Here is a 57671-nt window from a genome sequence, read left to right on the forward strand (position 1 = left end):
CGATTTTTTCAATCCGCAGGATTTGAAGCACAGTCTTGAAAGCCGCGTGGTGGAAGGTCTCTTCTTTGCCGGACAAATTAACGGCACTACTGGATATGAAGAGGCGGGAGCTCAAGGATTATTAGCCGGATTAAATGCTGCCCTGCTGGCTCAGGGGCGTGATTCCTGGTGTCCCAGACGGGATGAAGCCTATATTGGTGTTATGGTTGATGATCTGATTACCCTTGGAACCTCTGAACCTTATCGAATGTTTACCAGTCGAGCGGAATATCGGTTGATACTCCGGGAAGACAATGCCGATATACGGCTGACTGAAAAAGGCCGCGAACTGGGATTGGTTGGCGATGAGCGTTGGCAAAAGTTTTGTGAAAAACAGGAATCTATTGCTCGCGAAACTCAAAGACTTAAAGATACCTGGATTCAACCGAACAGCGCTGAGGCACAAAAGCTTTCAGCTGGCCTTGAGAATCCTTTATCTCGCGAGTACAACCTGTTGGATTTACTTAAGCGACCTGAGATTGGTTATGCTGATATCGGATCACTGGTATCAGCCAGCCAAGTAAGTGAGCAGGTCGCAGAACAGGTGGAAATTGAAGTTAAGTACGCAGGTTATATCAGTCGACAACTTGATGACATCGAACGTCTTAAGAAACAGGAGAACACGGTACTGCCTGATAGTTTGGATTACAGTCGGATTGAAGGACTATCCAACGAAATAAAACAAAAATTAATTGATTCCAGACCAGCAACTCTAGGAGTAGCCTCAAGAATACAAGGGATTACGCCGGCTGCGGTATCATTGCTGCTGATATACTTGAAAAAAGCAGAAAAACTGGAAAAGCTCCGGAGGGCTGAAAGTTGAGCATCGACCCGTCATTGCTGGAAAAGTGTCGATCAAGACTGATCAACGGCCTTAATGCTATCGGTATCCAATCATCACTCACTGATTCACAGTATCAGCAGCTGTTGGATTACATACAACTGTTGCATAAATGGAATCGGGCTTATAATCTGACCGCGATTCGTGACCCACTGCAAATGATTGATAAACATCTGCTGGACAGTCTGAGTGTTGCTCCATACATCAACAGTGAACGGGTCATTGATGTTGGCACCGGGCCCGGATTGCCGGGTATACCGCTTTCCATACTTTATCCACATAAACGCTTTACACTGTTGGACAGTAACGGCAAAAAAACCCGTTTTCTGCAACAGGTAAAGATGGAAATGGATTTACAGAACATACATATTCACAATGGCCGGGTTGAATCTCATCAGCCAGAAGAACTGTATGAAGAGGTTATTTCCAGAGCTTTTGCGTCGTTACAGGACATGCTTACCTGGACTCAATCCATCTGCGCTGAAAAGGGCCGTTTTTTAGCGATGAAAGGGCAATATCCAGCAGAAGAGCTTGAACAACTGCCTCCAGAATATAAGCTACTTGAGTCTCACCGACTGGATGTTCCGGGAACAGATGCAGAACGTCATTTACTGATTATCACTAAGGTTTGTTGATCGAAAAGGAGATCACACGGGTGGTTAACATTCTGGCTGTAACCAATCAAAAAGGTGGTGTGGGGAAAACCACTTCCTGCGTTAATTTAGCTGCATCTTTGGCAGCAACCAAGCGTAAGGTGCTGATGGTTGATCTTGACCCTCAGGGAAATGCCACAATGGGTGCCGGTGTCAACAAAAGTGATCTGGAGTTGTCGGTTTACGATGTGTTGACCGGTCGTGTGGCTATTGCTGACGCAATCACCTCGGATACCAGTGGTGGCTTTGATTTATTACCTGCCAATGGTGATTTAACTGCCGCAGAGGTGGAGTTGATCCCGGTTAAACGCAAAGAGTTCCGACTCAAGCAGGCCCTTAATCAGATTCAGGATCAATACGATTACATATTGATCGATTGCCCTCCTTCTTTAAATATGCTGACCGTCAATGCGTTGGTATCGGCACAGGGAGTGATCATTCCCATGCAGTGTGAATACTATGCCCTGGAAGGGATTTCTGCATTGATGAGTACGATCGAAAAAATTCGTCGGGCCTTGAATCCTCAGCTGAAAGTCGAGGGAATATTGCGAACGATGTTTGATCCCCGCAATGGTTTGACCAAAGATGTTTCCAGTCAGCTAATTCAGCATTTTAAAGACAAGGTTTATCGTACCGTCATCCCACGTAACGTACGATTGGCTGAGGCTCCAAGCCATGGCTTGCCGGCGTTAATGTATGACAAATATTCTCGCGGAGCTGTTGCTTACCTGGCATTAGCGGGTGAAGTTAACCGTCGCTGCGACCAACAAGTAGATCTCGGTTAAAGGAGAGATTTGAATGGCAAAAAAACGAGGTCTGGGTCGTGGTTTAGATGCACTGTTGGGTAGTGCTGAGTTTGATGATAGCCCGATAGAGGTTCCGATCACTGCTGATGAAAGTGGCATTCACAGCCTGACTGTGGATAAAATCCAGCGTGGTATGTATCAGCCCAGAAGGGATATGGATCAGGATGCACTGGAAGATCTGGCAAATTCGATTAAAGCCCAGGGAGTGATTCAGCCTATAGTGGTCCGTCCTGTGGATATGGGACGCTATGAAATAATTGCCGGTGAACGGCGTTGGCGTGCATCTCAGTTGGCCGGATTAACAGAGATACCCGTTATTGTTCGTGATGTTCCTGACGAAGCTGCCATTGCCATGGCACTGATTGAGAATATTCAACGGGAAGATTTAAATCCTATTGAAGAAGCGACTGCGCTCCAGCGCCTGATGGATGAGTTTGAACTGACCCAGCAGAAAGTTGCGGAAGCGGTTGGAAAATCGCGAACGACTGTCACTAACCTCCTGCGGCTAATGAAATTGACACCAGAAGTTAAGCGGATGCTGGAGTATGGTGATCTGGAGATGGGGCATGCCCGAGCATTGCTGGTACTGGAACATGATCGCCAGATTGCTGCCGCCAAAGAAGTGGTGGGTCGCAGCTATTCAGTACGTCAGACCGAAGAACTGGTTAAGAAGTATCAGGCCGGACCTAAGAAAGCGGTGGAGAAAACAAAGCCTGATCCTGGTCTTAAATCCATTGAGGAGCGATGGTCTTCTGCAATCGATATGAAGGTTAAGATCTCCCAGTCTGAAAAGGGTGATGGCAAACTCACAATCAGCTATGAATCCCTAGAGGATCTGGATCGTATTCTGGGTCGTATTCAATAGCTGAGAACCACTCCGAACCCTAGAGCTGGCCTGTATATTCAACGATTTTTATTGATGACTTTAACAATAGCGACATCCAGCTCTGACTTGCCTACGACCTTAGTGCTAAAACACACTTTTGAGTTGATGTATATCGTTGATCAACCTATAATCCCTCGTCGGTTTAGGGTGGTACGCACTCTTTTGGAAATTTGTCGGTCAAGTTTGAGCTGCCGTAGGGCGTGTCAGGGGTGGTAGTGGGGAAAACTGGGTCCCGTCAATTCAAGGGTAGAACAGCCAGTAAGAACCGCAAACTGATTCAGCGAACTTTCGTTGTTCAAATCCTGCTGACGTTTCTGATTGGTGTTGGACTGTATCTAACCAATGGATTGGTTGATGCCTATTCCGCCTGGTTAGGTGGGTTGATTTATCTTTTGCCGAGTCTCTACCAGGCTAAACAGGTTTTTACGGAAGATGATTCCAAGAGTGTTCGCCAGATTCTAGGAAATATCTATAAAAGCGAAATATGGAAAATGGCTTTAACCATGGTGCTGTTTGGAGTGGTTTTCAGCACTGTGAAGCCTATAGAGCCCTTTCCCATATTTGGCGTTTTTATATTAATGCAGATGGTTGCATGGCTAGCGCCGCTGTTTTCGACCAGAGGTCGTTAAAACAGGCCCAGTTTTGAAGTATTTAAGTTAACCATAGCGAGGAAATTATGTCAGCAGAAGGCGGACTCACAACCTCCGGGTATATCATTCACCACCTTACCAATCTGACGTTTGGTAAGCTTCCTGAGGGCTTCACCCGTTATAACGGTGAAGTCGTGGGCGAAGGCGGTACCTGGACTATTGCACATGGTACGGAAGCATCGACCATGGGATTCTGGGCAATTAACCTGGATACCATGATGTTTTCTGTTGGCTTGGGCTTGTTGTTTATCTGGTTGTTCCGCAAGGCGGCAATCAAAGCGACTGCAGATGTTCCTGGCTCTCTCCAGAATTTTGTCGAATCAATCGTCGAATTCGTTGACGAAAACGTTAAGTCCAGTTTCCATAGCCGCAATCAATTTGTTGCTCCCCTGGCCCTGACCGTTTTTGTCTGGGTCTTCCTGATGAACTTTATGGACCTGATTCCTGTTGATTGGATTCCATACCTGGCGCAACAGCTTGGCGTTCCTTATCTTAAGATTGTTCCTTCTACTGACGTAAATGCCACCATGGGTATGTCCTTGAGTGTCTTTGCACTGATTCTGTATTACAGCATCAAAGTTAAGGGCGTAGGAGAGTTTGTCGGTGAGTTGACGTTACAACCTTTAGGCAAGTTCATGATTCCTTTTAACCTGTTTTTGGAACTTGTGAATCTGTTTGCCAAGCCCGTATCTCTCGGTCTACGACTGTTCGGCAACATGTATGCCGGTGAGATGATCTTTATTTTGATTGCATTGCTACCGTTCTGGTTACAGTGGGTGTTGTCTGTTCCTTGGGCAATTTTCCACATCCTGATCATTACGTTGCAGGCATTCATCTTTATGGTGTTGACTATCGTCTACTTAAGTATGGCGCACGAGTCTCACTAATTAATCGATTTCCATAAACTTAAACTTTTAAATTTAACTCTTAATAGGAGAAAACAATGGAAGCTGCTCTGTTATACATAGCTGGTGCTTTGGTAATGGGTCTAGGTGCTACTGGTGCTGCAATTGGTATCGGTATTTTGGGTGGTAAGTTCCTGGAAGGTGGTGCTCGCCAGCCAGAATTGATCCCTATGCTTCGTACTCAGTTCTTCATCGTTATGGGTCTTGTTGATGCGATCCCAATGATCGGTGTTGGTATCGGTATGTACATCATGTTCGTGGTTGCTGCAGGTTAATCTGAGACCTTCCAACTCCTGGTTTGCTCTGAGTGTTTCTTCTTTTGAAGAGGACGTTACGAGCATAAGGAACTGGGAGTAAGTTAAGCAACAATAACGAGGGGTGTTGGCGTGAATATCAATGCAACAATCATCGGCCAAGCCATAGCGTTTTTCTTCTTTGCCTGGTTCTGCATGAAATATGTGTGGCCACCATTGACTGAGGCTCTGCGTGAGCGTCAGAAGAAGATCGCTGAAGGTTTGGACGCAGCTGAACGTGCTTCACGTGACCTGGAGCTGGCAAAAGAAAAAGCTACTCAGGCACTGCGCGAAGGCAAAGAACAGGCTAGTGGTATCATCGATCAGGCTAACAAGCGTGCTAGCCAGATTATTGATGAGGCCAAAGAGCAGGCTATCGCTGAAGGCGATCGTCTAAAAACGGCGGCAAAAGCAGAAATCGACCAGGAAATTAACCGTGCCAAGGAAGCTTTGCGCTCCCAGGTTGCCATTTTGGCAGTCTCCGGTGCGGAGAAGATTCTGGGCAAGTCTGTCGACAGTAAAGCGCAGGCTGAACTGGTAGACAAACTGGCGGCGGAGCTTTAATGCCAAGCGAGGTGAACGATGGCTGAATTAAGCACAATCGCTCGGCCTTATACCAAAGCGGCATTTGAAACTGCTCTCGAGCAGAAAGCTTTGGATAAATGGTCCGAGATGCTCGCCTTGGCTGCTCAAGCGACCCAGGATGAGCAGGTGTCAACACTGCTGAGCAATCCGGCGCTGGGATCTGACCAGAAAGCTGAACTTATTCTGGAAATCTGCTCCGGTATGTCGGAGCAGGTACAGAATTTCGTTAAAATTCTGGCAGAAAACAACCGTCTGCTCGTACTACCGGAAATTTCTTCGTTGTTTGATCGTTTTAAGGCTGAACAGCAAAAGAGTGTCGATGTCGAAGTGACCTCTGCCTTTAAATTGACCAAAGAACAACAGACCAAGCTAGTTCAGGCATTGGGTAAAAAGCTTGATCGCGAAGTGAACATCACCAGCTCTGTCGACAAGAGCTTGATTGGCGGATTGCTGATTAAGACTGAAGATCTGGTAATTGATGGTTCTATCCGCGGCAAGCTATCCAAGCTTTCCGAAGCATTGACCTGAGCGAGAGGGAAAGAGCATGCAGCAACTGAATCCATCTGAGATCAGCGAAATTATTAAGAAGCGCATCGAAAAACTCGATGTTTCTTCTCAAGCCCAGAATGAGGGCACAATTGTCAGCGTATCCGACGGTATCATTACGATCCACGGTCTGGCTGATGTTATGTACGGGGAAATGGTTGAGTTCCCTGGCGGCGTTTACGGTATGGCTCTGAACCTGGAGCAGGACTCTGTAGGTGCTGTAGTACTAGGTGATTACCTGGGACTTAAAGAAGGTATGACTGCTCGTTGTACGGGTCGTGTACTGGAAGTTCCAGTCGGTCCAGAACTACTGGGCCGTGTTGTCGACGCACTGGGTAATCCTATCGATGGAAAAGGCCCTGTTGAAGCGAAGATGACTGACGCAGTTGAAAAGGTAGCACCTGGTGTTATCTGGCGTAAATCTGTAGACCAGCCTGTACAGACTGGTTATAAGTCTGTTGATGCCATGGTTCCTGTTGGTCGCGGCCAGCGTGAGCTTATCATCGGTGACCGTCAAACAGGTAAAACTGCCGTCGCTATTGATGCAATCATCAATCAGAAAAGCACAGGCGTTAAGTGTGTTTATGTAGCGATTGGTCAGAAGCAGTCCACCATCTCCAACGTTGTTCGTAAGCTTGAAGAGCATGGCGCAATGGATCACACCATTGTTGTCGCTGCTGGCGCTTCCGACCCTGCTGCTATGCAATACCTGGCAGCTTACGCTGGTTGTACCATGGGTGAGTACTTCCGTGACCGTGGTGAAGATGCTCTGATCATTTATGATGATCTGACCAAGCAAGCCTGGGCTTATCGTCAAATTTCACTATTGCTTCGTCGCCCACCGGGTCGTGAAGCTTATCCTGGTGATGTTTTCTATCTTCACTCTCGTCTGTTGGAGCGTGCTTCCCGCGTTTCTGAAGAGTTTGTTGAGAAGTTCACCGATGGTGAAGTAAAGGGTAAGACTGGTTCCTTGACTGCATTGCCAATCATTGAAACCCAAGGTGGTGACGTATCGGCATTCGTACCGACTAACGTTATCTCTATCACCGATGGTCAGATCTTCCTGGAAAGTGACCTGTTCAACGCCGGTATCCGTCCTGCGATGAACGCTGGTATCTCTGTATCCCGTGTAGGTGGTGCAGCACAGACCAAGATCATCAAGAAGTTGGGTGGTGGTATTCGTCTGGCCTTGGCACAGTATCGTGAATTGGCTGCATTCTCGCAGTTTGCATCTGATCTTGATGAGGCAACTCGTAAGCAGCTTGAGCATGGTCAGCGCGTAACTGAGCTGATGAAGCAGAAGCAGTACTCTCCAATGAGCCTGGCTGAAATGGGCTTGGTACTGTATGCCGCGAACGAAGGTTTCCTTGAAGATATCGAATTGAATAAGATTCAGGATTTTGAAGCGGCGCTGTTGGCGTTCTTCAATGCTGAATATGCTGATCTTGTTGCCAAGATCAATGAGTCTGGCGATTATAACGACGACATCGCTGCTCAGTTCAAGGCCGGTATCGAGAAGTTCAAGAGCACCCAAACCTGGTAAGTCAATTACCGGTATTCGTTGGGAGCTTGGGCGGTTAGCCCGGAGACTCCCAGCGAGGGTAGAACTTCAACGAACTTAAAGGCAGAAAGATATGGCAGCCGGAAAAGAGATTAAAACCCAGATTGCGAGTATCCAGAGCACGCGTAAGATCACTAGCGCCATGGAAATGGTTGCGGCGTCTAAAATGCGTAGAGCTCAGGACCGTATGCAGGCGAGCCGCCCTTATGCGGATCTGATGCGCGGTGTGATCCAGCATCTGGCAAAATCTAATCCTGAATATAAACACCTGTATCTGCAAGAGCGGGAAGTTAAGCGGGTTGGCTATATCGTTGTTTCATCTGATCGTGGACTTTGCGGTGGTCTGAACGTTAACGCGTTTAAGACGATGGTTAAGTCTATGTCCGAGATGCACACAAAGGGTGTCGAGATTGATATCTGTGCAATCGGTTCCAAAGCTGCTGGATTTTTCAGAAGTTATGGTGGCAATGTTGTTGCTGCAACTTCTGGACTGGGAGATTCCCCGGAAATCAGCCGCCTGATCGGCAGTGTCAAGATCATGCTTGATAACTATGCTGACGGAAAACTGGATCAGCTGTACATCGTGTATAACAGCTTCGTCAATACAATGACCCAAGCACCGGTCGTTGAACAGCTCCTGCCGCTGAAAGCAGAAGACGATGAAGAAAGTCTGAATCACCACTGGGATTACATCTATGAGCCTGATGCAAAAGAGCTTCTGGATGGCCTGTTGACTCGATATATCGAGGCATTGGTGTATCAGACTGTGGTTGAAAATAACGCCTGTGAACAAGCTGCACGAATGATTGCGATGAAGAGCGCCACCGACAATGCCGGTGATCTCATCAATGATCTGCAGAGGGTTTACAACAAGGCACGTCAGGCTGCGATCACTCAGGAAATTTCTGAGATCGTCAGTGGAGCAGCGGCTGTATAACTTTTATAGGTTAAGCGAAAGACGGGCAAAGAAACTGCCCGCTCGGTACTCCTAGATAAAAGGTTAGCAGCCCTACAGGTGAACAAGGTTATAGAGGAAACAAACATGAGTAGCGGACGTATCGTACAAATTATCGGTGCCGTTATCGACGTTGAGTTTCCGCGCGACAGTGTACCTCAGGTATATGACGCGCTTACGGTAAACTCAAAAGATTTAACTCTGGAAGTTCAGCAGCAGCTGGGTGACGGAGTTGTGCGCACTATCGCCATGGGTCAGACTGAAGGTCTGAAGCGTGGTCTGGATGTAGATAACACTGGTGCTCCAGTTTCTGTACCTGTTGGTACTGAGACTCTGGGACGCATCATGGACGTATTGGGTAACCCGATTGATGAAGCAGGTCCAATCGGCGAAAAGGCACGTTTGCCTATTCACCGTGCTGCTCCTTCTTATGAAGAGCAGGCAGCTTCCAACGAGTTGTTGGAAACCGGCATCAAGGTTATCGATCTGGTATGTCCTTTCGCCAAGGGTGGTAAGGTTGGTCTGTTCGGTGGTGCCGGTGTAGGTAAAACCGTAAACATGATGGAGCTTATCCGTAACATCGCTATCGAGCACAGTGGATACTCTGTATTCGCCGGTGTTGGTGAGCGTACCCGGGAAGGAAACGACTTCTACCACGAGATGAAAGAGTCCAACGTACTGGATAAAGTATCTCTGGTTTACGGTCAGATGAACGAGCCTCCAGGAAACCGTCTGCGTGTAGCACTGACCGGTCTGACTATGGCTGAGCAGTTCCGTGACGAAGGTCGTGACGTACTGTTGTTTATCGACAACATCTACCGTTACACACTGGCAGGAACAGAAGTATCTGCACTGTTGGGACGTATGCCTTCTGCGGTAGGTTACCAGCCGACACTGGCTGAAGAGATGGGTGTTTTGCAGGAGCGTATCACCTCCACCAAGACCGGTTCCATCACGTCCATCCAGGCGGTATACGTACCTGCGGATGACTTGACTGATCCATCACCTGCAACTACCTTCTCGCATCTTGATGCGACTGTAGTATTGTCTCGTGATATCGCCTCTCTGGGTATCTACCCAGCGGTTGATCCTTTGGACTCCACCTCTCGTCAGTTGGACCCATTGGTTATCGGTCAGGAACACTACGATGTTGCTCGTGACGTACAGGGTATCCTGCAGCGTTATAAAGAGCTTAAAGACATCATTGCGATTCTGGGTATGGACGAGCTGTCTGAAGAAGACAAGCAAGCTGTATCCCGTGCTCGTAAGATCCAACGTTTCTTATCTCAGCCTTTCTTCGTTGCTGAAATATTTACCGGTTCTCCAGGTAAGTACGTATCTCTTAAAGATACTATCAGCAGCTTTAAGGGCATTCTTGCTGGTGATTATGATGAGCTGCCTGAGCAGGCGTTCTACATGATCGGTGGTATTGAAGAAGCCGTGGAAAAAGCGAAGAGCATGTAACCGTCTTTGCGCCCTCTGCTGAGCTTTGCAACGTAAACTGTTTGTAAAGTAAATTAGTAGTGGAGGGCTTAGACGCCAAAGAGGTGACAATATGGCTATGACAGTTCATTGCGACATCGTAAGTGCAGAAGAAGAGATCTTCTCCGGCCTGATTGAGTTTGTCTCGCTGACAGGTAGTTTGGGTGACGTGGGTATTACACCGGGTCACGCACCACTGCTGACGGAGATCAAACCAGGTCCCGTCGAGCTGAGAAAGCAAGGCGGTGAAGAGGATATCTTCTACGTGTCCGGTGGTTTCCTTGAGGTTCAACCGAGTAAGGTGACCATCATGGCCGACACAGCACTACGTGCACATGATATGAACGAAGCTGCCGCTGAGGAAGCACGCAAGCAGGCTGAGCAGGCTCTGTCTGATCAGAATGCTGAGTTTGAATACTCTCGTGCGACCAGCCAACTGGCTGAAGCAGCTGCACAACTGCGTACTATCCAGCAGATTCGCAAGAAGATGGGTAAATAAAGCAGCCAATCGGTTAGCTTTGTTAGATAATAAGGGGCGGTTTTTACCGCCCCTTTTTTGTGTACAGAATAGTCGTTTTAAAAAGGCATATTTATACACAATGAAGCCTGTAGAAACTAAGGCAGGCAACAGTAGCCGAAGGTGATAGAAGAAAGTGGCACAAGAGTGTGATAAACGATTAGTGTTGAAAATGACCAATTAAGTACTTCTACAACTGTTCGTATATTCGTAATACCACTCGTGGCACTATTCGTAACAATCGTAGTTGGAAAACATAGCATTAACATAGCTGAGGGATAACAGATGGCGTTAGAGGTGATCATACTGGCGGCTGGTCAGGGAACTAGGATGAAATCAGCGCTGCCTAAAGTACTGCATCCTGTGGCGGGAAAGCCGATGGTTGGTCATGTAATTGATACGGCGTCCGGGCTTTTACCGACTAAAACTCATGTTGTTATTGGCCATGGATCATCTTTGCTGCAAGATTTTCTATCGAGAAATTACTTATCCACAGATGAACAGCCTTGCCGAAATCTGATTATTGCAGAACAAACCGAGCAGTTGGGTACTGGACATGCTGTTGATCAGGCTATGCCATCTGTGGATAACGACTCCACTGTATTAGTGCTTTACGGTGATGTTCCGATGATTCGGCAGGATACTCTCGAGCAAATGGTAGCAGTGGCTAAACACCAGAAACTGGCATTATTGACAGTTGAGGTGGCTGATTCCACAGGATATGGTCGAATTGTTCGTAATGCCAGTGGAGCGGTGGAAGCCATAGTCGAACATAAAGATGCTAATGCTGAGCAGCTGGCTATCAAAGAAATTAATACCGGCATTCTCGCCTTGCCCGCCTCCTGGCTTAAAGACTGGCTACCCAAATTATCATCAGATAATGCTCAGGGTGAGTACTACCTGACAGACATCATTGAGATGGCTGCCAAACTGGATCTCCCGATAACCGCAATTCAGCCCAGTTGTGAAGAAGAGGTCCAGGGTGTTAACAATCGCTTGCAGCTTGCAGAACTTGAGCGTTGGCATCAGCGCCAGCAAGCAAATCACTGGATGACTCTGGGTGTCACCTTACTAGATCCAAATCGAGTCGATTTTCGAGGTGATGTACACATCGAGCAGGATGTGAGCGTTGATGTTAATGTTATCTTTGAGGGGCGGGTCAGAATAGGAACAAGTGTAACCATTGGCGCCAACTGTATTTTGAAAGATTGTGAAATAGCTGACGGCACTGTGATTAAGCCCAATTCGATGATCGATGGTAGTCGGATTGATGAAGACTGTGAAATAGGCCCCTATGCTCGCTTGCGTCCCGGTACCGTTTTGGCGGCAGATGCAAAGGTAGGCAATTTTGTAGAAACCAAAAAAACGACTGTCGGCGAAGGATCCAAAATAAACCACCTGAGCTATGTCGGGGATGCAATCGTTGGTTGCGGGGTTAATATTGGTGCCGGTACTATTACCTGCAACTACGATGGGGTAAACAAGTTCCAGACTGATATTGGTGACGGGGCGTTCATTGGCTCTAACACTTCATTGGTTGCTCCGGTAAAAGTAGGAAAAGGTGCAACGACAGGTGCTGGCTCTACAATCACCAAAGAAATACCAGAGGGGGCCCTTGGAGTGGCACGGGGCCGTCAGACTAATTTGACATCATGGAAGCGCCCGACCAAGTAATTGCGAAGTTGAGTAATAATACTTCTCAAAATGGTTGGACTGTAAAGTAACCAAAGGAAACGATATATGTGTGGCATTGTCGGCGCAGTAGCGCAGCGTGAAGTATCTGCAATACTCCTGGAAGGTCTTAAACGTCTGGAGTATCGAGGCTACGATTCAGCAGGAATGGCAGTCTTTGACGGGCAGACTCAGCAGATAGGCTGTATTAAACGCCCGGGAAAGGTGGCTGAGCTGGAGAAAGCGCTGTCAGGTTCTCCACTGACCGGTACTACAGGAATTGCTCACACCCGTTGGGCCACACATGGTAAGCCTGAAGAACACAATGCTCACCCTCATATGGCTTCGGACCGTGTGGCTGTTGTGCACAACGGAATCATTGAGAACTTTGAACCTCTCAAGGCGGAACTTCAGGCCCAAGGCTGTGAATTCAGCTCTGACACCGACACCGAAGTAATCGCTCACTTGGTCCATGGTAAGCTGTTAAAGGGACTCGATTTTTCCACCGCGGTGTTTGACAGTATTGCTCAGCTGGATGGTGCTTTTGCTCTGGCGATTATGGATCGAGAGGATCCGACCCGTTTGATGGCGGCAAGAATGGGCAGCCCTTTGGTGATCGGAGTGGGTATTGGCGAGAACTTTATCGCTTCAGATCCACTGGCAATGTTGCAGGTCACCGATCAGTTTATCTATCTTGACGAAGGGGAGCTTGCCGAGGTTTCTCTGCAAAGTGTTAAGGTTTTTGATGCCCAGCGCCAACCTGTATCCCATGACATCCAGCGTTTTGAACATGGCCATGATGCAACGGATAAAGGCGAATATCGTCACTATATGATGAAAGAGATCTTCGAGCAGCCGAATGTTGTGCGTTCGGTGTTAGAGGGTCGTATCAGTGCTGAACGGGTTTTGGAGCAGGCATTTGGTGCTACAGCTGGAGAAGTTTTTGATCAGGTCAGAGCCGTACAGATTATCGCCTGTGGTACCAGTTATCATGCTGGGTTGGTAGCTAAATACTGGATTGAAGAGCTGGTGGGTATTCCCTGTCAGGTGGAAGTGGCCAGCGAATATCGCTACCGAAAAACAGTTGCTCTCCCCGGAAGCCTGTTTATAACCATATCCCAGTCTGGCGAGACTGCTGATACCCTGGCAGCTCTGCGAGAGGCCAAAGCACTCCCGGCAGATAAAGGGTTTGTTTCCTGTCTGAGTATCTGCAATGTTCCCGGTAGCTCCCTGGTACGGGAATCTGATCTGGCATTAATGACCAAAGCAGGTCCTGAGATTGGTGTTGCTTCTACAAAAGCATTTACCAGCCAACTTGTTGCTCTGTTGTTAACCACATTGGTTCTGGCACGTCGAACCGGACTTGATTCAGCGATAGAAAAACAGCTTATTCAGGAATTGAGAGAGTTGCCTGAGCTGCTGGAGACCGCCCTGGAGCTGGATGGCCCTATACAATCATTGTCTGAGCGTTTTGCTGAGAAGAATCACAGTCTGTTTTTGGGGCGTGGTGCCATGTATCCGGTTGCGATGGAAGGCGCTCTGAAGCTCAAGGAGATCTCCTACATTCATGCCGAGGCTTACCCGGCTGGAGAATTAAAACATGGCCCACTGGCGCTGGTGGACAGGGAAATGCCGGTGATCGTTGTAGCGCCCAACAACAGTATGCTTGAAAAACTGAAAGCGAATATGCAGGAAGTTCGGGCGCGTGGTGGAGAACTTTATGTTTTTGCCGACCAGGCTGCAAACCTGGAAAACGGAGACGGTGTTCATACCCTTGAACTACCTCATACCAGCAGCGTACTGGAACCGATTCTTTATACAATACCGTTACAATTGCTGTCGTACCATGTGGCGGTTCTGAAGGGAACGGACGTAGATCAGCCGCGGAACTTGGCCAAGTCAGTGACTGTTGAGTGAATTGGTAGGGGATTGTCAGATCCGTAGACTATTGAAACTCTCAGGGACTGAGCTTTAAGCAGGTATTCTGGTTAGTCGATATAAAGCTACTCCCCTTAGGAGAGTAGCTGATGCTTAATTCGTTTTCCTTCCTTGGCTCGATTTTCCTGACAACTAATCAAAATCGTACTCGATCAACTCCTTTCTAAGTTGTTTTTTCTCAAAGTGTTCTTCAATGGACCTTCTTGCGTGCAGGTTTCGTTCGCTGGCGGCCTTTTTTTCTAACTGCTGGGTTTCACTATCCAGTTCCATGAAAATGTCAAAGACTTGGGTTTGCAGTTCACTCAAATGAGGATCGTTTAACAGCATGGTTATCACTCCACGTCAGATTAACAATCAGAAGATGGGCTCATATTAGGCCGCGACTGTGACAGTTATATGACGGGTCGCCGGCCCAGAGCTTATCTAATCTCATAGCTTGGCTAAAAATGCAATAGTGCACTGCGGTAGCCGAATTGATTTGCAGTCACTGTTGGATGAGAGGGGTTAGCAGTCAGGATTTTTATTAGTATGAATTATCAGGATTTTTTTATCAGAGGTCGTTTCTCATTCTGACGGAGAGAGCGCAGACTGCGGCGGATTGTTTTCAAATGGTCGACGACACCGGGTCCAAGCTTCATGGCCAGACCAACGGCTAGCACATCGATAACCACCAGATGTACCACTCTGGAAGACATTAACGCACTTAAATCCTTATCTTCTTCCAGGTCTATATGGATGGGTATATTAGCGACTTCTGCTAACGGGGTATCACTGGGACATAATGCAATGACGGTTGCACCATTTTCTTTGGCGAGCTTGGCAGAATGGAGCAAATCCTTGGTACGTCCGGTCTGGGATATGGCCACTACGACATCCCCCTCAGACAGGCTGACCGCACAAATTGATTGTAAATGGGGGTCCGAGCAGGCTACGGCTGAAACTCTCAGGCGGTAAAATTTGTGTTGGGCGTCAGTGCAGACTGCCGCAGAGGCACCAAAACCATAGAATTCGATACGACTTGCCCGGGCTAATGCCTCTATGGCTGATTCAAGAGTCTGTTCGTCAAGCATCTCTTTGATATTGATAAGATTTCCTACCGTGGAATCAAAGATCTTCTGCTTGAAGTCACTGATAGTATCCTTTTTGTTCAGGGAGAAGGGTTCATAGTTAGGGTTGGTTGCCAGAACCTGGGCAAGTGTCAGTTTAAAATCTTGAAAACCATCATAATTGAGAGCACGACAAAAGCGCACAACGGTGGGTTCGCTGACCTGCGCTTCTGAGGCGAGGTCAACTATCCGCATGTGGATAATGTCGTTGGGCTGAGCCAGAACATAGTCAGCGACTTTTTGCTCAGACTTCCGCAAGGAAGAACGTGCTTCAGCGATGGTTTTCAACAGATTAACGGTGTTCAATATCGACTTTCCCGAGCCATAGTGATTTTTGGCAAAAACGCTAAGGATATGTAAAACGGCGTTGTAAAACCAGCCCTGTTTCTGATCGACCTGATAATAGGATTCTGGTGTTTTCAATGGATCGGAAGAACTCTGCGGTTCTACTGTTACCGGGTGATGAAGTGACTGAAAGCGGGCTTTAAATCCTAACTGAACCTTCTTTACATCAATAGTGGCCTGTTATACGTCAATGGTGGCGACCACACGCTGTAAGCGCCAAAGGTTCTCCCAGATATCCCTCCACCTGGCAGTTTTGACGGACTGGCCGAATGCCATGGTCACTGCTTCCAGTTCGACCAGATCAAGCAGTCCGGCCAGCCCTGTTAATTGGTGAGCGTGATCTCTCATGGTCAGTGTATCCTGAAGTTCAAACGCATGGGCAATGGCGCTGATCTGGCTGTTCAGCTCTTTATGCAGATCACTGATAGAGATTCCGTAGTCAGCTAACCGTGGTTTTTCGGAGTTTTCAACGGCAACGATACTTGTACCGTCCGCTTTTGTTGCCAGTTGAATATGGTGGATGATTTTTTGTTCATTGATCGGCTTAAATAAGGTCGTAGCAACTCCTGCTTCTTTCAGAGCCTGCTCTTCGTTGGCGATAACGTTTGCAGTCAATGCAATAATAGGGACCTGACTTAGTGGTTCGGGCAGCTCACGAATATGTCGGCTGGCTTCAATGCCGTCCATAACCGGCATATGGACGTCCATCAGTATGCAGTCATAACAGCCTTGGCTTGCCTGAGCCAGCGCCTGTTCTCCATTGCTAACCAGCGTAGGCTGGGCACCGGCCTGTTCCAGTATCTTTTGCAGCAACAGGCGGTTGAAGCTGTTGTCTTCAGCGATCAACAGCTTAAGATCCTGCAAGCTATCGCTGGCTATTTTTTCAGCAGTTGAGGTGGGTTGCGTCGCCAGTAGTGGTTTTTCGTATTTAAGGGCGGTGAGCAGTTTCCGATGGGTCAGTGGGCGCTGCAAATTATCAATAGGTTGTAGATCCAGGCCCTGTAATTCAGCCATTTTCAGTGCAAGTACATCACTTTCCAGAACACTCTTCTGTCCTGTGACCAGAATCAGCTTACCGGCAAAGCGCTGCCGGACACAGCCTAGCAAACGAGATTGATAATGCTGATTTAAATGTAAATTTGGGAACCCCATAATGACAGCGTCATACTTGTGGTTAGCGTTCTTCAATTGTTTTAGCAGCTGTTTATGGTTGTTGACTGCAGTCACTGTGCTTCGCCATTTCAGCAGACAGTTCGACAGGGCTTTTTCAGCTGTGGGATTGCGATCAAACAGCAGAATCCTGTAGCCGCGAAGATCGACCGGGGAACGAGGTTGAGTGCAATGATTAAAAGGCAATTTTAATAAGACTTCGGTGCCTTCACCTGGCTGACTGTAAAGGCTGATACTGCCACCCATCAATTCAACCAAACGTTTGGTGATGACCAGACCCAGTCCTGAACCACCAAAGCGGCGGGTAATAGAAGTGTCCGCCTGAGAAAAAGGTTGGAATAAGGATTTCAGTTTTTCTGCTTCAATACCGATGCCTGTGTCTTTGATTGTTAATTCGACATTAATATCGCCTTCATTCAACACACATTGGGTGGTTATGGTGATTTCACCCTCTTTGGTAAATTTCACTGCATTACCGATTAAGTTGGCAATGACCTGCCTTATCCGAGTTGGATCCCCGATAACCTGAAGAGGCAGTTTCGGATCACAGATGAAATAAAGCTCAAGCCCTTTGTTATCGGCTATCGGCGCCTGCATTTCCAGAGAGTCTTCAATGCATTCTTCCAAGCTAAAAGGAATTTTTTCGATCTTGATTGCATTGGATTGCAGCTTGGAAAAATCCAAAATATCGTCGATCAGCCGTAATAGCAGTGAAGACGTACGACGCACTATACTGCTGTATTCCTTCTGTTCCAGATTGAGCTGGGTCTTTTCCAGCAGTTGTATAAAGCCCATAACCGAGGTCAGTGGTGTGCGGAGTTCGTGACTCATGCGGGCTAAAAATTCATCTTTGGCGAAATTAGCTTCTTCTGCTCGCTGTTTTTCCTGATCCAGATCGATATTCTTGCGTTCCAGCGTGTGTAGCGTTGATCTGAGGTTCTTTGTGGCTTCAGCTACATCGTCTTCCAGTCGGATTCGGGTTTGCTGGACTCGGGCTGCCAAGCTGTTGATTCCTTTTTCGAGTTCCCCTATTTCGCCACTGCTTTCTATTTTTACACGAGCGTTCAGCTGCTCATGACTTAGCCGGTCAACGGTATCGATAATAGCTTGGATAGGCCCCGTGATACTGCGACCAATAGAAATGGCCATCCATAAAGTCAGTGATAGTCCAATGAGGGTTATAATCAGTCCACGAATCAGAATTTCAAACTGTCGCTTCTTCATTGCCCTGTCGTTGACCAGTAGTACAACCCAGCCCAGATGTATTGGGTCAGTATCAGTGGTTGCCAGGTCCTGTTGATTTTCCTCGCCGAAATCGTTGATATTAAGTCCGGATACCAGCACAGGGGCCTGGAAAGCCCAGAATTGATTAAACTGATGGGGGACATGGGGCTCCACTCGGGTACTGGGAGATTCCAGGGGTAGCCGGTCTATGTTGATATTACTGGAACGGAAAACTTCTTTCTGATCAGCATTAATGAATATTATGTCACTTATTTCTGACTGTTCCTGGGGCGCTTTCGCCAGACCTGCCAGGGCTTCGGAGTTATCTGCAAAAAGGCCAAACTCAGCGCCTGCACTTAGGTAACCGAGTAGTGTTTGACTGTTTTTGAACAGCGTGTCCCGTTCGAGGTTGAGTCGGGAACTTATCATATAGCCTGACATGGCAAGGGTAATGATCGTAATCGGCACTAAAGCCAGTAACATGACTCGCTGGCGGATTCCGAGGTGGCTGACTAACGATCGGAGACTCATGGCAGTTGCATAGCCTCTTTAATCATACTTTTGCTGGGAAGCTTCAGCCGCAGGGAGCGGGCGGTAGCCTTGTTGATGCTAATGTCAAAATATTCAGGGTAAGCAGGAGAAGGAAGGCCTTCTGAGGTTGTTAACCAGCGGTTAACCCAGGCTGCGGTTTCCTGACCTACAGTTTCCGGCGTACTGTAGACCGCTGCGATGGCGCCAGCGTCAACATAACGTTTAGAGTAAGCTATCAGCGGTATTCGCTGGCGGAAGCTCATTAGAAGAATCCATTTCGCTGTACTTCGATTGAATATTGACCGGTCGGGAACTGCCAGGAAGGCATCACTATTTGAAATTACCGGCGTTAATACTTCAATGGGATTATCGTCTTCTCTTAGATGGCTAATGTTTAACTGCCAGCTCATTTCAGAGACCGCCTGTTCCATGTTGGTTTGTTCTGAGGCTGAACTGGGGCCCAGCACCGTGCCTATCTTGGAAACCTCAGGTTGAATCTGGCTCAGTAACTTTAGTTGTCGTAGGAAGGGTTGTTCCAGATAAATAGCAGACAGCCTGTGTTCTTGAAGGCTTTTACGGCTGCTCTCAGTATTGGCCAGAGTGTCAAAAGTACTGTGGGGAATGAACGTGCTTAATACCGAAGTGTTCGGTTGTTGTTGAAGAATGCTGCGCGTGGCCTGAGTGCCAATAGGAACTATCAGATCGTAGTCTGGCAACGATTCCAGGGGTAATGAGCTCGGCGACATAATAATGGTCAACTGAGCCTTGGTCGTGTCCACTTGATCACTAAAACTTTGTATAACTTTTTGATAAGTTGGAAGATCTTTGCTGGCGAGCAGAAGTACACGGTGTTGTTCAGCTTGTACTTGGACACAATTGAGAAACAATAAGGTACCCAGTGCGATACAGAGCCACACTTTTGAGTCACATTTTGTATGCTCATACGAGCTTTTAATCATCAAGCCACAATCCTTTGTGATTTTCGTTATTTCGCCAGACTATCGCTGGTTTGTATTGGAACCAGGTTGCATCGGATCCAGCTTGTATAAGAATTATTTGTATAAGAGTTATTCTTATAAGAACTGTTTATATAAGCGGTATTTATATAAGAGCTACTTATGTCAGGTTTATCTTGTATCTGGACTATTTTAGACCACTGCTGTTTCAGCCTATAAAAAGTTAAGATTCAGACGAATGAATGCCCGGGTATCGAAGTTGTTATTCACATCAAACTCCTTATAGGTTGATAACAGATTTTGCATGATAAATTCAATAGACCCTTCGGTTTCACCAAAACTAAATCCTTTTTCCAGGCGGGCATCCAGTCGGTTGTAGGAGTCCAGTTCTGCTCCTCCTTTCCAGGACACAGAGGATTCACGGTAAAACGTGAAGCTCCCCTGTAACGCATTTCCGAAATCGTGACTGGCCTGTAGTGCCAAGGTGTGGGTAGGTACTCTGTTATCAAGTGAAATTGAGTTCTCAGAGTCTTCGTTGTGATGACCTTTGGCATCAGCATAAGCGTACGCGAGATAGAGCCAAGTATGCTGCCAGGGTTGCAGCTTTAACTGTAATTCAAGGCCCTTTGTCTGCCACTCAGCCACATTGCGGTTTTCACTGGCGATGTTGCTGTTTGGCTTAAGGTCGAAAAAAGGGACACTGAATTCATCAATTGCATTATCAACTTCTTCGATATAGAACTTGGTATCAAAGGTCCAATGTCCGTCCAGATCCTGCCATAAGTAGCCTAACTCGAGTGTTGATACTTTTTCCGGACCAAGATCTGCAGCGGGCTGGCTGATCTGGTCAAAGGTAACACCTGCGAGAGAGAAAAACTCGGGCCGGTCGGGTATGACGACTGCGAGTGCTTCGTTGGCCTCTAGCAGTGAAGGTGTGCGGTAAGCCCGGCTGATACTGCCTCTTAAGCTGTGCTCCACATTGATATGGTAGTTAACCCCCAGACGAGGTGAGAATCTTGAGCCGGATATATCATTATTCTCGAGCATTGCTCCGGCATTTATTGTCCAGTATTTGTTGAGCTGGTGTTCTAGGTTACCAGAGCCACGAAACAGCCATTCATCAACAGTTTCATTGCTGTTAAGTAACGCCTGGCTCTTAAGAGATTCGTAGCGGATTCCGGCTCCCCATACAGACCGGGTATGTTCATTAAAGCGGTGAGTCAGTTCTATATCAATATCGTAGCGTTCAGAGACTCCATCCTCAACGCCGACATCAAGAGTAAAGCTCGGAGAGTTTGGAAACAATGAGCTTTCAGGCACAAAAAATGGAATAGTCTGGTCGTACTTCAGATAGTTGTGATAGGCCTGTACTTTCAGTTCATTTTCACCGCTGAGGTTTCTAGTCCAGACAAGGCTCTGGAAATGACTGTCTACATCACGGGTTGCAAACTCTTCAGGGTGATTGGATCTGCCGACACCAAACTGACCACTACTTACCCCCAGCTGAATATCAAAGCTATCAGACAATGTTGGAGTATAGGTGCCTCGAAAATTAAACTGGCTGATTTCGCCACCATCCTCAATGGACAGCGGGGAGGTTGTTGCATCGCCGTTCTCAAAGCCGATTCCGGTACCATTATTCTTATGAAAGTTAGCAGAGATACGGTAGTCCAGGCTGCCAACTTTATCATTGTGTCTGAGGTAATAGTCTTCAGTTTTCAGAGCACCCCGAGTCACTGAAATGTAGCTACCCTGATCCTTTAAAGGTTCTCGGGTAATGATGTTGATGGCACCAAGAAAAGCATTTGAACCCTGGGTCGGAACATTGGATCCTCTGACAACCTCGATGTAGTCAATATCATTCAGAGTTATTCCTAAGGCACTCCAGTCCACTGTGGATAACAATGATAGATAAACAGAACGTCCATCGATCATTACTTCCAGTCTACCGGGATGAGAATTCCCCTGGCCATGGCTGACAACACCAAATTTATTGGCGTTAACATGGTAAGTCTGAAAACCAGGTACTAAGCGAAAGAGGTCAACAACATTGACTGCACCTGAGGCTTTGATCATTTTCTGATCAATGATAGTCATTGCTGAAGGAACATCGCTGAGCTTTTGTTCCAGTCGGGTGGCTGACTTTACAGTGGGTAAGGATTCAAGCAAATCACCTTCGGTCAGCAGCTCGTTTTCCTGAGAAAAAGAAAGGTTGCTCGCCAACGATAGGATGATAAAGCTACACCAGGGTCCGAAACCTCGGCAAAAATCCGACATGGAGGTCCTCTCGTCGAATCAGCTGTCCCTGCATATATCGGAACGCATTGTTTATATTCAGAATATTAAGGACCGATATTGTACATATATTGGATGGGTTAAAACAGCCGTTTTTAGCTAAGCTGTTATCGACTGTTTTACTCAGAGCTGCCAATCATTCACAGTCAGGTTGAGACTCTGGAACAGAGATTTGCGGATTACCTCTTTAATCAGGCCGTTACTAAAAAAAGTTAAGTTTAAAACGTACAAAGGTACGGGTGTCAAAGCGGTTATTCACTTCAAACTCCGTGTATTCAGAAAGCAGGTTTTGTACAACCAGCTCTACCACCCCTTCTGATTTTCCATAGTGGAATTTTTTCGCTATACGGGCATCAAGTCTGCTGTAGGCTGGCAGAAATGAGCCCTTGAACCAGTCGACCGAGGTTTGCCGATAAAAGGCTAGGCTACCTTCGACATCATTACCAAAGTCATGGTTTACCAAGGCGCTGAGACTGTGTTCTGGAACGCGGTCGTTTCTGAAAAACAACTCGTTTCTTAACGGACGGCGAAGGTAGTTGCCCTCTGCATCTGCATAAGCGTAGGCCAGATGGAGCCAGGTATGATCCCAGGGTTGGACTCTCCACTGTAGATCCAGTCCTTGTGTGCGCCAGCTGTCTTCGTTGGTATTGGCAAATGCGGCGTTGCCAAAAGCCGGGTTTTCAATCCCGGGTTCAATTTCGACTCTTACATCGCCAATAGCATTATCCACTTCTTCAAGGTATAGCTTGAGGTCCAAGCTGGAGTGCCATTGTGGATAAGTGTGAATAAACCCGACTTCATAAGTCCGTACGCGTTCCGGGCTCAGCTCTTTGGGTGTGTAGGAGGTGAGATCGAGAATTGATCCGTTGCTGGGGATGGATAGATTGGCAAACTGATTCTCTTCCAGTAGTGAGGGGGTTCGAAAAGACTGGCTGATGCTGCCTCTGAGCGTAAAATCAGGGCTTAGATGCCAGTTAGCTCCTAGCCGAGGGGATAACTTGGTACCGATCAGATCATTCCGTTCAAGCATTGCACCAGCATTAAAAGTCCAGGCTGTTGTGGGTTTCCATTCGTAGTTACCGAACAGTCGCAACATCAGCTCATCGACTTCTCTGCCTGCACCAATCAGCTTGTCACTTTCCAATGATTCCCATCGGGCACCGGCTCCCCAGACAAGGCGGTTATCACCATCAATCATGATGGAATGTTCCAGTTCAGCGTCAAACCGCTCAGTGGTACCATCTTCCAGAGCCGTATCTACTAACTGATCGGGCTGACCTGTCAGGGCCTGGACTGTATCAGGAGAGACTCCAAAAAATTCAGACTCTAAAACCTGGTTGGTATGCTTCCAGCGGTGATAATTGTGATAAACCTGCAGCTTCAACTCGTTACTTTGGCTGAGTTGACGGGTCCAGATAAGCTGTTGATGACTGGTATCTACATCTCTGGGATAAAGTTCTGCAGGATCGGCGGCATTACCTACCCCAAATTGACCACTGCTTATTCCCAGTTGAATATCGAAGCTGTCAGTGAGGTTTGGGGTATAAGTACCGCGAAAATTCAGCTGCGAAATCTCACCACCATCTTCCATCAGTTGTTCAGGGTTTTCTGATTCACCATCTTCCCGGCCTAAACCGGTACCATGGTTGCGGTGATAGTTAGCCGATAGCCGATAATCGAGTTCTCCAATTTTTCCATTGTGGCGGAGGTAATGTTCTCGCGTGTTCAATGATCCGTATGTTGTCGAGAAGGTTACGCCCTGATCTTGTAAGGGTTCTCTGGTGATGATATTGATGGCGCCTAAAAATGCATTGGAGCCTTGGGTCGGGACGTTAGAACCTCTGATGACTTCTATGTGGTTAATGTCCTCCAGAGCTATTCCCAAGGCTGACCAATCAACGGTTGATAGCAGGGGAAGGTAGACGGAGCGACCATCAATCATGACCTCCAATCTGCCTGGGTGGGCGTCTCCCTGACCGTGGCTGACTACGCCAAAGGCATTTGCATGTACCTGATAGGACTGAAATCCGGGTACCAGGCGGAATAGATCGGCGATATTAACAGCCCCTGATGCTTCAATCAGCTTTCGATCGATAATCGTAATCGAAGCAGGGATATCCTTGATCTGTTGTTCCAGACGAGTTGCAGATTGTACGATTTGTAAATCTTCTATCAAATCGCTTTCAGTGAGAAGTTGATCTTCTTGGGCTACTACAATGGAAATATCCGACAACAGAATCAGTGCCGTCAAACCTGCTATTTGCCAACATTTGTGGCTCAGTGGCATGAAAGTTTTCTCATAGAAAATTATGACAATGCCTCCGTGCTGCTATTGAGGGACTTAGTGTCCAAAACAATAAGGCCAAATACCAATGGACTGGCGGATCAATCTAGCAAACAGTAGCGGGATCCTGCGCCCAATGACTTAAGCTAAACTATAGCTGATGAAAGATCTTTAGAAAAATCCATTTTTCTATCAAGTTATTGTTTTTATTCGACAGAGATCGCAGCCAACCGGGCCGTATCTCTGAATCAATTTCAATTGGATTGCTTCAAACCATATCGGCGATCTGTTTAACCAACTTTTCAATACCCGTGGCTGCGTCTGAAATAGAGTTAGCAAGCATATAGGCTGGAGTGGTAATTATTTTACGCTGATGATCGATGACAATGTTATCCACAGGGCAGGTTTGATGCTTCCCTCCCATGGATTCTATTGCTGCAGCGGTTTCTTCGTCGTTTCCTATGGTGCATAGACTGTCCTTGCCAAAAATCCTGGGTGTCATGGCTGGAGCGATACAAATTAAGCCGACAGGTTTACCTGCTTGATGTATGGCTCGGGTAAAGTCCTGAACCTGGGGATTAACGACACAGCTGGCACCGGAAATTGCAAAATCAGAAAGATTTTTTGCGGCTCCGAATCCTCCCGGGATAATCAGGCCTGCGTATTCCTCAGGATTCGCTTCAGCGAGGTCCTTGATTTCACCTCTGGCCAGGCGGGCAGACTCTACTAATACATTACGCTGCCGGTCTGGCATCACCTCTCCGGTTAGATGGTTGATGACATGGAGTTGTTCGATATTTGGAGCCATACACTGATAGGCGAGGCCCTGCCTCTCCAGGCTGAGTAGAGTCAGCACCGATTCGTAAATTTCAGAACCATCGTAGACACCACAGCCAGAAAGTATCACAGCAATCTTTTTCATTTTATTTCTCCTGTTGAAAACTGAAACCGGGGCTAGCACGCTCATGTAACAGCTACAGATTGTATTTCTAATAGGGTCCTGGTTGTCTAATATAATCTTTGTTAACCAATTAAAATCCTGTTCAATTCAGTCAGACACGCTTGATTGACCTCATTCTCTGACTAATCAAGGTACGTTACTATGCATGGCGTTGGAGTATCGTATGCAAGTATGAGTGAGCGCATGAGGACTGATTTATTATCAGGACCGCTGCGTTATTCCTGCCGATTTAGTATTCAGTGTCGTGAGTTATTCAGTATAGTTTGCAGTTATCCAGATATTGCGGTTGTCCTGACAAAAGATAACCCTGTAATCGAATGAGGAGTTGTTCGTGGCTTTTTACAATAATCAGCGATTTTTTCCTGAAACCCGTATGCGTCGCATGCGAAAAGATGATTTTTCTCGGCGAATGATGCGGGAAACAGTGCTGACTCCTAATGATCTAATCTACCCGGTGTTTGTGCTGGAGGGGGATAATCAGCGTGAAGCGGTACCTTCCATGCCTGGCGTTGATCGACTGAGTATCGATTTGCTGCTTAAGGAGGCCGGGGAGCTCGTCAGTCTGGGTGTACCCGCAGTCGCTCTTTTCCCGGTGACACCGACTGACTGTAAAACGGAATTTGCTGAAGAAGCCTATAATGCTGATGGATTGGCACAGCGTACTGTTAAAGCGCTGAAAGATGCGTATCCCGAGTTAGGGGTGATCACTGATGTGGCACTGGACCCGTTCACGACTCACGGCCAGGATGGAATTATTGACAGCAACGGCTACGTACTTAACGACAGAACAGTGGAAACCTTAGTCAAACAGGCACTATCTCACGCAGAGGCTGGGGCTGATATTGTTGCACCTTCTGACATGATGGATGGGCGTATTGGCTCCATTCGGGACGTACTGGAAGATGGAAATCATATTAATACCCGTATCCTGGCTTATAGTGCCAAGTATGCATCCAGTTACTATGGACCCTTCAGAGATGCTGTCGGTTCGGCGGGAAATCTGGGTAAAGGTAATAAATACAATTACCAGATGGATCCAGCCAATAGCGATGAAGCCTTACACGAAGTGGCGCTGGATCTGGCTGAAGGGGCTGATATGGTGATGGTTAAACCGGGCATGCCCTATCTGGATATAGTTCGTAGGGTCAAGGATGAGCTTATGGTCCCCACTTTTGTTTATCAAGTCAGTGGTGAATATGCCATGCACATGGCTGCTATCCAGAACGGTTGGCTGGATGAAGAGGCTGTCATGATGGAGTCTTTGGTTTGTATTAAACGGGCAGGCGCTGATGGCATTCTTACCTATTTTGCCAAAAGCGTTGCCCAGCTTCTCAATCGTTAGTTGTTATTCCTGGTTTGACCGGATTCGTTCTTTAATATCGCGGCGAATCCCTGACGATAATCAGCATAACGGAATTCATAGCCTTCGTTCAGTAAGCGCTGGTTAGAACAGCGCTTACTGCCGCTGCGTACTTTATCAGTCAGGCTAAAGCCTGTGTCGTCTGATTGCTCTGCCTGTTGCTCTAACTGCAGCTGGTTTCGTAACCACTGAATGATTTCGAAATAGGTGGCAGGTTTGGAATCCGAGGCAAGATAAATATCTTCGGGAAACCGGCCTGAAAGATTCAGTTCAATCAGATGTCTGAGTACACCAACGCAGTCATCCTGATGAATCCGATTACTGTAATGCACAGGGAAGGAGGGGCATTTGACTCCTTCTTTAATCCAGCGAATAAGCCGGATGTCTGAACCGTAGATACCACTGAAGCGAATTCGTGTTGTGGGGTAACCACTCTGCTGGGCGATCCGTTCTGCTTCCAGCATGACCTTTCCGGAATAACCGGTGGGATTGGTGTCACTGTATTCATCAACCCATTCACCATGGTGTTGTGCATAAATACTGGTGCTGGAAATAAAAAAAAGTCTTTGCAGAGACTGCTTCTGTTGATGCAATGCTTGAATAATATTCTTGAGACCTGCTATATAAGTGCTGCGATAGCCTTCTTCATCAGCAGAGCCCGGGGTCAGGGTTAACACGACAAAATCCAGCCCTTCAGGTAGATTGGTTAACGTATCAGGCTTGGTAATATCAGCAGCGATCCTGTGTAATGCACTCGGCAGTTGACTGGGAGTTCGCTTCAGTCCATAGCATTGGTGCCCATTTTCAGTCAGTTCAAGACCAAGCTGGGTTCCAATTTTTCCACAGCCGACGAGAAGAATTTTTGCCATTGTCATTCACCCTATTGATTGCTGCTGTTATCTTACAGGGATCTCACTGATTTAGATGCCAGAAGTGGCGGCCAAATTGACTTTGAAAAGATTGAGGCTGGTTCAGCCAGACTGGTTGTTGATAACAATCCGGCTTTAGACAAGTCGAGGTGATATAGGGAAAAGCATGACACTGACAGAGTTACGTTACATTATTGCCCTGGCTCAGGAGAGTCATTTTGGCCGAGCTGCAGAGCGTTGCTTTGTTAGTCAACCAACCCTTAGCATTGCGGTTAAAAAACTTGAAGATGAGCTGGGAGTGGCTCTGTTCGAAAGAAGTAAGAACGCTCTGCAGATGACTCCCGTAGGCGAAAGAGTTGTTGAACAGGCTCAGCGGGTATTGGAAGAAGCACAGAGTATTAAGGAGTTGGCCAAAGCAGGTCAGGATCAGCTGAAGACCCCTCTGAGGCTGGGTGCTATATACACGATCGGCCCTTATCTTTTTCCCCATCTGATTCCTCGTCTTCGGGAATTGGCACCGGAGATGCCGCTGTATCTGGAGGAGAACCTGACGGAGGTTTTAAGAGGAAAACTTCGCCGGGGTGAGTTGGATGTTATTGTTATAGCCTTGCCCTTTGAAGAGCCGGACGTTCTGGTTCGGTCACTATATGATGAGTCATTCGTTTTGTTGCTGCCTCCCGGTCATCCCTGGCGTGAACGCTCAGCTGTTCAGGCCAGTGAGATTCATAACACAAGGCTATTGATGCTTGGAGAGGGTCACTGTTTTCGTGATCAGGTGCTGGAAGCTTGCCCCAGTGTCGGTAAAGCTCCTGATTCTGAGGCCCTGGTTACCGAGGGCAGTTCACTGGAGACTATTCGGCATATGGTTGCATCGGGGCTCGGGGCCAGTGTAGTACCTTTCTCGGCAGCTACCGGTGTTAGCGGTACAGATCTTGTACAGGTGAAACCTTTTAGTGCTCCTTCGCCAATGAGAACATTGGCATTGGCATGGAGAGCAAGCTTTCCACGGCCAAAAGCAATAGATATCGTCACTGATAGTATTCGCTCATGCTCCACTGTTGCGGATAATCAGGCTGGAGCTGTGCAGATAGAAGATTCCACCAGGGCTAGAGATATGCCCGTGGAGTCTAGAGATATAGCCGGATGAGTTTGTATTCGGAACTCCGTAGTCTTGACCAAATTCCACTGACCCGGTTGAAAGGGGTTGGTGCGGCTCTGGCTGGGAAGCTTGAGAAGCTTGGACTTGAGAGTTTACAGGACTTGCTCTTTCATCTACCGATCCGATATCAGGATCGGACCCGAATTAAACCCATTGGTGAATTACGCCCCGGGGATGAGGTTGTCATACAGGGTCGAGTCAGAAACTGTGATCTGGTTCATGGTCGGCGCCGAAGTCTGCGTTGCCAAATTCAGGATGATACAGGCTCAGTCAGTCTGCGTTTTTTCCATTTTAGTGCGGCTCAAAAAAACAACCTTAAGCCCGGTATTGAGATTCGTTGCTTTGGTGAGGCGCGTGTTGGCAGCGGAGGTCTGGAGTTTTATCACCCCGAGTACAGGCAGCTCAGCGACGAAGAAGCCAGCCCTGTCGCTCAGAATCTGACCCCTATATATCCTGCCACTGAAGGTATTACACAACCTCGGATTCGTGGGCTTTGTGAGCAGGCACTGGATATGATGGAGCGCCAGGGGGGGTTAAAAGACTGGCTACCGGAGGTGCTGCAGCGTCGACATCAACTTATGGGGCTGAATGAAGCTGTCCGCTATCTTCACCGACCACCCGTAGAAGCAGACGTGTACCAACTGAGTGAAGAGCGCCATCCTGCTCAACGACGTCTTGCATTTGAAGAGTTGCTGGCTCATCACCTCAGCCTGTTACGCTTGCGCCACCAACATCAAAGTCAAGGAGCGCCGGCATTGGTTGTTAATATGGGTAGCATGGCTGTGGATAACGCTGCTGTGGATCGTTCCGCCAGCGACAGTACCAAAGGGCCTGTACCACTTGTTGAGCAGTTTCTGGCACAGTTATCCTTTCAACTGACAGGGGCACAGAAACGTGTTTACGCAGAAGTTGCCCGAGACTTGTCACAACCGCTACCGATGCTCCGACTTGTGCAAGGTGATGTAGGTTCCGGTAAAACAGTGATTGCTGCATTAGCCGCATTGCAGGCCATCGATTGCGGCTATCAAGCAGCTGTCATGGCTCCAACCGAGATTCTGGCAGAGCAGCATTTCCTGAACTTTACCAGCTGGTTCGAACCTTTGGGGCTGCAGGTCGACTGGTTAGCGGGAAAGCTGAAAGGAAAAAAGAGAATCATGGCACTTGAGCGTATAGCCGGTGGGGAAGCACAGGTGGTCGTTGGCACTCATGCACTATTTCAGCAGGATGTGAAATTCAGTCATCTGGCGCTGGTGGTGGTCGATGAACAACACCGGTTTGGTGTCCATCAACGGCTGGCATTAAGAGAAAAAGGCAGCCAGCAAGGGCGTTTACCTCATCAATTGATAATGACTGCAACACCGATACCTCGTACCCTGACAATGAGCGCCTATGCTGATTTGGATTGCTCGATAATCGATGAACTACCGGCAGGCCGCTCTCCGGTAAATACCGCACTGATTTCTGATCAGCGACGTCAGGAAGTTATCTCCAGAGTGCGAGTGGCTTGTGGAGAGGGGCGCCAGGCTTATTGGGTATGTACGCTGATTGATGAATCAGAAGTACTGGAATGTCAGGCGGCTGAAGCCACCGCCGAAGAACTTACCAGAATGCTGCCGGAACTGCGTATCGGGCTGGTGCATGGGCGACTGAAAGCCGCAGAAAAGGCAGAGATAATGGCTGCTTTTAAAGCTCATCAATTAGACCTGTTGGTTGCAACAACGGTGATTGAAGTGGGGGTCGATGTTCCTAATGCCAGCTTGATGATTATTGAAAACCCAGAGCGTCTGGGTTTGGCTCAGCTGCACCAGCTTAGAGGGCGAGTGGGTCGTGGTATGGTAGCCAGTCATTGTGTGCTTATGTACCACGCTCCCTTATCTCAACAGGGACAAGAACGTCTGAGGGTTATGAGAGAAACAACAGATGGATTCAGAATAGCTGAAAAAGATCTTGAGATTCGCGGGCCGGGAGAGGTTTTAGGAACACGGCAGACTGGGATGATGCAGTTTAGGGTCGCCAATTTAGAGCGAGATGCAGATCTGTTGACCCAGGTAAAGGCCATTGCTGGCCAGATGGACTCCGCTCCAGAGAACTGTGATGCCATTATTCGCCGCTGGCTGGGCCGGGGAGAGCAGTACGGCGGTGTTTAAACTGCCACAGGTTTTATAGAAATAATATTCAAAATTAGATTATAAAATTTTTATCTCAGTATTAATTAGTCAAAATAGCATTTTAAACTGCTTGATCCTATTCCCTGATCGCTGTTGTTACTTTGCCATATTTGCTGGCTCTGAAAGATTGGCTCAGCGTAAAATAGCGTACTTTCAGTTACGGAATTCAAATAGTGATTACAACCGAGCAACTACAGGTCATTGAAACTCAGTTGGGGCGAACCCCTCGAGGCCTTGTTGATATTGGCTACCAAACAGATCGGGGGATTCCGGTTGTATTGCAGATGCGATCATTGGTTGATGATCAGCCTTTTCCGACGCTCTACTGGCTTTCCTCTAAAGACCTGTACAAGGCGATAGCGAGATTGGAAACTGAGGGCTGGGTGAAGCGTTTGGAAGAAGAGTTAGCTGAGGATCCGGAGTTTCTCCAGTCCTACCAGCAAAATCACCGGGATTACGTAAAGCAACGTTGGCAGATGATGGCTGAAAAAGACCGCCAACGCATCGAAACGCTGGGGTTTTCTCATTTGTTCGAGCGCTATGGGATTGGTGGTATTGCCCAGTGGGATAAGGTGCGTTGCCTACATATGCACTATGCACACTATCTCTGTGGCAGTTCAGATAGCCTGAAAAATGTGATTGGTGAGCGTCTGGAGCGACAGTTCGGTCTTATGCAGCTACAGTTAACGATTTAGTACCTGTAGCTAAATCGTGCGCTGGCTGTCCAGGCAAGCTCGGTAATCATAAGGAAGGAGACAGGGCAGAAAGTACTTCTGCCCATCGCTGACGGGAATGACTAACCGCCTTGTAGGCGATGATATTTTTCCATCAGTTTATCTTCTGACTCTACGTGATCCGGGTCTTTTGGAATACAATCGACAGGGCAGACCTCTACGCACTGAGGTGTGTCATAGTGACCCACACATTCGGTGCATTTGGCCGGATCAATCTCGTAAATTTCATCGCCCGGAGTAATTGCTTCATTGGGACATTCTGGTTCACAGACGTCACAATTGATGCATTCGTCAGTAATGATCAATGCCATGTGGGTTACCTCACAATCCTATCTTTGGTCTCTTATGAGACTCTATGCTAGATGTTCTTTTAAAGCATTCTCCACGGTGGGATGTACAAATTTTGATACATCCCCTTTAAGCGCTGCTATTTCGCGAATAAGCGTGGAAGAAATAAAACTGTACTGTTCAGACGGTGTCAGAAACAGGCTTTCAATGTCAGGGGACAATGCCCGGTTCATGTTGGCCAGCTGAAATTCGTACTCGAAATCAGATACAGCTCTTAGCCCTCGCAACAAAACGTTGGCATTTTGTGTTTGCATAAAGGTAGTCAGCAGGCCATCAAAGCCACAGACTTCAACGCCTGTTCGTCCTCTCAGCACCTGTTCAGCCAATTCAATCCTTTTATCTAAGGAAAACAGAGGCTGCTTCTTGGGGCTAGCGGCAACGGCTACAATTACTTTATCAAACAACCTTCCAGCCCGCTCAATCAGATCAGTGTGGCCGTTGGTAATTGGGTCGAAGGTTCCTGGATAGACAACAATATTCATGGAGGGTTTCCACTGTTGACCGATGGGTACAAACGGGTCTATGTCGAACGCGCTGAATGGTACCGGAATTGCTGCACTGGCACAAATAGAATAGGGTCCTAAGCATATGCCCAGTCAGCTTATACGGGAATTGTAAGTACTTTTCAGCAAGAATTCCGTTATTTTCAGGTTAGGTCAGAGCTGTTGCGCTGGCAAAGACAGCTTCTGATCTGGCCACTGTCTTTCTGACGCAGTATCTGCCAGTTTTCAGGTAGTGGCAGATTTTTTAGTTCTTTTTCGACTTCGATATAGATCAGGGCCTGATCCTTAAGCAAGGCCCCCTGCTCCAACCGCTGACAGCATTTTTCCAGCATATCCTGTCTGAACGGTGGATCTAGGAACACCAGGTCATAGGTGCCGGATTCTTCAGTTTGTTGCTCCAGCCAAGCTGGGGCCGATGCTTGGATCAGTTGTACATTTTCAGCTTTAAGTAAGTTTAAATTAAGTCGTAATTGGTCAATAGCCAGCTTGGAGCTATCGATCAAGGTTGCACTGGCTGCCCCTCGGGACAGTGCTTCCAGAGCCAGTGCTCCGCTACCACTAAAAAGATCCAGGCATCGGGATCCTTCAATAGAGGGCTGTAACCAGTTAAACAGCGTTTCCCTGACCCGATCAGGAGTAGGTCTTAACCCTTCCTGGTCGGGAAAACTGAGCTTTCTTCCACGCCAGTGCCCAGCAATGATTCGAAGCGTGTTAACTCCTTTACCGGCCTTGGGAGTGCTTTGAGGGGGACTTCGACGTTGTTTACGAGGCATGCGTGACTCTACCTTAGGGAAATTGATTATCTAGTCTTTGTTGATAATCCGGACGTTCTGTTACCTCATAGCGGTAAAGTATGACCAGGTTATCATCTCGTCAGGGTGTAGCAGGTGTTTCCAATATCCAATGGTACATCTGCAGGTCAAGCAAACTGTTGATTTGCTTGCGTAATTCTTCATGACTTAACAGCTCAAGTCGCGAATCGAGTTGCTGTAGATAATCCACTGGAAGCTGGTAAAAAGCGATAGATTCCAGTTGCTCAAAAAGAAGCGATGGATTCTGACTGTTTTCATGAAGACTGTCGATCATCTTCTGTCTGGTTTCATTCAGGGTTTTATTGTCAGTTTGCAGTAAGCGCAGCTGAAGTCGTTCCATGACCGATTGAGCGGTAATTGTGTCGCTGGTATTCAGGTGTAAAAGCAGCTGACTGCGCGCCGCTAGTGTTGTCAGATCAGAATTGATATTGAGCGCAGTGGCCAGCTCCCGTATTTGCCTCAATGCGACTAACTGGTCCATAAATGCTGGAGATTCCTTACCCGCTGTATGGCGTGCCATCCATAAATGGTAGTTGCCAAGTGTTGACGTTGTGCGCTGTTGCAGGGAATAGTTTGTGGGGATAGTCGGTTGCCAGCTGTCGCTTAGGGGCAGTAATGGTAAGGTGTCCTGCAGTTGCTTTAATATCACGTCAGGGTCTGGAGAGAGCATGGCAATTCTAAGCTGTGAACGACTCAGCAACTGGTGTTTGAAGTTTTGCCAGGTGCGGTAATTACTGATCTCAACGGCTACGGAGTCTCGCAGCCATTGCTGTAACTGTAATAATGATGAGCTGGTTGACTGATTATCCAGATAACTACGCGCGGATTGCTTCTTTTGCTCTTGTTGCCACTGACTGGGATCCAGCGAGTTTTGCAGATGTGAAAAGAGTAATGTGAAAATGCTGGAAACATTATTTCTGGAAGCCTCATCAACGGGGTTTGGGATTTTCAGGGTGATTTGTAGCCGATCAGCCAGGGACCTGAGTGCTATTTCAGCCTGGTTATTGGCAATGTCCGGGAGTTGCGATAGTTGATTGAGGCTTTTATGCAACTGATTGAAGAGTAATCTTGTGTCTGGATGATCCCCCATTCTTGTTGGTGGAAGAGCAAAGCTGAAACTCAGAAAGAGGCTGTCGTCGTTACCGTTCTCAGCCCAGTAGACAGGAACTTGATGGATCTGGCGTAAACTAAGCTCTGGCAATAGCGGACGGTTACCTGATGCAGTCAATAGTACTATCGCAATTAGGGTGACAATAATAATGATATTGAGCTGTTTTCGATTAAACAGGGGTTTATCAAACATCTTCTCTACCTGAAAAGTCCTTGAGAGTTTATACCCCAATCGGGCCACTAATGGTAAGCTTATCCGCTGTTTTGTCCGCACCCGGTTATTGTGAAGGTTAGCGTGTTGACTGGGGGACGGTTAATTTCTTATGGGGATCATTGGCATCATGACATTGTGGTCGTTGTCCTGAGCTCCTGACTAATTTTTTAATTATGGATTGTTTGACTGATGAATGAATTGATTCAGGCCTTTGGTGGACCCGAAACCTTTCCCTACGTAATGGGTGGGATCGCCTTTGTTGTTGTGATACTTGCATTTTTTTGGCTGACAAAGAGCCCAAAAAGTGAGCAGGAAGGGGAAGATATTACCGAGATACCTCAGGCTGAAGGGAAAGAATCACTATCCCAGCAAACTGAGGTTGAAGTTGATTCTCCTGTCGAAGTTGATCCTCTCAAAGAGCAGCAGGCCGATGTAAAAATTGCAGGCGAAAAACTTGTTTCAGAGCCAGAGCCAGAGCCAGAGCCAGAGCCAGAGCCAGTAATTGAAGAAGCAGCAGAAGAGAAAAAGGCACGCTTCTTTACTCGCATTAAACAGGGCCTTGGCCGCACTAAAGCCAACCTGACTGCTGGTCTGTCAGACCTGTTTTTGGGAGCTAAAGAGATCGATGACGATCTGCTTGAAGAGATCGAAACTCAGCTATTGATGGCTGACGTTGGGGTGGAGGCTACAACGGAAATTGTTAACAAACTGACTGAGCGAGTTGCGCGCAAACAGTTAAATGACGCCGAGGCATTGTACGAAGCGCTTAAGCAGGAGCTTGCGGATCTGCTGGTGCATAGCAGTCACCCCTGGGCTCCTGAAACAGACAGCAAGCCCTATGTTATTTTGATGGTTGGGGTTAATGGTGTCGGTAAAACCACCACGATTGGTAAACTGGCCAAGCGTTTTCAGAGTGAAGGTCGCTCAGTCCTGCTGGCCGCCGGTGATACTTTCAGGGCAGCAGCCGTTGAGCAATTGCAGGTTTGGGGTGACCGCAATGATGTGCCTGTAGTGGCCCAACATACCGGTGCTGATAGTGCCTCTGTGATATTTGATGCGGTGCAATCGGCTAAAGCGCGTAATATTGATGTTGTTATTGCTGATACAGCCGGTCGTTTGCAGAACAAGGCTCATTTAATGACCGAGCTTGAAAAAGTTGTCCGGGTGATGCAGAAACTGGATGCTACCGCGCCTCACGAGGTGATGTTGGTATTGGATGCGGGTACCGGGCAAAATGCTTTGAGTCAGGCTAAACAGTTTGGTGATTCGGTTGGCGTTTCGGGGATCACTTTGACCAAGCTTGATGGCACTGCAAAGGGAGGTATTATCTTCGCTATTGCTAAACAGATGCCGTTACCAATCCGTTTTATTGGTGTTGGTGAGCAAATTGATGACCTTCGGCCTTTTGACGCCAATGAGTTCGTTGAGGCTCTGTTCTCCAAAGATTGATGGCTAATCGGGTGATTGAGCCATTGAATGACTAGTTGATAATAAGCAGTTGATAGAGAGCCTGGATGATTCGGTTTGATAATGTCAGTATGCGTTACCCGGGAGGGCATGAAGCCCTCAGCCAGGTAAATTTTTCCTTGGAACGAGGGGAAATGGCTTTTTTAACCGGGCATTCCGGTGCCGGAAAAAGCACGTTACTGAAGCTGATTATGCTGATGGAAAGGGCCAGCCAAGGGCAGGTAATGGTGGATGGTAATAACCTGAACCGTCTGCCCGCCCGACAGATCCCCTATTTGCGGCGGCGAATCGGGGTGGTTTTCCAGAATCATCGCTTGTTATTTGATCGTAGTGTATTTGATAACGTCGCTCTTCCATTGCTTATTTCCGGTTATGATGAGACGGATATTGGTTCCAGAGTCAGGGCTGCACTGGACAAAGTGGGGCTCCTGCGCAAAGAGAAACTGAGCCCTGTACTGCTGTCCAGTGGTGAGCAGCAACGTATAGGCATTGCCAGAGCAATCGTTAATAAACCACAGTTATTGTTAGCTGATGAGCCAACCGGTAACCTTGATCCACGCTTATCTGCGGAGATCATGGGGCTTTTTCATCAGTTCAATCAGGTGGGGGTATCGGTGCTGGTTGCCAGCCATGATTTGGATTTGATTTCCAGATTACCTCATCGAGTGATGACGTTGGATCAGGGGCGAATGTCATGACAGTAGAACGCCCCTCTGGTGCTCAAAGCCGATCCCGGCGTGGTTTAGCGGGTCAGAAACTGGCTGGCCAAAAAAATACTACTGGCCACAAAAGTGCCACTGTTCACAAGGTACAGATAGCTGATCGTGGTCGCAGCTATTTAAAACATCATCTACAAGTCGCCCGTATCAGTTGGAATCGTTTGTTGTCGGAGCCTTTGGCCACTCTTATGACCGTAATGGTGCTGGCGATAGCCCTTACTTTACCCAGTGTCCTTTATGTTGGCTTGAAGAATATACAGTCGGTAAGCTATCAATGGCAGGGGGTGACACAGATTACCCTGTTTCTGTCTGATCAGTTAAGTGAGTCAGAAGGTCGAGACTTAGCACAACAGCTGGAATCCAATGACCAGGTTAAACAGCTTGTGTATCTCTCTAAAGCTGATGCCTTGAATGAATTTAAACAGTACTCGGGTTTCTCGGAAGCGATCGATGCCTTAGATGATAACCCGTTGCCAGCCGTGATCCTTTTGGAACCCAGTGGGCAGTATTTAGAGAGGGAGCAATTGAACCTGTTAAAGGTGCAGTTGGAATCGGTAGAGGGTATTGAAGAGGCACAAGTCGATATGGCTTGGCTGGAACGTCTGTTGAGTATTACTGATCTGGCACAGCGTTTGGTACTTATACTTTCCTGCCTGCTGGGGTTTGCGGTACTTTTGGTCGTTGGGAATACTATTCGTTTAGAGATAGAAAACCGACGGGAAGAAATCCAGGTGGTGAAGCTGGTGGGTGGTACAGATGCATTTGTTCAGCGACCCTTCTTATATACCGGCTTCTGGTATGGGATTGCAGCAGGGTTTGTTGCCTGGTTATTGGTACAGGGCAGTCTCTGGTACTTATCCGGAAAAGTGAATCAACTGATTAATCTTTATCAAAGTAGTTATCAGTTGCAGGGGCTGAGTTTTGTTGCGGGGACTGTGCTGGTAACGATTAGCATCTTGATAGGTGTTGGCGGTGCCTGGCTGGCTGTTATACGCCACCTGAAAGCAATTGAGCCTACCTGAAAAATAACCCAGCGTTGCTATTTATTACAGTATAAATTTATTACAGTATAAAAAAATTTGACGAAATAGATTTTTGACAGATTAATAAATATTACTCTCGTTAATTTATAAGAGATAAACTTACTATAAAGCAATGAGCATGATGTTTGTGCTCCTGAAAACTGAATAGACTTTTGTTTATTATCTTTTAGTCTGCAGCACAGATAAAAATTATTTTAATACACTGTTAACGTTCTCCCCTGTTATTTAAAGGGCCTGCACTGCAAGGTTGCAGGCCCTCTTCAGGCTTCCTAAACGAAGTCAACATTCTCAAGCTGGTAAGTAAACACATGCCATGCATGATTTAAAACCGCTTCGGCTTGCTCTACGATAATATTGTCATCGGGTACAAGCCACCCTGCAAAGTCTGCGCGGTCATTCACGCCTTCCAGCCAATAGGTTTCACCATATTGCTTTTGTTCAATAAGGAATGAGCCAAATGTAGTGTCATCCATCAATCCGTTATAGTCTGACAGGGCGTCGCCCTGTACATTAAAATTGGTGATATTGGCGGCATTGTTAATATCCAGGTTAAGAGAGTCAATGGTAGCCTGTGACAAGCCTGCCGCGTCAAAGACAATTGCCTCATTACCGGTTGCCAGCGCTGCAGCTGTTGCTAAGCCGCCGCCCAGGCTGTGCCCGGTGAAGGATAATTGAATCGCATCCTCACCAGTCAAACCCTGTTGATTGTTGTAGTTATCCACATTCTCTTGAACAGATTGAGCGACATCAACAGCATATTCGTATTGCTCGGACTGCCCCAAAGCCTGTTCTATATCCTCGACCCAGTCCACCAGAGAAAGGGGCTCGGTCCCTTTGAAAGAAAGGACTAAATCCCCAGAGTCAGAATCTTCAAAAATTTTGTAGTCCAGACCGTCTGTTCCTATCCAGTCTATATAGCCTCCCCCTTGCGCAACCTCTTGATAGTTATCAGTAGAAAAATCTTGATTTTTAATATCATCAATACCCTGAAACAGATTCAATCCTGCTTCAGCAACCAGGTAGTCATCCCAGTCGTAGGTTTGAGAAGATAGCTTGGCGCTATCCAGTGCTCGGTTGTACTGTTCCAGAGTCAGGCCTTGTGGGAGGTTTTCTATTATTGGCATGTGGTATGCTCCTTTCACTTATTGGTTAACGATATTTCGGTGAATTTCAGAAACTACGTATGGAATAAATACGAAGTATCCCTGAATAAATCTCGAAAATTTGTCCCTGTTTACTTTGCCGCTATGTGGATAGGAAAATTTTATCAGGTCTATTTTATTGGTGATTGCGTACTCTTGAATTTTTAATTTATATAAAAGCGATGTCTTTTTTTTTAGAGCTACAGTTATATATATTTAAATTCCTTAGATATTTTATTCTGTAAGCTCTGAGGGTCTTATCTATTAATTTGGTCGTATTTTTATTGTCTGTAGATCCATTAATAGTCAACACTGTCTTAGCGTAAAACAATAACAATTTTGGCCACTATAACTGACAAAATGAGTCGTTCATTTTTTGGCAGGACGTTATTGTTGAGATTGCTGTTGAGATTGTTGCCGTTGCGGTTGAATGAGCAGCATGAGGACAGGTTCTGATATACACTGAAGGTATTGGATCTCTTGGATGGGTTGCACCAAGGAGAATGTCTCGATACACTGCCATGTTCTGGTTTTAAAGAGCCTCTCTGAACAATGCCGATGTGCTCTTTTATATGCCAGTTTGCGGTGCGGAACTTTTGTATTCGCAGTAGGTCCATACTCGGACTGAAGAAACAGTATTACGGAGAGAATGAATGGGTACCAGTTTACAACCGATTGATCTGATGAGCCCCGGGCGCAATCTGGATGCGTACGTACAGGGTATCGGCCCGATTCCGGTTCTAACTGTAGAAGAAGAACGGGAATTGTCTGAGCGCCTCTATTACCAGAATGATCTGGAAGCGGCCCGGCAGTTGGTTATGTCTCACCTTCGCTTTGTGGTTCATATTGCACGGAGCTATTCTGGCTATGGCCTCTCTCAGGCTGATTTGATTCAGGAAGGCAATGTTGGATTGATGAAAGCGGTTAAGCGCTTTGATCCGACGGTAGGTGTTCGCCTGGTTTCGTTTGCCGTGCATTGGATCAAAGCAGAAATGCACGAGTTCATACTACGTAATTGGCGGATCGTTAAGGTGGCCACTACCAAAGCGCAGCGCAAGATGTTCTTTAATCTGCGCAGTAGTAAGAAGCGATTGGCCTGGTTTACCAATGACGAAGTTAATGCTGTTGCTGAAGATCTGGGGGTTGAACCCAAGGTCGTGAGAGAGATGGAACGACGTTTAAGCGCTCAGGACATGGCGTTTGATCAGGGTACCGATGATGATGAAGACGAGGCATATAAAGCCCCTGCATATTTCCTTGAAGATAAGCGTAATGATCCATCCCGCCTGTTAGAAGACAAGCAGTGGGAAGAAGATTCCAACAGACGCTTGCAAGTGGCTATGGATTCTCTGGATGATCGTAGCCGTAATATTTTGGTACAACGCTGGTTGAGTGAGGAGAAGTCTACCCTTCATGAGCTGGCGGCCGAGTATCAGGTATCTGCTGAACGTATTCGTCAATTGGAAAAAAATGCCATGAAGAAAGTTCGTGGCTTCCTTGAAGCCTGATATCTGCCTCTGATTTTAAGAAAACGCCGGGTTATCCCGGCGTTGTTGTATCTGGGGGGATGGTATAACAGCTAATTCCCCAATATGTAGGTTGCCTCCTATGACATTGATCTCCCCCCGCTTCTATTTGCTCATGGCGGCAGTCGGTGGTTTTCTCTCCGTGTCCCTCGGTGCCTTTGGCGCTCATACTCTTCAGGGGTTTCTCACCGTCGAAAAACTGACAACTTATGAAACGGCTAACCGGTACTTGATGTATCACAGTCTGGCGCTGCTTGCTATCAGCCTATTGTTGTTATCACAGTCACAGTTGCAGCGGCAATGTGCTGACCGGTTAAAAAGAGTTGCCGGGCTTTGGACTATTGGGTGCAGTGTATTCTCCGGTAGTTTGTATATACTCTGCCTGGCTGATATTCGTTGGTTGGTTTGGTTGACTCCCATTGGGGGGTTGTTACTTTTAGCAGGCTGGGTGCTGCTGGTTCAGGCTGCTTACCGATATCCTGATTAAAGATCTGACAAGCTACGGAGCGATATTAGCCGGATTGCTTGTTATATGAAGTGACTACTTACCATCAGTAATATTGGTAGTGATTACTTACTACTAAGTAATTGCAGAAAAACCCTGAGCCGTAATGAAAGTTGACTGAGTGTCCCAGACATTCTTATCAATACGCACTAAGCTTTTGGGGTTTTATTTTGGTACGGAGGCCCTATATATGAGACTTATGGTGAATTCAGTCCGCTTGAGTTGAGTCGGGTTTTTCGTGATTGGTTGGTGTAATGTCTTTGACAGACGGGTGCCGAGATGGTGGACGAAAGATGATTGAAATCCAGTTAAATGGTGAGGCCTATGAGGTCGAGGCTGGCTGTACTATTTCCAAAATGCTTGAAGGCATGGGGTTGGCTGGTAAGCGGATTGCCATAGAATATAATCAGGATATTCTACTGAAAAGTGAGCATGAGCAAACCACACTCCAGGCGAATGACAGGGTAGAGGTTGTCCATGCAATTGGTGGGGGCTGACTCTCCCGGTGAGTTCATTGAATACTGTTATTCGAGCAATATCATCATTTTCCTGAGAACGTTTAGTTTCAGGTATTTTACAATTGTAGAGAAGTCGTTATGAACGAGTCCGTTTCAGAAAGCCAAGCGTCATCCGAGCCGTCACCTGAGCTAAATGTATCGTCGGTAAATACTGCATCTGCAGATAAGCCCTTAGAATTTGGTGGACTGAGTTTTAAGTCTCGTTTATTGGTGGGAACCGGTAAGTATAAAGATCTGCAGGAAACTGGAGAGGCCATTGAAACCAGCGGTGCACAAATTGTAACAGTGGCGGTCAGGCGTACAAACATTGGTCAAAACCCTGATGAACCTAACCTTCTTGATGTGATCTCGCCAGATAAATACACTCTGTTGCCTAATACTGCCGGCTGTTTTAACGCAAAAGATGCCGTCCGTACCTGTAAGCTGGCACGGGAATTATTGGATGGTCATGATCTGGTCAAGCTTGAAGTTCTGGGTGACCAGAAAACCCTATATCCCAATGTAACAGAAACTTTGATAGCCGCACGTGAACTTATTGATGATGGGTTCAAAGTGATGGTGTACACCAGTGATGACCCTATTATCGCCAAAGAGCTTGAAGATATGGGTTGTGTGGCGGTCATGCCGCTGGGGTCCTTAATTGGTTCTGGACTGGGTATTCGCAACCCGTACAATATCAAGTTAATACTCGAAAATGCTAATGTCCCTATTATTGTCGACGCTGGAGTGGGTACCGCATCTGACGCCGCGATTGCTATGGAGTTGGGTTGTGACGGCGTCTTGATGAATACTGCTATCGCCGCTGCAGGAAACCCTGTGCTCATGGCGTCAGCGATGAGAAAGGCCATTGAAGCCGGTCGAGAGTCATACCTGGCTGGTCGAATGCCACGGAAATTATATGCGAGTGCCTCATCTCCGATTGATGGGACTTTCTTTTAACTGGTATTCTTTTAATTAATAGGCGGCACTTGTACTCAGACCAGAGCAGGTGTCGTTTCTCCAAACGGTCCTGGCTGTTGTAATCAACCAGCAGGGTTGTAATTACCTGAATGGAAGGGCCTGCAGTGTCTCAGCAGCTACTGGAGCATCTACGAAAGCTGACCGAAAGTGGTCAAGCGGAGGTGCTGAAAGGATTACAGCACGGTATCGAGAAGGAAGGTTTGCGTGTTGATTGCAAAGGACGGCTGGCGCAAACCGATCACCCGCAGTCTTTGGGCTCTGCGTTAACCAATAGTCGAATTACCACTGATTATTCAGAAGCCCTGTTGGAATTTATTACTCCAGTGTTTGCTGATGTTGAGCAGGCTATCTCCTTCCTAGAAGAACTCCATCGTTATACTTTCAAGCACCTGGAGGGTGAAACCATCTGGTCCGGAAGCATGCCCTGTCACCTGAGCGGCCCGGATGAAGTACCTATTGCACGGTTTGGTAGCTCTAATATCGGCCGCATGAAACATATTTACCGGGTCGGTCTGGAGCATCGATATGGCAAGGTAATGCAGACCATTGCAGGGATCCACTATAACTTTTCGTTACCTCAGTCTTTCTGGCCGATATATCAGAAGATATGCAATGACCAGTCGGATATTCAGGATTTTCAATCGGCATCCTATTTTGCGTTGATTAGAAATTTTCGACGCTATTCCTGGTTATTGATCTATTTGTTTGGTGCTTCTCCAGCCGTCAGTCGTTCGTTTACCAATGGAAATGAAGGCCGACTGCAGTTACTGGATCCTGAAACCCTATACAGTCCTTATGCGACGAGCTTGCGGATGAGTGATCTGGGCTACTCCAATCAGGCTCAGGCAGCTTTGAACGTCTGTTATAACCACCTGGATAACTACGTTAAAACACTAAGTGATGCGATTAAGACGCCTTACCCAGACTATGAACGGATAGGAGTTAAGGTGGATGGACAATACCGCCAGCTGAATAGCAATCTGCTGCAGATTGAGAATGAGTACTATAGCGATATACGTCCTAAGCGGGTAATTCAATCCGGTGAGAAGCCAATCCGGGCCTTAAAGGATCGTGGTGTTGAGTATGTTGAGGTCAGAAATACAGATATTAACCCTTATCTTCCTGTTGGTATCGATGCTCAACAGTCTCGCTTTCTCGATTCATTTTTACTGTTTTGTCTATTTTTGGGTAATGATGATATTAGTGACGAAGAGTGCGATCGTATTAAACAGAATCATCATCGGGTTGCCTGGCAGGGTCGGGATCCTCAGCTCAAGTTACAGACCGACACTGGAGAGATTCTGTTGACGGATCAAGCGAGGGAGCTGCTGAATCAAATTCTTCCGGTCGCTGAGTTATTGGATTCATTGCATGATCGTTCCTGCCATAGCAAGTCTGTGGTAGATCAACGATCAAAAATTGACAATCCTGATCTGACCCCCTCAGGAATGATGCTGAAACAGATGCGTGAGCAAAACCTATCCCATGATGAATTCATTCGTCAGCGCTCCGTACAACACCATGAGCGGCTAAAGGCGGAACCCCTGGCAGAATACAGGTATCAGGAACTAAGTCGTTTGGCAGAGCAGTCTCTAATTGAACAACAAGCATTGGAGCAACAGTCAGAGCCCTCATTTGAGCATTTTCTTGAGGAGTACTTCCGTCCATCAAACTGATTCGGTCGTGTCAAGCAACTGTCGTGTCAAGCAACTAGGGGACTGTCTTTTTTCAAGAGGGCAGTCCTAGGTGGTGGCTCGCGTCTAACAGTTTTGACTCTCGTCCCGTCGCTTCATCGCGAAATTGTTTTCGTGATGAAACGCCTTCAGGTCGCTTTTTCTGTAATTCATCGTTTACAGCAGATGGTTATTGCTGGACAACAAAACTGGTGAACAGAAGGTCTTTAATCATTTCGTAGCCGTCATTGCCATACTCGACGACCAGAATCTGCCGCAGCTCTTCTAATGCTTCCAGGCGGATGTGATCACGACCTGCTGCGGTAGCAACATCTTCAGAAGTTTGTCGGCTGAGCAGCATAACCAGGCTGTTACGAATTGGTGGTTGATGCAGCTTGACCTTCCCTTCAGCATCACCCTGAGGAACAATCAGTGTCACTTCAGTCTTAAGGTATTTTAGTGGGCCCGGGCCGCCAAAACTTACAATGAAAGGTGGCTGAAGCTCGATATACTCAGAGCCTCCACTTTGCTTCGGTTCTGCATCCTGAGCAAAGCTGAATGAAGGGGTTATTAACAGCATAAATATCAGTATTAAAGGGCGAAGGTTCATAGATAATCTCTTCATTTTCTATGGAATTTTCAGAATATCACCAGTATATAACGTAATCACCGATGCTGCCTAACCTGTATCAAACAGCTGGGGTTGCTTGATGGGCTCGGTTCCTTTTTTAGCAGAGCCTATGTGGTTAACTGGAGAACCGAAGCTTTGCTTTCAATCTGAATTAATACTTATTGTTAGCTTATGAAGACATACTTATGTTGCTATCCAGATCTGCTTGGAGATAGTATTGCTTCAAAGAGAAGCTAAAAAACCAATCTCGGTTAAGCGAATATTGCTGTCTTGATGCGGTGGTTTTGATTCGATCAGCGTGATCGATGAAAATTGGATTCTCAGCAATTTTGCAGTAGCGTTTGAGTCTGGATGAAATCGGCGAGTGCTGTCACAATATACCGATTTAGGAAGGCTTCGACAGAAGTTTTGGGAAGGAGTATAGCATGCTTGAAAAATGTCAGAGTGCCAAAGAGCGCTGGGGAGGGGTCAGCGAGCTGATAGACCGTTGGTTACAGGAACGCCAGGATCTATTGGGATTATTCGTAGCCTTACCTCAGAAAGAACTTGGAGATGATGTGGTAGAAATGCTGCGGAGCTTCAGTCAGATTCTTGTGGACTATGCATCTTCCTGGCACTTTGGTGTCTATGAGCACTTGCTTGCAGAGGCCGATGAGTTTAATGATGGTGGTATTGAGCTGGCCAAGGATCTGGATCCAAAAATTCGGGCGACGACTGACACCATTCTTAATTTTAATGATCAGTATTCGGAAGTGCTGGTACTGAAAGTACAGGATGTGGTCCATCTTAGTGAGAGGTTGTCAGTATTAGGTGAAGCGCTGGCAGAGCGTTTTGAGCTGGAAGATCAGCTGATTGAGCGTCTTCATACTGCCCACAAGAATCGCATCTAAGGAGATAGATAGAGGAGATGGGCAGCATCTTTGGCCGTTTGGCTGCGGTGATCGGGGCAAGTGTGCTGGTTGGTGCCTGCAGCTCTGGTGATAGTCCCGACACTCAGGTTGAATATGCTGTTCAGGGAGTCTATACAGCGGCACTTTCTGCTGATGCTCGATATGCTGCAGTTGGTTCTATTCAGCACGGTGGTAGCCTTTGGAACAGCGTTCAGCATGAGCGTCTGTATAACTGGAACCACAAAGAAGGCAGTTATACCGATCTGGTTGCGACAGCCTTTTCTCCCGACGGCGAATATGCGGTAACTGCTGGCCAGCAAACCCTGGTTCTTTGGGAAACTTCAACAGGTAAGCCCCACTGGTTTTGGAATTCTCCTGCGGCAGTGCTGGATATTGCACTGTCCCCTGAAGGCAGTTATGCGTTGCTGGGTCTGATTGATCACACGGCAGTTTACTTTGACATTAAAAATGGCGGTCTAAAGCAGACGCTGCACCATCAGGGGCGAGTCAGAGCTGTGGATTTGAGCGATGACGGTAATCTTGGGCTAACCGGTTCTGATAATAATCTGGCAAAGCTTTGGAATATGCAAAATGGAGAGCTTCTTCAGACCGTCGAGCATGAAAACAGCGTAAATACAGTCGCCTTGTCACCCAGTGGTCGCTATGCATTCAGTGCCAGCCAGTTAGACAGAGCATTTATCTGGGATACACAGAGCGGAAACATTCTTCATACCCTCAGTGGTGACGAAGGTTTTTTAGCTAAGCGTTTGAGTTACACCGCAGCAGTTTTTTCTCCCAATAGTGATCAGTTACTAACCGGCAATACAGGCGGTCTCGTGCAGTTGTGGGATGTGCGTGAAGGTAAGGAATTGAGGCGCTGGCAGGTGTTTCTTCGTGATAAATTTCGACCGACCAGTGCGACTGTTTTTGCACTCGCTTTCAGCAATAGAGGCTACACGGCCGTGGCTGCCAATGGCTTTATAAATCAGTTGAAATAGCTTTGCCTGATTTTTAATCAGATACTGATCTGATTAAACGTTGGGCAGGGTGGAGTGTATAAGTGATCGGAAAAAGGGAGAGATACTGAGTATCCCTCCCTTTTTTGATCATTTTAAAAAGTGTTATCGGTTACGGCTGAGTTTTTGCTTCTGGCTCGGTTGCTGCCTGTTCTTCAGCTGCAGGTGGCTCAGGGTTAATGGCAAGTAACTCTACTTCAAATACCAATGTCGAGTTTGGTCCAATAACAGGTCCCATACCGCTTGGGCCGTAGGCTAAATCAGCAGGGATATACAATTTGGCCTTGGTTCCTTCATTAACCAACTGAAGACCTTCAGTCCAGCCTTTGATGACACCGTTTAGTGGGAATGTGGCAGGGCCTCCGTGGCTGTAGGAGCTATCAAACTCGGTACCATCGATGAGTGTGCCACGATAGTGGACCTGAACAGTGTCAGTTTCTTTGGGCATCGGTCCTGTTCCCTTGGACAGGATTTCGTATTGCAGGCCGCTTTCAGTCGTGACGATGCCTTCTTTCTTGCCATTTTCTACTAGAAACATTTCGCCTTTTTCTTTATTGGCATTTGCCTGGGCGAGCTGAGCCTCTTGTTGACGCTGCTGGAACAGTTGTTGGATCTCTGCAACAGCAGCACGCAGCTCGTCGTCAGAAAGAGTACGGTTGGATTTAAGGGAAGATTCTTCCATGCCAAGGCGGAAAGCTTCAAGGTCGAGAGTATATCCCAACGCCTGCAGTCTGGAACCTGCTTCGAGACCGGTCAGATAGCTGGCTTTTTTGTCCAGTGTATCAATTTCTGCAAATGCTAAAGGGGATGTAACCAGTGAGCAAGCCAGGGCGCTGAGCAACAATTTTTTTTTCATCATGTGTCCTTATAGGGAGGAACTGAACTGCAAATCCTTGGTATGGGTAGGATCTTATAGGAATCCTACCTATTGAGGGGTCATTTAACTGGAAAGTTCCCGCAATTTCCAGTCACTGGCAAAAATCAGCTGTTCTGACGTGGGTTTGTGAAAATCTGAGCTATGTTTGAAAAAATAACCTGGATGACGAGGGTATATAGCTGTAAATCGATAGCCAGTCGGTACTCTACCTTGGGTTCCGGCTGTGATAAACTTCGCCGCCATGATTCAGCTACAAGCATTAAGTCTACAGCGTGGAAAGACACTGCTGCTAGAACAGGTCGATTTACGAGTTCACCCGGGCCAGAAGGTCGGGGTGATTGGCGCTAATGGCAGTGGTAAGTCCAGTTTATTCAAAATGATACTGGGACAGCTTCACCACGATACCGGCGATCTTTTTATCCCGAAAGGATGGCAAATTGCCCATATGGCTCAGGAGGTTGAAGTCCTTGAGCGCAGTGCCATTGATCATGTTCTGGATGGAGATCAGCCACTGCGTCAGTTGCAGCAGGCTATTGCTGAGGCAGAACAAGCGGAAGAGCACCATAAGTTAGGCGAACTGTACGCTCAATACGATGCAATTGATGGTTATACGGCGACAGCGCGAGCAGAGCAGTTGCTTCATGGCTTAGGTTTTATGCAAATCGATTGTCAACGTTCAGTATCCGAGTTCTCCGGAGGTTGGCGAATTCGTTTGAACCTTGCCCAGGCGTTGATGTGCCGGTCTGATCTGTTGCTGTTGGACGAACCGACCAACCACTTGGACTTGGATGCAGCGCTGTGGCTGGAGCAATGGCTCAGGGGCTATGAAGGTACCCTGTTGCTGATTTCTCATGACCGTGACTTTCTTGATCGTGTTGTGACTCATATCGCTCATATTGAAAGAACTAAAATCAACCTTTATCGCGGGAACTATACGGCCTTTGAGCTACTTCGTGCTGAGCGTTTGGCCCAGCAACAGGCTTCCTTTATCAAACAACAGGACCAAATTGCCCATATCGAAAGTTTTATTCGTCGCTTTAAAGCCAAGGCGACTAAAGCCAAGCAGGCACAGAGCCGGATAAAACAATTGGAGCGAATGGAAAAAATTGCTCCTGCCCATGTGGATTCCCCCTTCAGTTTTACGTTCTATGGCGAGCGAAAATTATCGAATCCTCTGCTGAACCTTCACCAAGCTGATTTAGGCTATGGGGCCTCATCGATACTCTCAAAGGTTTCATTGAACCTGCAGCCGGATATGAGGATTGGATTGTTAGGACCCAATGGAGCGGGTAAGTCAACGCTGATCAAATCCCTGGTGGGAGAACAATCACTTTTGTCGGGTGATCGGGTGGAAGGTGAAAACCTTCGGATTGGCTACTTTGCTCAGCACCAGTTGGAAGCTTTGGATTTGGAGGCAAGCCCACTGCTACATCTACAACGGCTGTCTCCTAAATCTTCTGAACAGGAGATTCGCAATTTTCTGGGGGGATTTGGATTTGTTGGCGACGATGCGTTAGATACAGTTAGACACTTTTCTGGTGGAGAAAAAGCTCGTCTGGCACTGTCGTTAATTGCCTGGCAACAGCCAAACCTCCTGCTGATGGATGAGCCAACTAACCACCTGGATCTGGAGGTTCGGCACGCCTTAACACTTGCATTACAGGACTTTCCGGGAGCGTTGATACTGGTTTCTCATGATCGACATTTATTGAGCAACTGTGTCGATCAGTTTTTGCTGGTCAGTGATGGTTCTGTCAGCGAATATGAAGGAGATCTGGATGATTATGCCGCATGGCTCAGCAGTCGGAATAAACCGGAGCCTATCGTTGCTGATCAGAGTCAGGCCGAAGATCGGGGAGAGTCGGCGCAAGACAGGCGAGAGCGCAAGCGTCTGGAGGCGGAGAGACGACAGCAGCTGGCTCCCTTGAGAAAGGCTGTAGCTAAGCTGGAAAAACAGTTAGAGCAGTTGCATGAACAGCAGCAATCATTAGAGACCCGTTTAGCAGATCCGGCGATCTATGAAGACAGCCGCAAGCCCGAATTAAAGGAACTGCTTCAAGCTCAGGCCAATGTTGACCGGCAGTTGGAAGAAGTTGAAGAAGAGTGGATGCTTCAATCAGAACAGCTGGAAGCCCTTTCTGACTAAATAAATCAGTATCTGCTGACTACCTGCTTTCAGTGTATATCTGGTCTGTAATCTCTGCCGGATAGTGAGAACTCACTTTCATGGGCTAGATTGACCTGTTTGAATTTCGCCCCTTTCTGTGCAGTGAAAGGGGCGGTTGGAGGGTTAGCTTGCTTTTAGAACTCGAGTCATTTCAGCAAGGTCTTCTTCTTTGTGATGGACCTTATCAAAAACTTCCTCGACCTGCTCCGGTGTCAGATTCAATTCTTCATACAAAGAACCTGGAATGTCACCACAGGGGCCATCCCCGATATTGTGCTTGCGAAGAATTCGCAGACATAGATTAGTCAGCAGTGCATATTCACGATGTTCGCCCTGATACTCAAGGTCATTCTGATAGCGAATAGCACGGTAAACTTCTTCTGGCAGGTTCCAGGTTTCCATTAACCAGGCACCTATCTGTTCTCGCGTCACATTAATAATCTGTTTTTCGATGTGTTCATGGTTGAGGTGTGGATTAGCCTCAACGTAGCGGGATACCAGAGAGAAATGTGGGGGGAAGATGTGCGCCAGGGCAAGGTAACCGAAGTTGTGTAGCAGGCCTGCCAGATAGCCAAGACCTGGGTGCGGTCTGTTCTCTGGGGGCATCTTCTTGATTAACCGTTCTGCCAGGATTGCACAGTAGACTGATTGCAGCCAGTAAGGAGTGCTTCCTCTGGGAGTATCTTTGGGGATAGTCAAAGTTTTCCCCATTGCGATACCGAGCGCCAGATTGACGACGAGATCATAGCCTAGCACGCGAACAATGGCGTCCTGAATCGAATGAATGCTGCCGGGCGCTGCGTAATAAGGTGAAGCCGACCAGCTCATAACCTGAGCTGACAGGCTGGGATCCATTTTTACAATCGGCACCAGATCGTCAACTCCGGCGGTTGGATTGGATCGCAGCTGGATAATCTTCTGTGCAGTTGGAGGCAGAGTTGGCAAGCCCAGGGTATCTTCCAAGCGTTGTTTTATTCGCAAAGCTGTAAACTTTTCTACGGCTCGAGTGATAACTGTTACATCATCGCCCTGAGGCTGCTTGGCTTCTATTGCCTCTGGTGTCAGTCCCAGGGTGCTGCGAATCGCCTCAGGATTGATCAGTTGTCGGTTAATCTCAAAAGTACGGCCTGAATGAGGTTCAAACAGTATTAATGTTGCGGCTTCGGTACAGCTGTTATCCATTAATGTTGGCAGGCTCAGCAGTTTGGCCAGTCCTGCTTCATTTTCTAGAGCTTGCTGAGTGAAAAACTTATTGGAGTCATTGGCGGTCAAAGGCTGTAAGTGTCGACCGGTTTCTTTCCACACGCTTACCAAGTTGAGAAGCTGATTGTGGGGGAGTAGCACGAGCATTTTCCCCTGGGAATCGTGCAACATTAAGATTCGAATTGTTTGATCATCAACCATGGTATAGGGCTCTCATCATCGAGTGCTAGTTATTCCTAGACACTACTCGCTACTTCACGCCTTGCCTTGACGGGCCTCAACGCACCGAGACCTTAGTGGCTAAATACTTTAAGACGAATTATTGTGAAGTTTATATCAATTTTGAAATGAAATTATATTAGAGCATAAGATCAAATCGGCGATCATTATATAAACTTTAGCAGATATACCGGAAAAAAGGACCTCTGGATCAAACAGAGTTGTGTCAATACAGCGGCTAAATAGTGATTAAATAGCGGTTAATTAGCTGAGTTGATTGGTATTTGATAGACAGTCTGATGAGTAGATTGATGAATAGATCAAAAGGACCGAAGGGCTGTCGACGGTCCTGACTGTATAAGTATCGTTCTGTGGGGCGCTAATCGACCACCAGAACGCCATCCATCTCGACAAGAGAGTCTTTAGGCAGTGAGGCCACACCAATAGCGGCTCGTGCTGGGTATGGCTGAGTGAAGTAGCGAGACATCACTTCATTGACAGTAGCAAAGTTACTTAGGTCAGTCAGAAATATGTTCAGTTTTACTATCTGCTGCAAGCTGCCACCGCTGGCTTCACAGACGGCCTTCAGGTTTTCAAAAACACGCACTGTCTGGGCTTCAAAACCCCCTTCAACCATTTCCATGGTCTCTGGATTCAGTGGAATCTGGCCGGAAAGATAAACAGTGTCACCCACTTTGACAGCCTGGGAGTAGGTGCCGATGGCCTGGGGGGCTTGTCCGGTCTGAATTACTGCTCTATTGCTCATCATATATCCTTCTATTCTATGTAAGGCGTTGTTCTATTTATTAGGTCAATTCGTTTGTCAGGTCTACCAGTCTGGTAATCCTTAAGCCCGGGTAATTCTAGAGACTGATTTGAGTGCTCGCAGACGCTTCATTACACGGGCTAAGTGTATTCTGCTTCTGACCGAAATATCCAGATGTACAGTGCTCATCTGGGCTTCTTTTTCATCGATATCGATTCGGTGTATATTCGCACCGACTGCTGAAGCCTTGGTAGCCAGTGTTGCGATTATTCCTCGTTGGGCGGCAAGTTCTACTTTTAGGCTAACTTCAAATTCGTCATCCACTGCCTTGTCCCAATCCAGATAGACACACTTTTTCGGATCATCCTGAAATTCGGTGATATTTCGGCAGTCGTCACGGTGCACCACAATGCCTCGACCAGAGCTGATATGACCGATTATCATATCCCCTGGGATTGGGTGGCAGCAGCGAGCATAACTCAGAACCATACCTTCAGAGCCGCTGATGGAGAGCGGTCTGTTGGATGGACGGTTAGGTAGCTTTTGCTTGGTTTCATCGTGACTGCGAGGCTTGAGTCGCTGTGCGACCATATAGGCCATTTTATTACCCAGGCCGATTTCCCTTAGGAGATCGTCAAGAGAGAGTAGTTCGACTTCATCCAGATACTCTTTCAATACCGCTTCGTCGAGGGAGTCCACCGTTGTATCGAAGTTTGCCAGGAACTGATTCAACAGGCGATTACCCAAAGCAATGGATTCGCCCTGCTCCTTGGTTTTCAGGAAGTGGCGGATATTGGTTCGGGCTTTACCGGTGGTGACAAAGTTGAGCCAGGCCATATTGGGCTGAGCACTGGGGGTGGTGATGATCTCTACAGTCTGACCGCTTTCCAAAGGGGTGCTAAGCGGTGCCAGGCGTCGATTAATGCGACAGGATACACAGCTGTTGCCGATATCAGTATGGACTGCATAGGCGAAGTCGACAGGGGTTGCCCCCTTGGGTAACTCCAGAATACGTCCTTGAGGTGTGAAGACATAAACCTCATCGGCAAACAGATCTATCTTGACGTTTTCGATAAACTCCATTGAGTCGCCTGCCTGGCGCTGCATTTCCAGCAGGCCCTGAACCCATTGGCGGGCTCTGTTGTAACTGGCCTCGTTATCCTTACCTGCTTTGTAATCGCCATGGGAGGCAATGCCCTGGGTGGCAATCGCTTCCATTTCCTCGGTGCGGATCTGTATCTCAATGGTAATATCACGAGCGCCGAATAGATCGGTGTGGAGGGACTGATAACCGTTGGCCTTAGGTATCGCTATGTAATCTTTAAATCGGCCTGCAACGGGCTTGTAGAGGTTATGTACGGCACCAAGAATGCGGTAACAGGTATCAATCTTGTCGGTGACGATGCGAAAAGCAAAGACATCCATGATTTCAGCGAAGGATTTCTTCTGTGTCACCATCTTCCGGTAGATACTATAGAGGTGTTTTTCCCTGCCTTTGATATCACCGGGTAACCCTTCTCGTTCCAGACAGTCTTCGAGAGTTTTCTCAATTTTTTCGATCATATCGAAACGGTTGCCGCGAGCCTGTTGTACCGCCCGTCCGACGTACTTGTAGCGCATCGGGTAGTAGGCTCGGAAGGCAAGGTCCTGTAGTTCCATATGGATGTCGTGCATACCCAGCCGACTGGCAATAGGTGCATATATATCGAGGGTTTCCCGGGCGATTCTACGTTGCTTGGCAGGAGGCATGACGCCAAGCGTACGCATATTGTGAAGCCGATCTCCAAGCTTGACCAGAATCACGCGGATATCTTCGGCCATTGCCATGACCATTTTCTGGAAATTTTCGGCCTGAGCCTCGGCTTTGGTTTCAAAATGCAAATGAGTCAGTTTGCTTACACCATCAACGATGCTGGTAATGGTGTCGCCAAATTGATCGCTGAGATCAGCCTTATCGATCTGCGTGTCTTCAATGACATCATGCAACATCGCCGCCATCAGGCTTTGATGATCCATATTCATCTCAGAAAGAATTGACGCAACCGCGAGGGGGTGGGTGACGTAGGGCTCGCCACTTTTGCGCCGTTGCCCGTCGTGAGCTTGCTCGGCGTAAAAATAGGCACGTCTGACCTGATTGACCTGCTGAATGTCCAGGTAATCGGTCAGGCGTTGAGAAAGATCGTATATTGTGGGCATCACAACTCCCTGCCTACTGAAATGGCAAAGAGTTGCCTGCTAACCAAAAAAGGTGCCGACTACTCTCAAAGAGCAGTGTTTAAGAATAGCCTTTTAACCAGAGCGTTTCTTAACAAGGACCTTAGTTTTAAGCGCTTAACTCTCTACCGCTGGTGCTTCACTCAGTAGAGCTTCCATTTCAATCGGCTTATCTACAAGAATGTCTGCGTTAATGTGTCCTTCTGCAATCTCGCGCAGGGCGACAACAGTGGGCTTGTCATTCTCCCACTCTACCATTGGTTCTTTGCCGCCGGTAGCCAGCTGACGAGCACGTTTGGACGAAACCATAATCAGCTCGAAGCGATTTTCGACATTTTCAAGACAATCTTCAACGGTTACACGGGCCATATTAAACCTCTAAGGGTGTTCAGTATTCTAATAGAGCTTGAAGCCCGTTGGATGCATTATCCTACTGCAATGCAAAAAATCCAACAGGCCCATAGAAATCAGCTCGCCAGTGTACAGAATCTACCCCCATTAAGACAAGAGTTCGCTGATCATTTCCTGCCTTCTTGGTTGCTGTCTGTCCAGTTTTTGCCGTCCTGCGGTAAAAATGGCTGCCAACTCGTTTAAGGCCTGCTGGAAATCGTCGTTAACGACCAGATAATCAAATTCATGGTAGTGGGACATTTCGCTGACCGCCTGTTGCATTCGGTGATCAATCACTTCCTGGCTGTCTTGGCCACGATTAGTCAGGCGTTCTTCCAGTGCTTTTCGTGAGGGGGGGAGTATAAAAATGGATACGGCATCGGGCATCAGCTTTCTTACCTGTTCAGCGCCCTGCCAGTCTATTTCCAGGATGACATCCATATCCTTTGCCAGGGTTTCCTTCACCCACTGTTGAGAGGTACCGTATTTATTTGTGAAGACCTCGGCATATTCCAGAAAATCTCCCTGATTGATCATGGTATCGAAGCGCTGATGATCAACAAAATGGTAATCCTTACCGTTAACTTCACCCGGGCGTGCAGTGCGGGTCGTGTGGGAAACAGAAACGCAAACTTTAGGGTCTCTATCCAGGAGCTGCTTAACCAGGCTGGTTTTACCTGCACCGGAAGGAGCCGAAACGATATATAGGGTACCTACGCTCATTACTTATCAGTCTTCTTGCTGTAAATGTTACTGGCTTAAGGGGCCTGCCTGTCCAATCTACTCTGGTATGGTTAGCCATAAGACAGGTGGGTAACTGGGTATAACCGGGATAATAACACCATCTTCGATGCTATTTCATTCCGAGGTCAAAGCCAGCAGCCAAGGCTCAAGTCATTGTGAGGAAAACTACAGCCTGTACTCGGCACTCTTGTATTCAAGCGGCAACCTGAGTGATCTTAAAGCGGGCGATCAGCTGATTCAGCTGTTGCACCTGTTTGGTTATTTCCTGCATCGATTCGAGCATCATGTTGGCGGATTCGTTGGTGTCGTTGGCAATCCCAGAAATATGAACGATATTTTGATTCATTTCTTCTGCTACAGCACTCTGTTGTTCCGTAGCTGTGGCAATCTGAATATTCTGGTTGCTGATGGTGCTAATGGCATCAACAATTCTTGTCAGTGCCAATTCGGCCTGAGTTGCTGATTCTGCTGAGGTCTTGGCGCGACTTGCGCTGTTTTTCATAGCCGTAACAGCGTTGCGTGACTGGTGCTGCAATTGTTCGATTATGGTGTTGATCTGGCGGGTAGAGTCCTGAGTGCGTTGAGCAAGATTGCGAACTTCATCGGCTACCACGGCAAACCCCCTGCCTTGTTCGCCTGCTCGTGCTGCCTCAATGGCGGCGTTTAATGCGAGTAGATTGGTTTGGTCCGCAATGCTGGTAATAACCTCTAAGAATTCACCGATGGCAGCGCTTTCTTTTTCTAACTGGACAAGAATTTCGGTGGTCTGATCCAGCTCCTTAGTGGTACCGAGTATGCTTTGGTGAGTATGGGCCATAACCTGATGGCCGCTACTGGCATCTCTGTCTGCGGTGCTGGCTGCTGTTGCTGCCTGGTTGGCATTTTCGGCGATATTGAGAACAGTGGCGCTCATTTCCTGCATGGCTGTTGCAACCTGATCGATATCCGAATGCTGCTGCTCAACTTGCTGACCGGTACTGATGGCAATCTCAAGTACCTGTTCAGCATGTTGTTGTACCGTCCGGCTTTTGTCAGTCACTCCGGCAATAACATCACCCACTTGGGAAAGCATTTTGTTATAGGCCAAAAACATTTCGCCCACTTCGTTGTCTTTATATTTAACGTCGATCTTTCGGGTGAAATCTCCGTCCGCAATAGCTATCAGATGCTCCTTTAAAATCAGGATCTGATCCATCATAAAGGCAAGTCCAAACATCCGGCCAAGTACTACCAGTAGTAATATACCGGCGGTCATCCCCAACGCCAGGATTTGTTGATTCTGGACAGACCGGGTGGAGTCCGCGGCCATCATGGTCACGGCCTTGTTCATTTCTAACAAAATGACCGGAGACTGGTCATGCACTGCCTTAAGTTGGTTCGGGTTTTCGAGATAATTGGATATAGCGGACTGGTAGTGTTGCCAGAGTTGTCCCACATGCTCCAGTTGCTTTCGAATTTCAGCGTTGGCGGGGGCGCTGATGCCACTTTCTGGATTGCCATTAATCAGGTGTAGATGAGAATCACTGAACAGTTTTATCGTTTTCTCCAGAACCGCTTTTTCCTCAACGCCTTGTACGACCATCATTGCTTCTTTTGCCAACCGCTGACTGAGCATGCGCTGGCGGCCTGCCTCATTGATTGTTGCTGCATCGTTAGACAAGGAAAAATAGAGAGAAACAGCGGTAATTACGGCAAATACAAAGATTAAAAAGTAAGAAAATGAGAACTGGCGGGAGATTGTCTTAAGTCCGATCAAGCGCAGAATTCGGTCGATTAAATGGGCGACTTGCTGGTACATGGGATCTTCCTTAAGCTACGCTTGGCTGGGTTAAGCGTTGTTTCTGTAGAGTGCGTTAACCGATACTTAAAACGAATGTTTAAGTGAAGAGTTATACGCTGCCCGACTCAAGCTGCAATTGACGAGTGTCAAATCTGTATTTAACCAGACTCGATGTCGGGTTGGGGGATCAGGACAAAAGATCAGGAGATTGCAGAAGATTTGCTTGATAGGAGCTGTTCCCTCTTATAGTGGAGGTATGAGGGTACTTTTAGATGACTCTTATATAGGAAAGAGTCATCTTATTGCAGCGTTAAAGGCAGTTGCCGCCGAGAGGGAGACTCTTTTATCCATTGCATAGCAATAACAAAAACTATTTACCTTTTAACAAATCTTTCAGATTGGCGAAGGGTTGACTGGTCGCCGCTTCCAATTTGTCTCCTCCGGCGACGGTCTGACTGTATTCCGCGGTATCAACATAGCGACTATGTTCATTGTCATGGCAATAGAGGCATAGCAGTTCCCAATTGCTGCCATCTGGTGGATTATTGTCATGGTTGTGGTCTCGATGATGGACGGTTAATTCGGACAGGTTGGCGCGAGTAAACTCTCGCGCACAGCGACCACAAACCCAAGGGTACATTTTCAGGGATTTTTCCCGATATCCCGCTTCACGATCCGCCTGGCTTTGCTGGGCCTGGCCAATGATCTTTTTCAGATTATCGCTGTTTGGACCTGTGCTTTTGG

Annotated in this window: 52 protein-coding genes (2 of these 52 cut by a window edge); 30 read left to right on the forward strand and 22 right to left on the reverse strand. The window is 47.3% G+C overall.

Annotation, left to right across the window (positions count from 1 at the left end; genetic code table 11):
• From mnmG to glmS, 15 genes are all read left to right on the forward strand, one after another.
• Nucleotides 1-862, forward strand: partial view of a tRNA uridine-5-carboxymethylaminomethyl(34) synthesis enzyme MnmG gene (gene mnmG / locus BGP75_RS00875; RefSeq protein ID WP_076714086.1) — the 3' portion only. 1034 nt of this gene lie to the left of the window's left edge; the window shows 862 of its 1896 coding nt (coding positions 1035-1896); its start codon lies beyond the left edge, outside the window; the stop codon is at nucleotides 860-862.
• Entirely contained in the window at nucleotides 859-1515 is a 657-nt protein-coding gene (gene rsmG / locus BGP75_RS00880; RefSeq protein WP_369832084.1) for a 16S rRNA (guanine(527)-N(7))-methyltransferase RsmG, read from the forward strand. The genes mnmG and rsmG overlap by 4 nt, the downstream gene beginning before the upstream one ends.
• Before the next feature lie 20 nt (nucleotides 1516-1535).
• Nucleotides 1536-2318, forward strand: coding sequence for a ParA family protein (locus tag BGP75_RS00885; RefSeq protein ID WP_076714088.1), 783 nt, complete (start codon nucleotides 1536-1538; stop codon nucleotides 2316-2318).
• A 13-nt stretch (nucleotides 2319-2331) separates the two neighbouring features.
• Nucleotides 2332-3204: a ParB/RepB/Spo0J family partition protein gene (locus BGP75_RS00890; RefSeq protein WP_076714090.1), complete on the forward strand. Its 873-nt coding sequence runs from the start codon at nucleotides 2332-2334 to the stop codon at nucleotides 3202-3204.
• 236 nt (nucleotides 3205-3440) lie between these two features.
• On the forward strand, nucleotides 3441-3854 hold the full coding sequence (locus BGP75_RS00895; protein ID WP_076714092.1) for an ATP synthase subunit I: 414 nt from the start codon (nucleotides 3441-3443) through the stop codon (nucleotides 3852-3854).
• A 47-nt stretch (nucleotides 3855-3901) separates the two neighbouring features.
• Nucleotides 3902-4762: a F0F1 ATP synthase subunit A gene (atpB, locus tag BGP75_RS00900; protein ID WP_076714094.1), complete on the forward strand. Its 861-nt coding sequence runs from the start codon at nucleotides 3902-3904 to the stop codon at nucleotides 4760-4762.
• 56 nt (nucleotides 4763-4818) lie between these two features.
• The gene (gene atpE / locus BGP75_RS00905) at nucleotides 4819-5055 is read left to right on the forward strand and encodes a F0F1 ATP synthase subunit C (RefSeq protein ID WP_076714096.1); all 237 of its coding nucleotides are present in this window, start codon (nucleotides 4819-4821) and stop codon (nucleotides 5053-5055) included.
• A 111-nt stretch (nucleotides 5056-5166) separates the two neighbouring features.
• Nucleotides 5167-5637 (forward strand): F0F1 ATP synthase subunit B, encoded by a 471-nt coding sequence (locus BGP75_RS00910; RefSeq protein WP_076714098.1) that lies wholly within the window; start codon nucleotides 5167-5169, stop codon nucleotides 5635-5637.
• Nucleotides 5638-5655: 18 nt separating this feature from the next.
• Entirely contained in the window at nucleotides 5656-6186 is a 531-nt protein-coding gene (locus BGP75_RS00915; RefSeq protein WP_076714100.1) for a F0F1 ATP synthase subunit delta, read from the forward strand.
• Between the two features lie 16 nt (nucleotides 6187-6202).
• On the forward strand, nucleotides 6203-7747 hold the full coding sequence (gene atpA, locus BGP75_RS00920; RefSeq protein WP_076714102.1) for a F0F1 ATP synthase subunit alpha: 1545 nt from the start codon (nucleotides 6203-6205) through the stop codon (nucleotides 7745-7747).
• 91 nt (nucleotides 7748-7838) lie between these two features.
• Nucleotides 7839-8702, forward strand: a complete 864-nt coding sequence (atpG, locus tag BGP75_RS00925) for a F0F1 ATP synthase subunit gamma (protein ID WP_076714104.1) — start codon at nucleotides 7839-7841, stop codon at nucleotides 8700-8702.
• 105 nt (nucleotides 8703-8807) lie between these two features.
• Complete coding sequence (gene atpD / locus BGP75_RS00930; RefSeq protein ID WP_076714106.1) at nucleotides 8808-10184, forward strand: F0F1 ATP synthase subunit beta; 1377 nt, start codon at nucleotides 8808-8810, stop codon at nucleotides 10182-10184.
• A gap of 91 nt (nucleotides 10185-10275) precedes the next feature.
• Nucleotides 10276-10701 (forward strand): F0F1 ATP synthase subunit epsilon, encoded by a 426-nt coding sequence (locus BGP75_RS00935; protein ID WP_076714108.1) that lies wholly within the window; start codon nucleotides 10276-10278, stop codon nucleotides 10699-10701.
• A 303-nt stretch (nucleotides 10702-11004) separates the two neighbouring features.
• Nucleotides 11005-12393, forward strand: coding sequence for a bifunctional UDP-N-acetylglucosamine diphosphorylase/glucosamine-1-phosphate N-acetyltransferase GlmU (gene glmU / locus BGP75_RS00940; RefSeq protein ID WP_076714111.1), 1389 nt, complete (start codon nucleotides 11005-11007; stop codon nucleotides 12391-12393).
• Nucleotides 12394-12459: 66 nt separating this feature from the next.
• A complete protein-coding gene (gene glmS / locus BGP75_RS00945; RefSeq protein WP_076714113.1) occupies nucleotides 12460-14307 on the forward strand; it encodes a glutamine--fructose-6-phosphate transaminase (isomerizing) in 1848 nt (615 codons plus the stop codon).
• A 153-nt stretch (nucleotides 14308-14460) separates the two neighbouring features.
• On the opposite strand, the gene BGP75_RS00950 is transcribed toward glmS, so the two are convergent.
• The 7 genes from BGP75_RS00950 to elbB all read right to left on the reverse strand — a co-directional run bounded on the left by BGP75_RS00950 (nucleotide 14461) and on the right by elbB (nucleotide 25161).
• Nucleotides 14461-14655 (reverse strand): PA3496 family putative envelope integrity protein, encoded by a 195-nt coding sequence (locus BGP75_RS00950; RefSeq protein ID WP_076714115.1) that lies wholly within the window; start codon nucleotides 14653-14655, stop codon nucleotides 14461-14463.
• 209 nt (nucleotides 14656-14864) lie between these two features.
• A complete protein-coding gene (gene hexR / locus BGP75_RS00955) occupies nucleotides 14865-15740 on the reverse strand; it encodes a transcriptional regulator HexR (RefSeq protein WP_083704559.1) in 876 nt (291 codons plus the stop codon).
• 219 nt (nucleotides 15741-15959) lie between these two features.
• A complete protein-coding gene (locus BGP75_RS00960) occupies nucleotides 15960-18704 on the reverse strand; it encodes an ATP-binding protein (RefSeq protein ID WP_076714117.1) in 2745 nt (914 codons plus the stop codon).
• On the reverse strand, nucleotides 18701-19663 hold the full coding sequence (locus BGP75_RS00965) for an ABC transporter substrate-binding protein (protein WP_076714119.1): 963 nt from the start codon (nucleotides 19661-19663) through the stop codon (nucleotides 18701-18703). The genes BGP75_RS00960 and BGP75_RS00965 overlap by 4 nt, the downstream gene beginning before the upstream one ends.
• Before the next feature lie 210 nt (nucleotides 19664-19873).
• Entirely contained in the window at nucleotides 19874-21937 is a 2064-nt protein-coding gene (locus tag BGP75_RS00970; RefSeq protein WP_076714120.1) for a TonB-dependent siderophore receptor, read from the reverse strand.
• A gap of 220 nt (nucleotides 21938-22157) precedes the next feature.
• A complete protein-coding gene (locus BGP75_RS00975; RefSeq protein ID WP_076714123.1) occupies nucleotides 22158-24242 on the reverse strand; it encodes a TonB-dependent siderophore receptor in 2085 nt (694 codons plus the stop codon).
• 265 nt (nucleotides 24243-24507) lie between these two features.
• Nucleotides 24508-25161 (reverse strand): isoprenoid biosynthesis glyoxalase ElbB, encoded by a 654-nt coding sequence (elbB, locus tag BGP75_RS00980; RefSeq protein ID WP_076714125.1) that lies wholly within the window; start codon nucleotides 25159-25161, stop codon nucleotides 24508-24510.
• A 370-nt stretch (nucleotides 25162-25531) separates the two neighbouring features.
• Here elbB and hemB point away from each other — a divergent pair, with 370 nt between their 5' ends.
• On the forward strand, nucleotides 25532-26542 hold the full coding sequence (gene hemB, locus BGP75_RS00985) for a porphobilinogen synthase (protein ID WP_076714128.1): 1011 nt from the start codon (nucleotides 25532-25534) through the stop codon (nucleotides 26540-26542).
• Here the strand turns inward: hemB and BGP75_RS00990 are convergent.
• A complete protein-coding gene (locus tag BGP75_RS00990; protein WP_158070045.1) occupies nucleotides 26539-27429 on the reverse strand; it encodes an NAD(P)H-binding protein in 891 nt (296 codons plus the stop codon). The two genes, hemB and BGP75_RS00990, sit on opposite strands and share 4 nt — an antisense overlap.
• A 166-nt stretch (nucleotides 27430-27595) precedes the next feature.
• Here BGP75_RS00990 and BGP75_RS00995 point away from each other — a divergent pair, with 166 nt between their 5' ends.
• The 3 genes from BGP75_RS00995 (at nucleotide 27596) to BGP75_RS01005 (ending at nucleotide 31451) form a co-directional block, all read left to right on the forward strand.
• Nucleotides 27596-28576: a hydrogen peroxide-inducible genes activator gene (locus tag BGP75_RS00995; RefSeq protein ID WP_076714132.1), complete on the forward strand. Its 981-nt coding sequence runs from the start codon at nucleotides 27596-27598 to the stop codon at nucleotides 28574-28576.
• Complete coding sequence (gene recG, locus BGP75_RS01000) at nucleotides 28573-30735, forward strand: ATP-dependent DNA helicase RecG (protein ID WP_076714134.1); 2163 nt, start codon at nucleotides 28573-28575, stop codon at nucleotides 30733-30735. The genes BGP75_RS00995 and recG overlap by 4 nt, the downstream gene beginning before the upstream one ends.
• A gap of 194 nt (nucleotides 30736-30929) precedes the next feature.
• Nucleotides 30930-31451: a DUF501 domain-containing protein gene (locus BGP75_RS01005; RefSeq protein ID WP_369832085.1), complete on the forward strand. Its 522-nt coding sequence runs from the start codon at nucleotides 30930-30932 to the stop codon at nucleotides 31449-31451.
• A gap of 101 nt (nucleotides 31452-31552) precedes the next feature.
• On the opposite strand, the gene BGP75_RS01010 is transcribed toward BGP75_RS01005, so the two are convergent.
• The 4 genes from BGP75_RS01010 to BGP75_RS01025 form a co-directional block, all read right to left on the reverse strand.
• Nucleotides 31553-31801 (reverse strand): YfhL family 4Fe-4S dicluster ferredoxin, encoded by a 249-nt coding sequence (locus BGP75_RS01010; RefSeq protein WP_076714138.1) that lies wholly within the window; start codon nucleotides 31799-31801, stop codon nucleotides 31553-31555.
• A 42-nt stretch (nucleotides 31802-31843) separates the two neighbouring features.
• Nucleotides 31844-32320 (reverse strand): pantetheine-phosphate adenylyltransferase, encoded by a 477-nt coding sequence (gene coaD / locus BGP75_RS01015; RefSeq protein ID WP_076714140.1) that lies wholly within the window; start codon nucleotides 32318-32320, stop codon nucleotides 31844-31846.
• A gap of 164 nt (nucleotides 32321-32484) precedes the next feature.
• Nucleotides 32485-33114, reverse strand: a complete 630-nt coding sequence (rsmD, locus tag BGP75_RS01020; protein ID WP_076714142.1) for a 16S rRNA (guanine(966)-N(2))-methyltransferase RsmD — start codon at nucleotides 33112-33114, stop codon at nucleotides 32485-32487.
• Nucleotides 33115-33214: 100 nt separating this feature from the next.
• Nucleotides 33215-34456, reverse strand: coding sequence for a hypothetical protein (locus BGP75_RS01025; RefSeq protein WP_076714144.1), 1242 nt, complete (start codon nucleotides 34454-34456; stop codon nucleotides 33215-33217).
• 219 nt (nucleotides 34457-34675) lie between these two features.
• Here BGP75_RS01025 and ftsY point away from each other — a divergent pair, with 219 nt between their 5' ends.
• From ftsY to ftsX, 3 genes are all read left to right on the forward strand, one after another.
• Nucleotides 34676-35926 carry a signal recognition particle-docking protein FtsY gene (gene ftsY / locus BGP75_RS01030; RefSeq protein ID WP_369832086.1) on the forward strand — a complete coding sequence of 417 codons (1251 nt, stop codon included), beginning with the start codon at nucleotides 34676-34678 and terminating at the stop codon, nucleotides 35924-35926.
• Between the two features lie 65 nt (nucleotides 35927-35991).
• A complete protein-coding gene (gene ftsE / locus BGP75_RS01035; RefSeq protein ID WP_076714146.1) occupies nucleotides 35992-36642 on the forward strand; it encodes a cell division ATP-binding protein FtsE in 651 nt (216 codons plus the stop codon).
• Nucleotides 36639-37685: a permease-like cell division protein FtsX gene (gene ftsX / locus BGP75_RS01040; protein ID WP_083704554.1), complete on the forward strand. Its 1047-nt coding sequence runs from the start codon at nucleotides 36639-36641 to the stop codon at nucleotides 37683-37685. Before ftsE ends, ftsX begins: the two co-directional genes overlap by 4 nt.
• 290 nt (nucleotides 37686-37975) lie before the next feature.
• Here the strand turns inward: ftsX and BGP75_RS01045 are convergent, their stop codons facing one another.
• Nucleotides 37976-38830 carry a lipase family protein gene (locus BGP75_RS01045; RefSeq protein ID WP_076714148.1) on the reverse strand — a complete coding sequence of 285 codons (855 nt, stop codon included), beginning with the start codon at nucleotides 38828-38830 and terminating at the stop codon, nucleotides 37976-37978.
• A 671-nt stretch (nucleotides 38831-39501) separates the two neighbouring features.
• Between BGP75_RS01045 and rpoH the strand changes: the two genes are divergently transcribed.
• The 5 genes from rpoH to gshA all read left to right on the forward strand — a co-directional run bounded on the left by rpoH (nucleotide 39502) and on the right by gshA (nucleotide 44033).
• Nucleotides 39502-40356 (forward strand): RNA polymerase sigma factor RpoH, encoded by an 855-nt coding sequence (gene rpoH, locus BGP75_RS01050; RefSeq protein WP_076714150.1) that lies wholly within the window; start codon nucleotides 39502-39504, stop codon nucleotides 40354-40356.
• Nucleotides 40357-40456: 100 nt separating this feature from the next.
• Nucleotides 40457-40861 (forward strand): DUF423 domain-containing protein, encoded by a 405-nt coding sequence (locus BGP75_RS01055; RefSeq protein WP_076714152.1) that lies wholly within the window; start codon nucleotides 40457-40459, stop codon nucleotides 40859-40861.
• Between the two features lie 272 nt (nucleotides 40862-41133).
• The gene (thiS, locus tag BGP75_RS01060) at nucleotides 41134-41376 is read left to right on the forward strand and encodes a sulfur carrier protein ThiS (RefSeq protein ID WP_233152812.1); all 243 of its coding nucleotides are present in this window, start codon (nucleotides 41134-41136) and stop codon (nucleotides 41374-41376) included.
• 99 nt (nucleotides 41377-41475) lie between these two features.
• Nucleotides 41476-42336, forward strand: a complete 861-nt coding sequence (locus BGP75_RS01065) for a thiazole synthase (protein ID WP_083704555.1) — start codon at nucleotides 41476-41478, stop codon at nucleotides 42334-42336.
• A gap of 125 nt (nucleotides 42337-42461) precedes the next feature.
• A complete protein-coding gene (gene gshA / locus BGP75_RS01070) occupies nucleotides 42462-44033 on the forward strand; it encodes a glutamate--cysteine ligase (protein ID WP_076714245.1) in 1572 nt (523 codons plus the stop codon).
• Between the two features lie 187 nt (nucleotides 44034-44220).
• Here gshA and BGP75_RS01075 read toward each other — a convergent pair whose 3' ends face one another.
• The gene (locus tag BGP75_RS01075) at nucleotides 44221-44640 is read right to left on the reverse strand and encodes a flagellar basal body-associated FliL family protein (protein ID WP_076714154.1); all 420 of its coding nucleotides are present in this window, start codon (nucleotides 44638-44640) and stop codon (nucleotides 44221-44223) included.
• Between the two features lie 446 nt (nucleotides 44641-45086).
• On the opposite strand from BGP75_RS01075, the gene BGP75_RS01080 reads away from it, so the two are divergent.
• Nucleotides 45087-45551 carry an Rsd/AlgQ family anti-sigma factor gene (locus BGP75_RS01080; protein WP_076714156.1) on the forward strand — a complete coding sequence of 155 codons (465 nt, stop codon included), beginning with the start codon at nucleotides 45087-45089 and terminating at the stop codon, nucleotides 45549-45551.
• Nucleotides 45552-45568: 17 nt separating this feature from the next.
• On the forward strand, nucleotides 45569-46549 hold the full coding sequence (locus tag BGP75_RS01085; RefSeq protein ID WP_076714158.1) for a WD40 repeat domain-containing protein: 981 nt from the start codon (nucleotides 45569-45571) through the stop codon (nucleotides 46547-46549).
• 130 nt (nucleotides 46550-46679) lie between these two features.
• Here the strand turns inward: BGP75_RS01085 and BGP75_RS01090 are convergent, their stop codons facing one another.
• Nucleotides 46680-47423 (reverse strand): FKBP-type peptidyl-prolyl cis-trans isomerase, encoded by a 744-nt coding sequence (locus tag BGP75_RS01090; RefSeq protein WP_076714160.1) that lies wholly within the window; start codon nucleotides 47421-47423, stop codon nucleotides 46680-46682.
• A gap of 262 nt (nucleotides 47424-47685) precedes the next feature.
• Between BGP75_RS01090 and BGP75_RS01100 the strand changes: the two genes are divergently transcribed.
• Nucleotides 47686-49590 (forward strand): ATP-binding cassette domain-containing protein, encoded by a 1905-nt coding sequence (locus tag BGP75_RS01100; RefSeq protein ID WP_076714164.1) that lies wholly within the window; start codon nucleotides 47686-47688, stop codon nucleotides 49588-49590.
• 144 nt (nucleotides 49591-49734) lie between these two features.
• Here the strand turns inward: BGP75_RS01100 and BGP75_RS01105 are convergent, their stop codons facing one another.
• The 7 genes from BGP75_RS01105 to BGP75_RS01135 all read right to left on the reverse strand — a co-directional run.
• On the reverse strand, nucleotides 49735-51015 hold the full coding sequence (locus tag BGP75_RS01105; protein ID WP_076714166.1) for an HDOD domain-containing protein: 1281 nt from the start codon (nucleotides 51013-51015) through the stop codon (nucleotides 49735-49737).
• A 397-nt stretch (nucleotides 51016-51412) separates the two neighbouring features.
• A complete protein-coding gene (locus BGP75_RS01110) occupies nucleotides 51413-51799 on the reverse strand; it encodes a RidA family protein (RefSeq protein ID WP_076714168.1) in 387 nt (128 codons plus the stop codon).
• An 81-nt stretch (nucleotides 51800-51880) separates the two neighbouring features.
• Nucleotides 51881-53995, reverse strand: a complete 2115-nt coding sequence (locus BGP75_RS01115) for a bifunctional (p)ppGpp synthetase/guanosine-3',5'-bis(diphosphate) 3'-pyrophosphohydrolase (RefSeq protein WP_076714170.1) — start codon at nucleotides 53993-53995, stop codon at nucleotides 51881-51883.
• Nucleotides 53996-54130: 135 nt separating this feature from the next.
• Complete coding sequence (gene rpoZ / locus BGP75_RS01120) at nucleotides 54131-54382, reverse strand: DNA-directed RNA polymerase subunit omega (RefSeq protein WP_076714172.1); 252 nt, start codon at nucleotides 54380-54382, stop codon at nucleotides 54131-54133.
• Between the two features lie 129 nt (nucleotides 54383-54511).
• Nucleotides 54512-55126: a guanylate kinase gene (gmk, locus tag BGP75_RS01125; protein WP_076714174.1), complete on the reverse strand. Its 615-nt coding sequence runs from the start codon at nucleotides 55124-55126 to the stop codon at nucleotides 54512-54514.
• Between the two features lie 214 nt (nucleotides 55127-55340).
• A complete protein-coding gene (locus BGP75_RS01130; RefSeq protein ID WP_076714176.1) occupies nucleotides 55341-56945 on the reverse strand; it encodes a methyl-accepting chemotaxis protein in 1605 nt (534 codons plus the stop codon).
• Between the two features lie 352 nt (nucleotides 56946-57297).
• Nucleotides 57298-57671, reverse strand: the 3' portion of a protein-coding gene (locus BGP75_RS01135; protein ID WP_076714178.1) for a YajD family HNH nuclease. 7 nt of this gene lie beyond the right edge of the window; 374 of the gene's 381 nt are visible here — the last part of the coding sequence; its start codon lies off the right edge, out of view — the gene reads right to left on this strand; its stop codon occupies nucleotides 57298-57300.

The sequence above is a fragment of the Motiliproteus sp. MSK22-1 genome, from assembly GCF_001968815.1.
Lineage (GTDB): Bacteria > Pseudomonadota > Gammaproteobacteria > Pseudomonadales > Balneatricaceae > Motiliproteus.

Bases quoted from the DNA above. Each gene is read 5' to 3' on its own strand.
- elbB (WP_076714125.1), bottom strand. From the start codon at position 25,161: ATGAAAAAGATTGCTGTGATACTTTCTGGCTGTGGTGTCTACGATGGT.
- glmS (WP_076714113.1), top strand. From the start codon at position 12,460: ATGTGTGGCATTGTCGGCGCAGTAGCGCAGCGTGAAGTATCTGCAATA.
- rsmD (WP_076714142.1), bottom strand. From the start codon at position 33,114: ATGCCTCGTAAACAACGTCGAAGTCCCCCTCAAAGCACTCCCAAGGCC.
- atpG (WP_076714104.1), top strand. From the start codon at position 7,839: ATGGCAGCCGGAAAAGAGATTAAAACCCAGATTGCGAGTATCCAGAGC.
- BGP75_RS00915 (WP_076714100.1), top strand. From the start codon at position 5,656: ATGGCTGAATTAAGCACAATCGCTCGGCCTTATACCAAAGCGGCATTT.
- BGP75_RS00890 (WP_076714090.1), top strand. From the start codon at position 2,332: ATGGCAAAAAAACGAGGTCTGGGTCGTGGTTTAGATGCACTGTTGGGT.
- atpA (WP_076714102.1), top strand. From the start codon at position 6,203: ATGCAGCAACTGAATCCATCTGAGATCAGCGAAATTATTAAGAAGCGC.
- BGP75_RS01085 (WP_076714158.1), top strand. From the start codon at position 45,569: ATGGGCAGCATCTTTGGCCGTTTGGCTGCGGTGATCGGGGCAAGTGTG.
- BGP75_RS01055 (WP_076714152.1), top strand. From the start codon at position 40,457: ATGACATTGATCTCCCCCCGCTTCTATTTGCTCATGGCGGCAGTCGGT.
- glmU (WP_076714111.1), top strand. From the start codon at position 11,005: ATGGCGTTAGAGGTGATCATACTGGCGGCTGGTCAGGGAACTAGGATG.
- BGP75_RS01130 (WP_076714176.1), bottom strand. From the start codon at position 56,945: ATGTACCAGCAAGTCGCCCATTTAATCGACCGAATTCTGCGCTTGATC.
- BGP75_RS01045 (WP_076714148.1), bottom strand. From the start codon at position 38,830: ATGCCAATAATAGAAAACCTCCCACAAGGCCTGACTCTGGAACAGTAC.
- thiS (WP_233152812.1), top strand. From the start codon at position 41,134: ATGTCTTTGACAGACGGGTGCCGAGATGGTGGACGAAAGATGATTGAA.
- BGP75_RS01115 (WP_076714170.1), bottom strand. From the start codon at position 53,995: ATGCCCACAATATACGATCTTTCTCAACGCCTGACCGATTACCTGGAC.
- rpoZ (WP_076714172.1), bottom strand. From the start codon at position 54,382: ATGGCCCGTGTAACCGTTGAAGATTGTCTTGAAAATGTCGAAAATCGC.
- ftsE (WP_076714146.1), top strand. From the start codon at position 35,992: ATGATTCGGTTTGATAATGTCAGTATGCGTTACCCGGGAGGGCATGAA.
- BGP75_RS00965 (WP_076714119.1), bottom strand. From the start codon at position 19,663: ATGATTAAAAGCTCGTATGAGCATACAAAATGTGACTCAAAAGTGTGG.
- BGP75_RS00960 (WP_076714117.1), bottom strand. From the start codon at position 18,704: ATGAGTCTCCGATCGTTAGTCAGCCACCTCGGAATCCGCCAGCGAGTC.
- atpE (WP_076714096.1), top strand. From the start codon at position 4,819: ATGGAAGCTGCTCTGTTATACATAGCTGGTGCTTTGGTAATGGGTCTA.
- BGP75_RS00975 (WP_076714123.1), bottom strand. From the start codon at position 24,242: ATGCCACTGAGCCACAAATGTTGGCAAATAGCAGGTTTGACGGCACTG.
- BGP75_RS00935 (WP_076714108.1), top strand. From the start codon at position 10,276: ATGGCTATGACAGTTCATTGCGACATCGTAAGTGCAGAAGAAGAGATC.
- BGP75_RS01110 (WP_076714168.1), bottom strand. From the start codon at position 51,799: ATGAGCAATAGAGCAGTAATTCAGACCGGACAAGCCCCCCAGGCCATC.
- coaD (WP_076714140.1), bottom strand. From the start codon at position 32,320: ATGAATATTGTTGTCTATCCAGGAACCTTCGACCCAATTACCAACGGC.
- BGP75_RS00990 (WP_158070045.1), bottom strand. From the start codon at position 27,429: ATGGCAAAAATTCTTCTCGTCGGCTGTGGAAAAATTGGAACCCAGCTT.
- gmk (WP_076714174.1), bottom strand. From the start codon at position 55,126: ATGAGCGTAGGTACCCTATATATCGTTTCGGCTCCTTCCGGTGCAGGT.
- recG (WP_076714134.1), top strand. From the start codon at position 28,573: ATGAGTTTGTATTCGGAACTCCGTAGTCTTGACCAAATTCCACTGACC.
- BGP75_RS01090 (WP_076714160.1), bottom strand. From the start codon at position 47,423: ATGAAAAAAAAATTGTTGCTCAGCGCCCTGGCTTGCTCACTGGTTACA.
- BGP75_RS00995 (WP_076714132.1), top strand. From the start codon at position 27,596: ATGACACTGACAGAGTTACGTTACATTATTGCCCTGGCTCAGGAGAGT.
- BGP75_RS01065 (WP_083704555.1), top strand. From the start codon at position 41,476: ATGAACGAGTCCGTTTCAGAAAGCCAAGCGTCATCCGAGCCGTCACCT.
- BGP75_RS01080 (WP_076714156.1), top strand. From the start codon at position 45,087: ATGCTTGAAAAATGTCAGAGTGCCAAAGAGCGCTGGGGAGGGGTCAGC.
- BGP75_RS01025 (WP_076714144.1), bottom strand. From the start codon at position 34,456: ATGTTTGATAAACCCCTGTTTAATCGAAAACAGCTCAATATCATTATT.
- atpD (WP_076714106.1), top strand. From the start codon at position 8,808: ATGAGTAGCGGACGTATCGTACAAATTATCGGTGCCGTTATCGACGTT.
- ftsX (WP_083704554.1), top strand. From the start codon at position 36,639: ATGACAGTAGAACGCCCCTCTGGTGCTCAAAGCCGATCCCGGCGTGGT.
- BGP75_RS01100 (WP_076714164.1), top strand. From the start codon at position 47,686: ATGATTCAGCTACAAGCATTAAGTCTACAGCGTGGAAAGACACTGCTG.
- BGP75_RS01075 (WP_076714154.1), bottom strand. From the start codon at position 44,640: ATGAACCTTCGCCCTTTAATACTGATATTTATGCTGTTAATAACCCCT.
- rpoH (WP_076714150.1), top strand. From the start codon at position 39,502: ATGGGTACCAGTTTACAACCGATTGATCTGATGAGCCCCGGGCGCAAT.
- BGP75_RS00950 (WP_076714115.1), bottom strand. From the start codon at position 14,655: ATGCTGTTAAACGATCCTCATTTGAGTGAACTGCAAACCCAAGTCTTT.
- BGP75_RS00970 (WP_076714120.1), bottom strand. From the start codon at position 21,937: ATGTCGGATTTTTGCCGAGGTTTCGGACCCTGGTGTAGCTTTATCATC.
- atpB (WP_076714094.1), top strand. From the start codon at position 3,902: ATGTCAGCAGAAGGCGGACTCACAACCTCCGGGTATATCATTCACCAC.
- BGP75_RS01010 (WP_076714138.1), bottom strand. From the start codon at position 31,801: ATGGCATTGATCATTACTGACGAATGCATCAATTGTGACGTCTGTGAA.
- BGP75_RS01105 (WP_076714166.1), bottom strand. From the start codon at position 51,015: ATGGTTGATGATCAAACAATTCGAATCTTAATGTTGCACGATTCCCAG.